Raw genomic sequence first — 54,510 nt, 5'->3', positions numbered from 1 at the left:
ATTTTTTCCATTTCGCTGATAATCAGCTCCTGCACATCGGCGTCAAATGTCCGGACGGTTCCGGTCAGCTTGGCTGAGTCAGCGATAACGTTAAAGGTGCCGCCCGCTTCCAAAGTCCCGACAGTAACGACCGCCGTCTTCAGTGGGTCGATCCGCCGGCTGACAATCTGCTGCAGCGTTGTCACGAGCTGGGAAGCGATGACGATGGCATCTTTCGTCTGGTGCGGCTGGGCCCCGTGTCCGCCTTTTCCTTTGATCGTAATTTCAAAACGATCTGCACCAGCCATGAACGGCCCCTTCGACGTTTGAATGACCCCTGTCGGTGCATTGACCCATAAGTGCGTGCCGAAGACAGCATCCGCTTCTTCAATGGCGCCTGCTTCGACCATCGGCTTTGCGCCGCCGGGAGCATATTCCTCTGCGTGCTGGTGAAGGAACAGGACCGTGCCCGGAAGTTCGCTCTGATAGGGTGCAAGAGCTTCGGCCAGTCCTAAAAGGGCTGCCGTATGGCCGTCATGGCCGCAGGCGTGCATCGCTCCGTCGTGCTTAGAGCGGTAGGGGACATCATTTTCCTCCTGAATCGGCAGGGCATCAAAATCGGCGCGCAGGGCAACCGTTCTGCCTGGTTTTCCACCTTTCAGAGCAGCGACAACCCCGTTGCCGCCGACTCCGCTTTCATAGGGAATCCCCAGTCTTTCGTATGTATCTGCGATAAATTGCGCGGTCTTCTCTTCGTGAAAAGAAACCTCCGGGTATTGGTGGAGATACCGTCGTGTTTCCACCATCTTGTCGTATTGACGGTCGATGGCTTGAAAAACATTTTCCCTCATGTCGCATTCTCCTTTGTGTTGTGATTGTACAAATTGTAATACAGCTTCTGAATATTCTCAAATTCAGCCCGCATGCCCATCATGAAAAGTTAAGAAACGCGCTCCCTATTTTTCTTCGTTCACATAAAAACCCGTCCTATGATAAGTCATAGGACGGGTTTTATACTTCTGGAAAACAGCCTTCGATCAGTCCTGCAGTCTGGAATCCTGAAGAAGGCGGCTGATTTCTTCCATGTGGTGGGTTTCATCTGAAATCATATCATCAAGTTTGACGGAAAGCTCTGTCAGGTTCAGTTCTTCCGCCTGCTGTTTTCTTTCTTCATAACGCTGAATCGTCTGTCTCTCTGCTTCGCGTGCTTCCTCAAGCATTGGACGAACTTCTTTCAGCTGCTTCACTTCTGCCGGAGTTGTTGTCGGTGTGCCTCCAAGTGTGCTGATTTTTTCAGCTAAATACAAGGCATGCCCCTGTTCATCGGTGACTTCCTCTTCGAAAAACGGCTTCAATACAGAACGATAGAGTCCTGTTACGACCGCCGCATTATAGGTGTACATAATGGAAGCGGCATATTCGTGTGCGAGATCTTCGTTCAGTCCATCAATGAGGGCTTTCATTTTTTCATCCATGCAACAACATCCTTTCCAAATTAGTCTCACCCATTATTTTTCCCCCAGTCTCTCCCTTTAAACGTAAAATTCCGTCTCCAGTCGGAATGAGCGCCCTTCTGAAGCGGGGTGTCTTGTGAGGAGCGGACAGGTAGAATGAAGGGAAACTGAGCGGAGGAAAGGTTTTCCCCTGTTTTTGTCGAATCAATTATGTAAGAGAAAAGGGTGATGCCATGAATACGAGGATAGGGAAAGGGCTCGCGGCCTTTCTTTTGATCGCTGCCGGAGTTGTTCTTTTGTTAGCTAATGTTGAAATCATTTCCCTGGAAATGAATCTATCCTGGGGAATGATTTATCCGCTTTTCATTCTGCTGCTTGGTTTGAAATTGTGGGGAAGTGCTTATATCAGAAGAGGGGGCAGCTGGACAGCCGGCTCATTTCTGACGGTTTTTGCTGTCCTGCTGATCCTGGACAGGTTCGGAATCATGACCTTCCGCTTTTGGGATTTTTGGAAGCTCTGGCCGATGCTGTTCATTTATATCGGATTCGGAATCATGAGGGGAAGAAGCCGGAACAGGAATCAGCAATTTTTTGATCAGCCGCTGCCTGTATCGAGAACGATGGCCGTCGGGGATTTCTCGTTCACAGAAGAAAACTGGAAAGTGGAACCTATGAACGTATGGAGCGCCGTCAGTGATTACAAATTTGATTTTACAAAAGCGTTCATACCGGATGAGGATATTCCCATCCGTGTGGCCGGCTGGGCGGGGGATGTCCGTATGTTCGTCCCCAGACAGGTGCCTTTTCGTGTGGACGCGAAGGTGAGGGCCGGGGATATTAAAGTAGCTGGTCAGAAGGCGGATGGAATCAACCGCATCATTCAATATGAAACACGGGATTATCAAGAGGCCGGCCGGAAGCTGACCATTCAGATTGAATTGACGGCCGGATCCATTAAAGTGGTTCAGGTGTAAGGGGGGGAGAGCGGTGCTGAAAAAATTAAACAGTGTACGCTATATGTTCATCCGTTCCCATCTTTATGGACTTGTCTTGAACACAATGATGCTGCTTGCTGTTCTGTTGTCCATTTTCGTATGGTTCGAGCCGGTATGGCTGGAAGCAGGGGCGATTCTGCTGTTTACTGTCGTGTATGTGTGCATCGGTTTCCTGGTGTCGCTGTATGCCGGATTTCGTTCGAGTGGAGATATGAAGCAGCGGCTCGATTATATCTCATCCATGATCACACAGCTGGCGAGAGGTAAATTATCGTCCAGGATTTACTTTCAGGAAGATGACGAAATTGCCGGGCTTGGAGATGAATTAAATACACTGGGTGAAAAGCTGCAGCAGCAGAAGGATGCCCTTTTGAAGCTGGCTGATGAAAAGGGGGAACTCGCACGAACGGCCCATAAGGCAGCGGCCATTGAAGAGAGGCAGCGCCTGGCGCGGGATCTCCATGACGCCGTGAGCCAGCAGTTATTCGGCTTGACCATGATGGCGCAGGCGTCCGGAAAAATTTTTGAGCGCGACCCAGTCCGGGCCAAAGAACAGTTGAGGGAAATGACTCAGATGGCGCTTCAGGCGCAGACAGAAATGAGAGCCCTGCTGCTGCATCTCCGTCCAGTCCATTTGTCCGGAGAGCCTTTTAATGAAGGGGTGGCTGCTTTAATCGAAGAATTGAAGCAGAAATGCCGGATTGATTTTAATATCCATATGGAAGATGTGGAAGGTCTCACGGAAACGATGGAGGAGCAGCTGTTCCGAATTGTTCAGGAAGCCTTATCCAACGTCCTTCGTCACGCTGGGGCGGATGAAGTGAAAATGACCTGCACAAGCGATGGAGAGGAAGTTTTTTTACATATATCTGATAACGGAGCGGGTTTTAATGTGGAGGAGAAAAAAGGGAACAAAGCTTCCTACGGACTGAAGACGATGCAGGAGCGGTGCGAGGAAATCGGCGGCCTTTTTTCACTCCGGTCGAGAAAAGGAGAGGGAACGCACATCGATCTTCGTGTGCCGGTCAGCCGTAAAATGAAGGAGGAATTGGGATGATCCGTGTTGTTGTCATCGATGATCATGATGTCGTCCGAAAAGGTGTCATCGCCTATTTGAGTACAGAAGATGACCTGGATATTGTTGGAGAGGCATCGAGTGGAAGAGACGGTGCGGCCGTAGTTAAACAGCAGAAGCCGGATGTTGTCCTCATGGATCTGATCATGGAGGATGGGACCGGGATTGAAGCCACCGGGGAAATTATGAAAACAGAGGAATGCCGGATCATTATTCTGACGAGCTATTACGATGATGAAAAGGTGTTCCCCGCTCTTGAGGCCGGGGCGTTCAGCTATATGCTGAAAACCTCATCGGCCGATGAAATCGCTGATGCCATCCGGAAGGCTTATGCGGGGGAAAACGTGATCGAACCAAAAGTCGCTACGAAAATGATGAGCCGCTTCCGGAAAGAAAAATCCCTGCATGACGATTTGACGAAGCGGGAGCTGGAAGTACTCAAGTGCATCGGTGAAGGGATGACGAATCAGGAAATCAGTGACGTCCTGTATATCGGGATAAAGACTGTTAAAACCCACGTCAGTCATGTATTGAGCAAGCTTGAGGTGCAGGACCGGACGCAGGCGGCTGTTTATGCCCATCGGAAAGGTCTCGTTCAGGCGTAACGCCTGTCATGTAGGAGCGTTTTATCCAAGGATCAATCCTTTGTTTTCAAGAGGTTCACTAGTATAATGGCAAGTAGGAGAGAGAGGGAGACTTGTATGAAGAAGGATCATGAAATCCGGCTCTTTGTCATCTGGGCGTTGTCCTTGACCGCCGTGGCCGGAAGCTTGTTTTTTTCAGAGGTGCTCGGCTTTCCGCCGTGTGAATGGTGCTGGTATCAGCGTATTCTCATGTACCCGCTCGTTGTCATCTATGGAACGGCCCTTGTGAAAAAGGATATGGCGGTTGCGCTGCCGGGGCTGTTTATGAGCGGAATCGGGATGGGTGTGTCTGCCTGGCATTACAGCCTTCAGAAAATTCCGGCCTTATCTGCCGGTGATTCGTGCGGTCTTGTACCGTGCAGCGGACAGTACATCAATCTGTTCGGTTTCATCACCATTCCGTTTTTAGCGGGAACCGCATTTATCATCATTTTCATCATTCACGTGTTTACAGTGAAAAAGGAAGGAAGTCATCGTTCATGAAAAAAGGCATGATTATTTTCGCCAGTGTGCTGGCTGTTCTCGTTGTTGTCCTTATCATTGTCGTCAATTACCAGAATGATCAGAAGACAGCCGATAATCCTTATGGCAAGGATGAGCTGGACCAGGCTACCATCAACCAGCTGGACGATCCGAATTACCAGAATCAGATTCTGCCGGATGAGCTGGAGGAGGAAATCGAATCGGGAGATCCCGTTACCGTGTATTTCTACAGTCCGACCTGCCCGCACTGTCAGCGGACAACCCCTGTGCTTGTGCCGATGGTGGAGGATATGAATATTGATATGAAGAAAATGAACTTAAAAGAGTTTGATGTATGGACAGCGTACAGTATTCAATCAACACCGACACTCGTCCATTATGAAAATGGTGAAGAACAGGCGAGACTTGTTGGAGAGCAGCCGGAAACGGTGTTCGAGGAATTTTTCCAGGATGAAGTGCTCGATGGATCAGAGGAAGAATAAAAAAGTGAGCGGCATGTGCCGCTCACTTTTGCTATGCTAGTCTTCAAGCTGAATCATACGGTACTGCGTAATATAGGCGTCTCCGTCTATAAAGGAAGGTTTTTTCGCGTGTTTCGGTCCGGATTTTTTGTGGGCATCATCAAAGGATTTGGAACTCTTCCAGTCTTCGAAATCCTGCTGGTTCCGCCACTGGGTGAAGACAACATACGTATTTCCTTTCAACGGGCGGAGAATACGGATGGCCTGGAAACCTTCCTGGTTTTCCACGTTCCCTGCCCGCTGCTTGAAACGATCTTCAAAGACCGGGCGTCCCTCTTCACTGACAGGGATGTTATTCATGACCACATATCCTCCGGGCTGGACGTCTCCCACGTGGTCGACCGTTTCATAATCCCGGCCCTCAGAAAAGATCGAAGGACCGTCTCCTTCATAATAAGCGAGGGTTTTATCCTGGTCCTGCATATAAAATATGGAGGCGTCAGGGTGCTGCTCCCGCAGTTTAGCTAAGTAATCCAGTGTACCACTTGTCATTGAAACTTTCATAGGCGATGTCTCCTTTCCTTCGGTATGTTCAGTGTATCAATAGGGGTTGAAAGGTGGCAAGCTGGAAGGTAACCGACAGAAAGGATCGAGATGTAGTGAAACTAAAAAAACAATGGGACAAGCTTCCTTCCTGGGTGAAGAAATGGAAGTGGCCGCTGCTCGCTCTCGGGCTGCTTGTCTTTTTCTTGACTGCAGGTTTTATGACGATTTATTTCGGCGGACGTTTTGTCGTTAATGAGAAGGATTTGATCCTTGATGAAATGACGACAGTGGAAACCGCCGATGGGGAAGTGATCGAACGCATCTATACGAAAAACCGGCAGGTCGTCAGCATAGATCAGATTCCGGAGCATGTACAGGTGGCCTTTACGGCTGTGGAAGACAGCCGCTTCCGCGAGCATGCCGGTGTGGACTTCAAAGGGATTCTCCGTGCCGTGTATAAGGATATCGCCGCCATGAAAAAGGTGGAAGGAGCCAGTACCATCACACAGCAGCTGGCCAAGAATGTATTTTTGACGAATGAAAAGACTTGGATGCGTAAGACGAAAGAAGTGATGGCCGCCCTTTATTTGGAGCGGAATCTCACGAAAGACGAAATTTTGGAGCTTTATTTGAACCGGATTTATTTCGGGGAGGGAACGTACGGAATTGAAGCCGCTTCCCAACACTATTTCCAAGCTTCTGTCTCGGATCTCACCATTGCTCAAGGCGCGCTTTTGGCAGGGCTTCCGAAAGCGCCGAATACCTACTCTCCTTTTGAAAATCCGGAGGCGGCCGAAGAGCGCAGGAACGTTGTGCTGGCACGGATGTATGATGTAGGAAGCATTGATGCGGCTGCCATGAAACAGATGCAGGGCACGACATTAGCTGTGGAAAGAGAAGCAGATACAGAGGAAACGTGGTCCAATAGTTACGTCGATCTGGTTATCCAGGAAGCGGCCGATAAGTATCACATTTCCCGTGATGAACTGAAGCGGGGCGGCTACCGGATCATCGTCGAGATGGATCCGGTGATTCAAAAAATCGCAGCTGGAGAAATGAAATCCGGCGAATACATTCCCGGAACCGCGGGCCCGGTGGAAGGGGCGCTGACGATTACCGATCACCGGACAGGAGCCATCGCTGCTGCTGTCGGCGGACGGGATTATGTGCACGGTGACTTTAACCGTGTCCTTGCTGAACAACCGCCGGCATCAACGATCAAACCGTTTGCCGTCTACGGCCCGGCGCTCATGATGGATGAATATGATCCATACTCCCTGCTGTCGGATGAACGGCAGGCCTTTGGTGATTTCAACCCAGCAAACTACAACGATGAGTATGAAGGGCAGGTGTCGCTCTACGAAGCCCTTGTGGAATCCAAGAACGTGTCGGCGGTGTGGCTGCTTGACCAGATCGGCATCCCTTATGCGAAAACGTATTTAGACAAGCTTGGCCTTTCTACAAATGATGAAGGGCTCGCTATTGCCTTAGGCGGTCTTTCTGAAGGCTTTACACCTCTTCAGATGGCAGAAGCTTACGGGGCGCTCGCACAATCAGGGGTAAAAAAAGACAGCTATACCATTAAGCAGATTTTAGACAGGGATGAACAGGTCATCCATGAACATACACCCGAAGAGGTGCAGGTGTTTGATGCCCAGACATCCTGGTATTTGACGGAAATTCTGCAGACGGTCGTCGAGGATGGAACCGCAAGCTCCGGCGACTATTCAAAAGCATTAGCTGGTAAAACCGGAACCCAGCAGGATACAGATGTCTGGTTTGCCGGTTACACCCCGGAATATGCCGGAGCTCTCTGGATGGGCTATGACTCGAATGGAGAAGACAGCCGCCTGGAAGGCAGCAGCGCGTACCCCGCCCGCATGATGAAACGCATCTTAACAAAGGTGGACCAGCAGCAGGAGCTTGGCGCGGCGTTCGAACAACCGGAAGGGGTGGAAAATCTTCCTGATCCTGTTGCCCTTCCTGTGATTACAGATGCAGAGGCCACTCTCAACCTGGGAGGACTTGCTACGCTGCGCGGAACGATTACGTGGAGCATACCGGAGGATGAGCGGATTATTTACCGTATTTTCAGGGAAGAAGAGGGAGAAGATGTGAAAGTCGGGGAAGTGACCGGCAAAGGGGAGTTCCGCATCAGTGCGTTCAGCGTTTTTGATGAGACCCGCTACTACATCGTCCCAACCGACCCGCTTACAGGTAAAGAAGGACAGCCGTCCAATTCCGTCCGTCTGAACTGGGACTTTTAAAATCGTACAAAATCGTGACAAACCACTTATACAGCGACATGGTTTTCCGATAAATGTTATAGTTGAAAACGGGTCGTTGATGAACGTTAAAAAGGAGTCTTATTCATGAAGAAAATTGAGAATGACACAATATTGAGAGCTTTCCGCGGTGAAGAAACCGATCATACACCCGTATGGTTTATGCGTCAGGCCGGACGGTCACAGCCTGAGTACCGCAAATTAAAAGAGAAATACTCATTGTTTGAGATCACTCATGAACCGGAATTGTGCGCCTACGTCACACGTCTGCCTGTCGAGCAGTACGGGGTGGACGCCGCCATTCTGTATAAGGATATTATGTCCCCCCTTCCGGCGATTGGTGTGGATGTGGAGATCAAAAAAGGGGTCGGTCCCGTCATCCATAATCCAGTCCGCTCGAAGGACGACATTCTAAAGCTTGGAACCATTGATCCGGAAGCAGATGTTCCTTATGTTTTGGATACCATTCGTCTGCTTACGAAAGAACAGTTGACGGTTCCGTTGATCGGATTCAGTGGTGCGCCTTTCACATTGGCGAGTTATATGATTGAAGGCGGACCTTCCAAGAACTACAGCAAAACTAAATCATTGATGTACAGTGAGCCGATGACATGGTTTGCTCTCATGGATAAGCTTGCTGATATGGTGATCGAATATGTAAAAGCTCAGGTGGCAGCCGGAGCCGAAGCCATCCAGATTTTCGATTCGTGGGTGGGCTCCCTGAACGTTGAAGATTACCGGACATTTATCAAACCGGTGATGCAGCGGATCTTTTCTGAACTGAAGGAGGAAAATGTTCCGTTGATTACCTTCGGCGTCGGAGCTGGTCATTTGATTCACGAATGGGATGATCTTCCTGTCGATGTCATCGGTCTGGATTGGAGAATGTCGATTACGGAAGCAAGAAACGCAGGGGTGACGAAACCGCTGCAGGGAAACCTGGATCCGACGATTCTATTATCCGACTGGGACGTCATTGAAGAGCGTGCCAAACGGATCATTGATGAGGGAAGGAAGCATCCGTCCCACATCTTTAATCTTGGACATGGTGTGACTCCGGATATCAAACCGGAAACGTTGAAGCGTTTGACCAATTTAATCCACACATACTCAAAAAAGAACTAAGAGGTGAAGCAGCATGGCACAGAAAAAAATGGGACTTTTAGTAATGGCTTATGGAACTCCTTATAAAGAAGAAGATTTGGAGCGTTATTACACACACATCCGCCGGGGCAGAAAACCATCGGATGAGCTTCTTCAGGATCTGCGTGATCGTTATGATGCCATCGGAGGCATTTCTCCACTGGCCCGGATCACTGATGATCAGGCGGAAGCAGTGAAGAACGCATTGAATGAAAAACAGGACGATATTGAATTTCACATGTACCTTGGCTTAAAGCACATTGAACCGTTTGTGGAAGATGCGGTGGCACAGATGGCTGAAGACGGCATTGACGAAGCGGTTTCCATTGTGCTTGCTCCTCATTATTCCACGTACAGCGTGAAATCCTATAATGGACGTGCGAAAGAAGAAGCGGACAAGCATGGCATCACGATCCGTTCTGTGGAAAGCTGGTACGATGCACCGGGCTTTATTGACTACTGGAAGCAGGCCCTGGAAGCGGAATACGGCAAAATGGACGAAGCGGAAAAAGAGAACAGCTGCCTGATCGTATCGGCGCACAGTCTGCCGATGAAGATTTTGGAAGGCGGCGATCCATATCCGGATCAGTTGAAGAAAACAGCGGATCTGATTGCAGAAGCTGCTGGAGTGACCAATTACGAAATCGGCTGGCAGAGTGAAGGAAATACACCAGATCCATGGATCGGTCCGGACGTACAGGACCTTACCCGTGATCTTTATCATGACAAAGGGTACACCACCTTTGTGTATGCGCCGGTCGGCTTCGTTTCCGACCACCTGGAAGTTCTTTATGACAACGACTACGAATGCAAAGTTGTCTGCGATGAAATCGGAGCAGGCTATTACCGTCCTGAAATGCCGAACACGCATCCACAGTTCATCGACACTCTTGCCGATGTCGTTCTGAATAAAGCGAAAGAGCAGTAAGACGATGGGGGAACGAAAACAAGTCGTAGTTATAGGCGGGGGCATCTCCGGATTGACCTCCGCCTATTATCTTCAAAAAAAAGCAGCCGAAAAAGACATCCCTCTCGATGTGTCACTCATAGAAGCCGGCAGTCGTCTGGGCGGTAAAATAGAAACCGTGAAAAGGGACGGGTTCACGATTGAACGCGGTCCCGACTCCTTTCTTGAACGGAAGGAAAGCGCCGGACGCCTGGCCCGTGAAGTGGGGCTGGGGGAAGAGCTCGTTCCCAATGGGACCGGTCAGTCCTACATTTTAGTCAATGGACGACTTCACAAGATGCCGGCAGGATCCTACATGGGAATTCCTACCCGTATCCGTCCTTTCCTTTTTTCAGGGTTGTTTACGCCGGCAGGGAAAATCAGGGCGTCGATGGATCTTGTGAAGTCCAAAAAGACAGTGGAGGGGGATCAGTCACTCGGACTTTTCTTCCGCCGCCGGCTCGGTAATCAAGTGGTCGAAAACCTGATTGAGCCGCTTTTATCCGGCATTTATGCCGGGGATATCGACCAGCTCAGCCTGAAGGCGACTTTCCCGCAGTTTTACGAGATGGAGCAGGAGCACGGCAGCCTGATCAAAGGACTCCGCCGGACCACTTCGATTCCAAAGCGGAAAAAAGGAGAAAAGAAACCGAGCATGTTCCGCACGCTTAAACACGGGCTCAGTTCTCTGGTTGATGCGGTCGAGGAACAGCTGCATCCGGGTACGGTACAGACAGGTATCAAGGTGAATCACATTGAAAAGCAGGACGATGGCTATCAGCTGATGCTCAGCAATGGAACAGTGAAAGAGGCGGACGCTGTCATTATGGCCGTCCCTCATTTCGCTGTTCAGCGGATGCTGTCCCACTATGATTTTCTTGAACCGTTCAAGGAAACCAATGCTACATCTGTTGCCAACGTAGCGATGGCTTTTGATGCCTCAGCTGTTAAAAAGGATATTGACGGTACAGGCTTTGTCGTGTCGAGGAACAGCGACTTCCGTATCACCGCTTGTACATGGACCCATAAAAAATGGCCGCATTCGACGCCTGATGGAAAAGTGCTTCTCCGGTGTTATGTCGGGAAGCCCTCAGACCAGGAAATCGTCACGAAGACGGATGAAGAAATCCAGGAGATCGTTTTGAAAGATTTGAATAAAACGATGAACATTACCGATAAACCGGATTTTTCCGTTGTGACGCGCTGGCATGATGCAATGCCTCAGTATAAAGTGGGCCATAAGGAAAAACTGGAGAATATTACAGCGGCCATGGAAAAGAAACTGCCAGGCCTATATCTGGCCGGTGGTTCCTACCGCGGCATCGGTCTTCCTGACTGCATTGATCAGGGAGAAGCGGCTGTGGATAAAGTCCTGAAACATCTTTTTGTATAAATCAAAGAAACATCAGAGGAGCTCCCCGGTCGACGGGGGGCTTTTTTTTATTCACGCCGGGGTGAAAGAAGCTTACAACTGTATGAAAGGGCTTGCATGAAACGACAAAGCTTAGTATGATAATAATTGGAAACGTTTTCAAAATGCATCAGGGGGGAAATGAATATGGCTACGATTGAAGATGTAGCGAAATTGGCTGGGTTATCAAGGACGACGGTGTCCCGCGTCATAAATGATCAGCCATACGTGACTGAAGAAAAGCGGCAGCGAATCGTCCAGGCCATGAAGGACCTGGGGTATGTCCCCAATTCATCTGCGCGCCGCCTGCGCAGTCAAAAAACAGAAACCATAGCAGTTCTGCTGCCTCGAATTACGAACCCATTCTTCGGAAACTTAATCGAAGCGATGGAGCAGAAAGCATCCGAATGGGGATATCAGGTGATCGTCTGCCAGACCCATCATTCCAGCAAAAAAGAAATCGACTATCTGCAGCTGCTGAAAACGAAGCAGGTGGATGGTGTGATCATGGCTTCCCTTGTTAATGACTGGAAGGATGTCGAACCTTATCTGGAGTCCGGCCCGATTGTGTTCTGCAATGAGTATATGGAGGACGCTTCGATTCCAATGATTCATATGGATCATAAAACAGCCGCCTACGAAGCTGCTGTTCATCTGCTGGAGCAGGGATGTAAACATATAGCCTACGCGAGTGGAGGGCCGGAAAGTCATTTGGGAGCCATGAGGAAACAGGGATTTCTGGAGGCTTTAGAAGAATATGGACGACCTTTTCTCGAGGAGATTAATATTGACTGGGCGATAGATGTGAGTGACGGACAGAAGGTCTTTCATCTCATCCGAAGCGAATTTCCTTATATTGACGGGGTGTTTACAGGATCAGATGAAGTGGCGGCCGGATTGATCTATGAAGCATCCTCCTCGGACTGGCAGGTGCCGGAGGATCTTGCAGTGGTAGGGTTTGATAATCAGATGGTTTCGCTGCTCATGGTACCGTCGGTGACGACCATCCAGCAGCCGGTTATACAGATGGCCGATAAGACGGTGGAAGTGCTCATCCAGCAGCTCCTCCATCCCGGTGCCATCGCCCCTAAGCGGTATGTCTATCCCCATCAGCTTCTGCTAAGAAATTCAACGAAACGAAGAGAGGCAGCCATTCAGTAGATTTTCTACGGATGGCTTTTTTTTATGGAACCAATAAAAAAAGCAGCTGGGAGCAGCTGCTTGAAATCAGAGGTTCTTTCTATGGATTTTTGTGGAATACTGGAATTAACGGGCAGGGTGATCGCAGTCGTCGCAAACATTACCATAACAGTCGGCTTTTTCCTGAATGACATTTCCACATTGAGCACAGTGCTTTTTCGGCAGGTTACGGAAAAACTCAAGAACATTCATCATGGTAAATCGCCTCCAAGTATTTTTAATGTAAAACCATTGTATTATAACAATATTCAGAAATCAACCATCTGTTATAAAACAAAACAAAAATAGGCAGAATTTTTTTACAAAAGGAGTGGATGATGTGAAGGTTACCATTATCGGTTATTGGGGAGCCTACCCTGCAGCAGGAAGTGCGACCTCCGGTTACTTGTTTGAGAAGGATGGATTTACGCTGCTTGTGGATTGTGGCAGTGGTGTTTTATCACGACTGCAGCAGTATAAGAAAGTTACAGATCTTGACGGGGTTCTTCTGTCCCACTATCACCACGACCATGTTGCGGACATCGGACCGCTTCAGTATGCGATGCTCGTGCAGAACACCCTGCAGGAAACGAACCGGAAGCTGTATATATACGGTCATCAGGAGGATAAGCAGCAGTTTGAGCGGCTGAGTCATCAGTATACGGAAGGCATCGGGTACGATCCTGAAGAAACGCTCAAACTTGGACCTTTCATCATCGATTTCCAAAAAACAGCCCACCCTGTTCCTTGTTATGGTATGCGGATCAGTGATGGGGACAACACCGTCGTTTATACAGCGGACACCAGTTATTTGAAAGAGTGGGGGACTTTTGCTGAAAACGCAGATCTGTTGATTACAGACACCAACTTCTACCATGGGATGGATGGAAGAGGGCCGGGCCATATGACGAGTACCGAAGCCGCGTCCATTGCCCGTGATGCGGGAGTGGATACGCTCTGGCTCAGCCACCTTCCGCATTTCGGCGATCCCACCCGTCTCCGCCAGGAAGCCCAGGATGTTTTTCAAGGCACCATACAGCTGGCGGAGGAAGGTTTATCCTGGAGTAAATAGATTGTTTCTCCTTATCTAAACGATTACAATGGTACATGGAATAAGGACTGGAAAGGATGAAAGTGATGCTGTTTATAGATCATGAAGGAATTAATGATCCTAGAATTAACCTGGCGATTGAAGAGTACGCCTTAAAGAATCTCGATATTAATGAAACGTATTTACTGTTCTATATCAATGAACCGTCCATCATCATAGGAAAAAACCAAAACACGGTGGAGGAAATCAACACCAATTACGTAGAGGATCACGGCATTCATGTTGTGCGCCGCCTGTCCGGCGGAGGCGCTGTCTACCATGATCTCGGAAACTTGAATTTCAGTTTTATTACGAAGGATGATGGAGACAGCTTCCATGACTTTGCTAAATTTACAAAGCCGGTGACGGAAGCCTTGAAGAAACTCGGCGTGAACGCGGAGTTGTCCGGTCGGAATGACATCACGGCAGAGGATGGACGGAAAATTTCCGGTAACGCCCAGTTCTCTACACGCGGCCGGATGTTCAGCCATGGGACGTTGATGTTGGATTCTGAAATTGAAAACGTCGTATCTGCATTAAATGTGAAAACGGAAAAGATCAAATCCAAGGGGATCAAATCGATCCGCAGCCGTGTCGCGAATATCTCTGAATTCCTCGAAGAACCGATTTCCATGGAGGAATTTAAACAGCTGATCCTGCGCTACATTTTTGATGTGGAGGATGTGAAGGATGTTCCGCAGTATAAGCTGACAGCAGAAGACTGGGACAACATCCATAAGCTCGCCGATGAGCGCTATAAAAACTGGGACTGGAACTACGGACGTTCTCCGAAGTTCAACATTCAGCATACCAAGCGGATTGAAGGAGCAGGGAGTTATGACGTCCGTCTTGACGTAGCCAAAGGGACCATTAAGAACGCGAAAGTGTTTGGAGATTTCTTTGGTGTCGGTGATATTCATGTCATTGAGGATACATTGATTGGATGCAGGTACGAGCGTCAGGCGATCTCTGAAGCCCTGGATGAAGTGGATATCTCCTATTACCTTGGGAAAATATCAAAAGAAGACTTTCTAAACATCCTATATTAATGAAAACCCGGTCTCACGGCAGGTGTGGCCGGGTTTTTGATCTTTCAGGTTTAGACATAAGTTGCCAAAAAGTTTTCAGTATTTTATAATTAATTAGAAAATACAAGTAGTGAATGACTATTCATTCATAATGAGGGGGAACATGTATGAATTTAAGCGGACAGCTGATGCTGACGGCTCAAGAAAACCCTGATAAGGATGCCTATATTTTTCAAGGTCATTCGGTCAGCTATAGAGAGTTCGATGCGTCCGTAACGAAATTCGCTTCAACGTTGTCCAGGCTTGGGTATGGAAAAGGGGACCATGTGGCTTTGGTAAGTGGGAACACCCCGCTGTATATGATCGGCTTGTACGGAGCTCTGCGTGCTGGAACAACCGTTATTCCGATCAATCCGACCTATACAGCATCAGAAATGGGCTATATTTTAAAAAACGGGGACGTCAAAGCTGTGATTACGATGGATGTCCTGTTGGAAGTCTTTGAACATCTGGATCACCAGAATGATGTGGATCATTATTTTGCTGCTGATACAAACAGCGGCATCGATTTATCCGCTTCTTCATTGTCCTCAAAAATGAAATCGTTTACAAATGCAGTAGAGGAAGGAAGCCCGACCTTTGAGGGTCCGGCACTTGAGGAAGAGGATATCGGGGTCATCCTGTATACCTCCGGTACGACCGGGAAGCCTAAAGGCGCGATGCTGACTCAGAAGAATTTGTATTCCAACGCCGTTGATGTGGCGGATTATCTGGAGTTTTCCTCTGATGACCGGGTGATTGCCACGCTGCCGATGTTTCATGTTTTCTGCCTGACCGTCTGTTTGAATGCGCCGCTTATGAATGGAGGAACCATCCTCGTCATTCCGAAGTTTTCCCCTCAGGAGGTTTTTGCTGCAGCTGATGAACATAAGGCCACCGTGTTTGCAGGAGTGCCGACGATGTACAATTATCTGCTGCAGACAGGGAAAGATCTGGTGCAGACTTTCCGCCACATGCGGTTGTCCATTTCCGGAGGCTCATCGCTGCCTGTCTCCCTGCTGGAATCCTTTGAACAGCAGTTTCACGTCCGGATTTCGGAAGGCTATGGATTGTCGGAAGCTTCTCCGGTCACGGCCTTCAACCCGCTGGACCGGCCCAGGAAGGCTGGTTCAATTGGGAAAAACATTAAAAACGTGGAGAATCGCGTGGTGGATGAACTGGGGGAGGATGTCCCTGTCGGTGAAGTCGGAGAATTGATTGTCAAAGGGCCGAATGTGATGAAAGGCTATTATAAAATGCCGGAGGAAACGGCTGTCACGATCCGGGACGGCTGGCTGTATACCGGTGATATGGCCCGGGTGGATGAAGAAGGATATTTCTACATCGTGGACCGGAAAAAAGATATGATTCTTGTCGGAGGCTATAACGTCTATCCACGGGAAGTGGAGGAGGTTTTATACAGCCACGACGATATTACTGAAGTGGCGGTCGTCGGTGCGCCTCATCCCGAGCTTGGAGAAACGGTGATCAGCTTTGTCGTTTCCACAAACCCGTCGCTCGGAGAAGCGGAACTCCTTGATTTCTGCCGCGGGCGCCTCGCCAAGTACAAGTGGCCGTCCCGTATCGAGTTTCTGAATGAACTGCCGAAAAACACGACAGGGAAAATATTAAGGAAAAATTTACGAGAGCAGCTGACAAGCTCTTGAACGATAGGCCGCTCCGGTTCTTCCCAGCCGGAGCGGCTTTTTTAATGCCTTCCCTTTTGCGGCAGTCTTTTTTTATGGAGGTGAAACGTTCATGTGGGGGGGAACGTAAAAAAGGAAAGGAGGAGTGTAACATGGAGGAACAATTATCTCGATTGATGGAAGCCAAGAAGGACCTGCATACAATGGAACGTTTAGAACGTGAACATGGACAGCTGGAAAATGAGCTTCAGGAGGCGCGTGAAAAAGAAGGACGCTTTGCCCGTAAACTGGAGGAGGAGAAGGAAGATGTGGAAAAGCTGGAACGTGTCAGTTTGAGTCATCTGTTTGTTGTCCTTACCGGTCAAAAGCTGGAACGGATGGAAAAAGAAAAGCAGGAAGTGGTCGAGGCTGGTGTCAAATGGCGGGAGGCTGAAAAGTCCAGGAAGGAAATCGAAAGGGAAATACACAGCGTTGAAGAACGAATGCAGAGGCTGAGCGGTGCGCGGACGCATTATCGTTCTCTCTATGAGGAAAGAAAAAAGGCCCTCGTCTCCGACGGAGGTGATAGAGGGGAGCGGCTGTTGGAACTAAGTGGACAGCGGTCGCAGATCCAAGCTGAGCGGACGGAAATTGAAGAGGCCATACAGGCAGGGAAAGACGCGCATAAAGCCTTGGAAACCGCTTCCGGCTATTTAACGAAAGCGGAAAACTGGGGCATGGTCGATATGTTCGGCGGTGGTCTTCTATCCACAGCTGTTAAGCACTCAAAAATGGACGAGGCGGAAGAAGCCGTACATACCGCACAGCAGCATTTGCGGAAGTTTGCAAACGAAATGGCGGATATTAGGGAATTCACCCATGCGGACCTTCGGATATCTGAGGGGTGGACGATTGCTGATTACTTTCTGGATGGCTTGATTGTGGATCTGTTTGTACAGGATAAAATCCAGAAATCACACGAAGAAGTGCGAAAGATTCGAAAACAGACGCACGATTCTCTAGTCGACCTGGAGTCTCTGCAGCGGGATTATGAAGGGAAAGAGTCAGAGTTGAAGGAAGAACAGGACAGCCTGATCAAATCCGCCTAGTAAAAGGTCAAATGTCATTTCCTAGTAAATACGCAAGGAGTTGCGGGAAACCGCAACTTTTTTTCGGTGATTATGAGCGGAAGATATATTACAATAAAAACAGATAAGCGGTGATGCTTATTGATCTCAAACCGTTTGCGATTGGTTGTCGCGAATGGGTCAGTAACTTGTTACTGATGAGTGTAATGAAAAGAATCTTCCCTCTCAGAAGAACTTTTCAAACAATTTATTCCCTCACTCAAAAGTTAACCAGTCGTCTCTTTTGGCCAATGCTTCTATGAAGCATTGGCACTTTTTTTTGCCTTCCTTTCTCCTTTTTCACTTCGGTTTCTTATAGGTAATCATAAATTCCTCGTCTGTGAGATAAAAGTCGCGATTTGGGCGGCGCTGTAACAAATCATGTTTTTCCAGCTTATAATAATTTATCCGTTTATAAGGATCATGATCAATGATGGGAAGCTCCTGTGTCAGCTTCATGTATTGATCCACGGCATATTGCACGAGGTCCAGGTCCTGAGCTAAGTCGAGGTCGTCTTCTTCAAAAAGTTCATAGGTTTCTCTGGACATATAGTAGTTCTTTTCCGGAAGGCCGTCGAGATAAGGAGCCAGCAGATCATAATCCAATGTCAGGTCCTGATTAATGAGGACACTCAATGGAACATCTCCTGGTTTGTGATCAGCGAAGGCGTGGACGGCTTTACGGACATCGTGGATCGACAAATCGCGGACTTCCAGCGTCTGCTTTTTGCTGGTTGGCGAAGATTTCTTTTTACGTTTCCACATGAATAGTCTCCTTTCTTTGCAATGGAGGAAATGAGGTGCCTGTGATGAAAGGTCAGCCTGAACTTGAGGTTTTCACCCTGCTCAATCCGGATTTCGGACAGAAAGGGGAGGAAAAGAAAGACGCTTCCCCGGAAGGCAGCGGCTGTTAACTGTAGTATAGCAGATATGGATATTTTTTTGAGAATGTTTAGACTTTTTTCGTGGTTTTTGGTAAATTGAAGAAGAAAAGCGGTAAGATCGACCTGCAGGGAGGGTTACCGCTGTCTAAATAAGAAAGGGTGTTTGTGGATGACGCATGTGCAGAAAACAGAATACGAAATCAATCCGAAGACGATGGCGCTGGTTGCTGTCCAGCAGGATAATGGACAAGTCTTTACCGAAGTTGTGGAGCGGGAGGAACGCTTCTATGTGCACGCGGCTCCCAGTACGATCGTGGATGATTCCTGCCGTTATTTCGCCAGCAGTCTGGACGGGCGCATGGCCGGGACGAAACAGCTGACAAGCTACACGCATAAACCTCCGATTGTCATCTCCGAAGCGATGGGTATTTATTTCTTCCCTATTATTTCCCCGAAACGAAAAGAGTGCTCCTGGGTCGCCCACAAATATATCCGAACCTTCAACGGTGAGCGTGATAAGACGACGACTGTCCAGTTTGGACAGGGGACATCCATCAATTTTCCTGTTTCTGACGGCATGTTTGCCAATCAGGTGCAGCGCACCGCTCATCTGCGCGTTATTCTCGAAGACCGTTTTCGTGGTGGGCCGGCTGCTTCTGAGCGGCGGGCGGAACGGATTGCTGAGACCTTTTCATAAGCTCGAAAAGAATGTTCTCCACCTTTTTGCGGATGGCCGGATTGAAGTAGTTCCGCTTTTCCTCATAGCCGTGGGCAAGAAACAGAAAAGACGTGAAGGAATCATTACGTCCGGACTCCACAACCTGGATTTTCATGGCATCCATCTGTTTTCTCAGTTCTTTTCGTTCTTTACGCGCTTCAAGCTCCATTTTACCCAGCAGCTCCATGTACGGCTCCTTTATTTTGAATTTCCCCTGTTCCACGTGTTTCCGGTCCTGTCTGATGACCGTAACCGCCATAGATAAAAACAAGTAGCGGGAAGCGAGATTCAATTCTTTCTGTTTTAAGTACCTCATATCATTCCCCTCCGAATACGAACAAACGTTCTTGTTCTGTATTATACCACGCGGACATCCTTTTTATGCAACCTGTTTTTCCAAAGAGGTTAAAAGTGGCAGCGGGGGAAAGACTGGGAAATCTTGATTAAACAGACTGGGCAGAGGGGATACCTATCCTATAAAATAAAAAGAAAACCCCTCTTTATAGGTGTACATAAGGAGCTTCATCATGGACGTTGTATTTGAAAAAATCAATCAATGGCGGCATTTGGCCGAGAACGATCAGCTGTTTGACTATATCATCCGCCAGCTGGAGGAGCTGGATCGATTCGGGCCGCTTCCCGGTATTCTTCTCCCCCTGCTGGAAGCTTTTCTTCCTTTTCTCCCATTAGTGGCCTTTGTGCTCGCTAATTCGGTGGTGTACGGGCTGCTCCGGGGATTTTTGTATTCGTGGATCGGATCGGTCATCGGTGCTGTCAGTATCTTTCTCATCATCCGGCGGCTCGGAGACAAAAAGCCGTTCCGGGCCATTACGAAACAGAAGCAGGTAAAGCGGGTGATTGTCTGGGTGGAGGAGCACGGCTTTGGACCTTTGTTCCTGCTGATGTGCTTTCCTTTTTCGCCATCTGCGGTCATTAATGTCGTTTCCGGCTTGTCCAAGGTCAGCCGGCAGCAGTTTATCCTCGCCGTTCTTTTAGGGAAATCGGTCATGATTTTCACCATTTCCTACGTCGGCTCAAGTATTGCCTCTTTCGCTCAGAATCCGGTGAAATCGATTGTTGTCGGTATCTGTATTCTTCTTTTCTGGATTCTTGGAAAATATCTGGAGAGGCGGATTCAGAGGAAGGCAGAGAGGAAGGTGCACCGTGACGGTTAAGTTCGCTCCATTGCGGGTAAAATGTTGATAGACCAACACATGGAGGAGCAGACCATGAAAAAATACCTGAAATGGATACGGACTGTCCTGCTTGCCCTTCTGCTGGCGTTTGTTTTCCGGTCCTACCTATTTGCTAGTTATGTCGTCGATGGGGAGTCTATGGAGCCTACCCTTTATGACGGCAACCTCTTGATGGTGAACAAAGCGGTATATGACTGGAGCGAGATAGACAGGCAGCAGGTCATCGTGTTTCATGCCAATGAAGAAGAAGATTATGTGAAACGTGTGATCGGCATTCCCGGCGATGAAATAGAGTTTAAGAATGATCAGCTTTATGTGAACGGCGTACTTTTGGAAGAAAGTTATCTTGATGATCTTCGTCCGAATGATGGTCTTCCATTTACTGAGGATTTTACGCTGGAGGAAGCGACCGGCTCAGCGACGGTGCCCGAAGGTCATTTGTTCGTGATGGGGGATAATCGCAGAGACAGTCTGGACAGCCGCTATTTCGGATTTGTACCGGAGGATACGGTCGTCGGAAAGGTGGATATCCGCTACTGGCCGTTCAGTCAGGCTGGAATCCAGTTCAATTAGTCCGGAAAAAGGGGACCTTCTGATAACAGAGGGTCCCCTTTCTATTTCTCAATATGGTTCGTGCAACGCCGTCTACCGACAATGGCGATACGCACATTCCAGAACATGAAAACCATGCAGGTGGGCGTCTGCTTCTTTTTTTATGGGAGGCAGACATGTGAAACCATTCTACGGAGTGCCGGGATCCTTCATTCGCTGAGGAAAAATGATAAAATAAAAGCAGTATGGAAATAAGAAGGGAGCGGAAAAGATGGGCTTGCGTTTTTTAATCGGCCGATCGGGAGCAGGGAAAAGCACGCGCTGCCTCGACGAAATCGAACAGCGTCTGCAGAAGGCTCCGCGCGGCCCGGCCATTGTCTATATTGTGCCGGACCAAATGACGTTCCAGCAGGAATACGGCCTGCTGAAACGGGAAGGCATGGAGGGATCGATCAGAGCCCAGGTCTTCAGCTTCTCGCGTCTGGCCTGGCGTGTGCTTCAGGAAACAGGCGGGGGGACGAGGAAGTTTATCAGTTCAACCGGTGTGCAGATGATGCTGCGGAAGATCGTAGAAGAGCGCACCTCCGACTGGCGCGTCTTCCAGAAGGCGGTAGAGAAACAGGGATTCATCGCCCAGCTGGAAGGGATCATTACGGAGTTCAAACGGTACCGGATTACACCTGAGGATCTTCGGTCCCAGATGGATGCGCTGGAGCAGTTCGTTCATTCCACCAGCAAGGAAGAAGGCTTGAAGGAAAAGCTGGACGATCTTTTTTACATTTATGACAAACTTGTCGATGCTCTGAGGGAGCAGTACATAGACGGAGAGGACCAGCTTCAGCTTCTCTCTGAAAAAATCGGTGAAGCTGATTATTTGGAAGGTGCGGAAGTCTATATCGATGGCTTCCACAGCTTCACTCCCCAGGAATACGGAGTCATTGAAGCCTTATTGAAAAAGGTGAAAAACGTTCACGTCACGCTTACGACTGAGAATCCGGAAGAAACGGGAAATTCGGAACTGGATTTGTTCTATGAGACAAAGCAGACGTATCTGGATCTGAAAAGGACCGCTGAAGAGGCAGGCGCTGCTGTCGATGATGTGGAGGTGCTTGACCATAAAGCGGGCCGGATGAAGGACAATCCCGCCTTCCTCCACTTGGAAAACTTTTATGATGTACGCCCGGCTGAGGCTTATCCTGAACAGGCCCCTGTAACGATTGCCGAAGCCGTGCATCCGCGGGCGGAAGTCGAAGGCGTGGCGCAGAAAATTCTTGAACTCGTCCGCGACCAGGGATACCGGTTTAAGGATATGGCCGTCCTGATGCGGGAACCGGACGTGTATCACAGTTTGATTGAAACCTTGTTTGATGATTACGGAATTCCTGTTTTTATAGATGAAAAACGGACGATGCTGAATCATCCGATGATTGAACTGATCCGTTCGGGACTGGACGTGGTGGAAGGGAACTTCCGGTATGACGCTGTGTTCCGTTTATTGAAGACCGGCTTTATACCAGCGTCCCACTCACGCTGGCCGCTGACAGAGGATGCGATTGATGAACTGGAGAACTATGTGCTTGAATACGGCATCCGCTCCCGAAGTCAGTGGTTTTCAGAGGAACCATGGGTGTACCAACGGTTCCGCGGATTCGAGCAGGCTTCCAAAACGGATGAGGAGAAGGAAAAGCAGGACCGGATCAACGCCTACCGGGAACAGGTGCGTGAGGCCCTGCAGTCCTTTGATGAACAGCTGCGGGCGGCAGAGACGATTGAAGGCAGGGCCGGTGTGCTGTATAAGTGGCTTGAAAACCTCCGTGTTCCGGAACAGCTGGAAGCGTGGAGGAATGATTATGATGAACGCGGAGAAATTGAGCGGGGGCGTGAACAGGAGCAGGTGTGGGACGAATGTCTGCAGCTGCTGGATGAAATGGTGGAAATGGCCGGTGAGGAAAAAATGTCGCTGCAGGTCTTCCGGAAAACGCTGGACAGCGGACTGGAAGCTCTGACGTTTGCCCATGTTCCCCCGAGTATGGACCACGTGATTATCGGAAGCGTTGATCGTTCCAGAATGACGGGGATCAAAGCCGGTTTTCTGCTCGGTGTGACGGACGGCATGTGGCCGATGAAGCCGCCGGGTGACGGCATGATCTCGGAACAGGAGCGCTCCCTTCTTGCAGAGCACGGCCTCAAACTCGCCGATGGAAGCAGCCGGCAGCTGCTGGACGATCGTTTTTACGTGTATCTCGCATTGACGATGGCTTCTGAACAGTTATGGGTGAGCTATCCGTTGAGCAATGAAGAAGGAAAATCCAAAGTGCCGGCGCCCCTCATTCAGCGGATCGAAGAGCTGTTCCCGCGCTGCGCAGAGCATGAGTTGTGGCAGGAGCCGGATGATCTTCATGATGCACGGCGCTTTATTACCAATCCGCCAAAAACACGGTCTGCCCTGACTGCGCAGTTCTCCAGGTATTTAAAAGGCTATATGATGCAGCCGGTATGGTGGGAACTGCTTAACTGGTACATCGAGCACGAGCCGGCCCATGGATTGACAAACCGCGTGCTGCAGAGCCTCTTTTATAAAAATCAGCCGGTCAATTTGAAAGAAGAAACGACGAACCAGCTGTTTGACAAGAAGATGAAGACCAGTGTATCCCGGCTCGAGACCTATCACCGCTGCTCCTATCAATACTTCGCCCAGCACAGCCTCAACCTGGAGGAGCGCCGGACGTATAAGCTGGACGCGCCTGACATCGGGCAGTTGTTCCATGAAGCGTTGAAGCAGATAACCGAGTGGATCAAGGAAGAAGGCCGCGATTTCTCCCAGCTGCATCGTCCGGAGACGGATCAGTATGCAGAACGGGCGACAAGCTATCTGGCCCCTATTCTTCAGAACCAGATATTGAAGAGCTCCAACCGCTATCAGTACATTCAGAAGAAGCTACAGCAGGTAATCGCAAGAGCTGCCTTCGTTCTCAGTGAACAAGCAAGAAAAAGCAGCTTCTCTCCCGTCGGCCTTGAGCTTGGATTCGGGACAGATGATGCTGAGCTTCCGCCGTTGTCCCTCGATCTGCCGAACGGCTATGAACTGATGCTGCGCGGGCGGATTGACAGAGTCGATAAAGCTCTATCGCAGGAAGACTTGTTTCTTAGAATCATTGACTATAAATCAAGCAGCAAAGGCTTGAATCTCGTGGATGTCTTTTACGGCCTTTCCCTGCAGATGCTCGCTTATCTGGACGTTGTCCTGACGAATGCGGAGCAGTGGCTCGGTATGAATGCCTCCCCTGCAGGAGTGCTGTACTTCCACGTGCATAACCCGATGATTACCGGGAAACAGCTGCTGCAGGATCAGCAGATTGAAGAAGAGATATTCAAGAAGTTTAAAATGCAGGGCCTTCTGCTCGAAAATGAACGGGTGGTCCAGATGATGGACACGGGCCTGGAGAAGGGATACAGCCAGATTGTCCCGGCAGCCCTCAAAGCGAACGGCGGCTTTTATAAAAGTTCGAAAACGGCCGATGCGGAGCGCTTTAACCAGCTGAAAGCCTATATCCGTGACTTGATGGGGCAGGCAGGCACGAAGATTACGAACGGAAAGATTGAACTGGATCCCTACCAGAAAAAACAGCAGGTCGCGTGTGAACACTGCGCGTTTCGTTCCGTCTGTCAGTTTGATCCGACCCTTGAAGGGAACGACTACCGCAAACTGCAGGACTTGAACGATGATGACGTACTGGCACGACTGGCTGGAAGAGAGGAGAATTCATAATGGTCAGCTGGACTAAAGAACAGGAGCGGGCGATTTATTCCCACGGATCCGATATCCTTGTTGCAGCTGCGGCCGGTTCAGGGAAAACGGCCGTGCTCGTTGAACGGATCATTCAAAAACTGCTGCACAAGGAGAATCCGGTCGATATCGACTCCCTGCTTGTCGTGACCTTTACGAACGCGGCTGCTCAGGAAATGCGCAACAGGGTGGGGCAGGCGCTCGCCAAAGCACTGGAGGATAATCCAGGATCCCACCATTTGAAAAAACAGCTGGCCCTGGTGCAGAATGCGTCGATTTCCACCCTGCATGCGTTCTGTATGGACGTAGTGCGCCGGTATGCTTATCTGCTTGATCTTGACCCTGGGTTCCGCATTGCAGATACGGTCGAGGCGGACCTTATTCAGCAGGAAGTGCTGGAGGATCTGTTTGAGGACTGGTATGGCAGAGAGGGGGAAGAGCAGGAACGCTTCTTTGACGTTGTGGAGCGCTTTTCAAGCGATCGCAGCGACCTGGATGTGGAAAAGCTCGTCCTTGATCTTTATACCTTCGCCACCCAGAACCCGTGGCCGGACCAGTGGCTCGATCAAATGGCGGCGATGTATGATGTGGGTGAAGAAGAGGAGGAGGAAAACCTGCTGTGGCTGAACCTGTTGAAACAGGAAGTATCCAGCCAGCTGAAAGCGATGGAAACGGAGGCGCAGCAGATGCTCGAACTCACCCGGCAGCCGGACGGCCCGTATGCGTACGGGGAAACCGCCGAAGGCGACCTGGAATTGATTCAGCAGGCGAAGGGGGCGCTGGCTCACTCGTGGTCTGAGCTTCAGGCGTTTATGGCGGGGCAGAAATTCAAAGCTCTTTCCAGAAAGAAAATGGATGCAGACGAAGAGAAAAAGGATGAGGCGAAAAAGATCCGTGATCGGTACAAAAAACGGTGGAATGAACTGAGGGACGAGTGGTTTTCCCGCTCGCTGGAAAGCTATCTGAAGGATATGAAGGATCTTTACCCGGTCATGGAACAGCTGGTCATCATCGTGAAAGACTTTAAGCAGCGCTACGAGCAGTTGAAAAAAGAAAAGGCGATTGTCGACTTTTCGGACCTGGAACACTACTGCCTGAATATCCTCCTTGATGATTCCGCTGCGCCTGATGAACTAGTGGCTTCAACGGTGGCGGAGGGCTTTCAACGCCAGTTTTCTGAAGTGCTGATTGACGAATATCAGGATACCAACCTTGTACAGGAAACGCTGCTCCGTCTGCTGACAGAAGGAAAAGAGGCGGGCCATTTGTTTATGGTAGGCGATGTGAAGCAGAGCATTTACCGCTTCCGCCACGCTGAACCTTCGTTGTTTTTAAATAAATATAAAGCCTATGCTGCGGATGAAAGTACGGGGGAACGCATCGATCTGGCCCGGAACTTTAGAAGCCGGAAGCAGGTGCTGGATGCAGCGAACTATATTTTCCGTCAGGTGCTGGATGAGGAAGTCGGCGAAATGGAATATGAAAAGGAAGCCGAGCTCATTTACAGCAACACCATTTATGATGAACTGACTTCTGATGATACAGAGGCAGAGCTCTTTGTGATTGACCGTGAGTCACAGGATGGGGAGACGGAAGAAGATGAAGCTTACAAGGATTTGGAAAAGGCACAGCTGGAAGCCCGGGCCTACGGGAAAATGATCCGGCGCTGGCTCGGGTACGAAGGCGGCGAACCTGTCCAGGTCGTGGACAAGGAGACTGGAACGAAGCGCTCGATTCAATACAGGGACATTGTGATTTTGATGCGTTCCATGACATGGGCGCCGACGATTGTCGATGAGCTGAAGCAGCAGGGGATCCCGGTGTACGCGGAACTCTCGACCGGATATTTTGAAGCGATTGAAATCAAGGTTATGCTGAGTATGCTCAAGGTGATTGATAACCCGATGCAGGACATACCGCTCGCTTCGGTATTAAAATCGCCGATTGTCGGTCTGAACGAGGATGAACTCGCCCGGATTCGTCTGGCGAAGAAGCGTTCCACCTATTACGAGGCGATGCAGGCCTATGTTGGAAATGATGAGCTGGATCGTAAAGTGGATGATTTTCTCAAGTTGTTGAAAAGCTTCCGTGAGCGTGCGCGTCAAGGGGCGCTGTCGGAGCTGATCTGGGAGATTTACAGAGAAACCGGCTATTACGATTTTGTCGGCGGGATGCCGGGCGGACGGCAGCGTCAGGCCAACCTCCGTGCGCTTTATGACCGCGCGCGTTCCTATGAGGCGACGTCCTTCCGGGGATTGTTCCGATTTCTGCGGTTCATCGAACGGATTGAAGAGCGTGGGGACGACCTCGGGGCGGCCCGTGCGCTTGGCGAGCAGGAAGATGTTGTCCGGATCATGACGATTCACAAAAGTAAAGGGCTGGAGTTTCCGTTTGTTATCCTTGGGGCTGTCGATAAGCAGTTCAACATGATGGATTTGAAAAACCGGTACCTGCTTCATAAAGATTATGGATTCGGAACAAGATATATCGACCCCCAGAAGCGGCTGATGTATCCGACGCTTGCCTATCATGCCCTGAAGGAAGCGAAACGCCGGGAGCTCCTGGCTGAGGAAATGCGTGTCCTGTATGTAGCGTTGACGAGAGCGAAGGAAAAGCTGGTCATGGTCGGGAATGTCGCTTCTTTCGATAAAAAGCAGAAGAAATGGCAGCTGGCGGCCGATGTGAAGGACTGGGTTCTTCCTCCGCATGACCGGCTCGAGGCAAAATCGTACCTTGACTGGATCGGTCCTGCCTTGATCCGCCACCATCAGGCGGATGAGCTGCGCGGAGACATTGAAGTGCAGACGGCTGGAGCCATTCAGTACGACCATTCGCAGTGGAAGGTGCATATCGCCCACGGCAGTGAGTTTAATGCGCTTGACGAAGTAAAGGAAAAACGGGATGAAGAGCTTCAAAAGGCGGTCCAGGAATGGACGCCGGTGGATGTGGGAGAGGACGTGGACCCTTCTTATGTGGAGCGGCTGAACTTTGTCTATCCTCATGAGCAGGCAGCCTATACGAGGGCAAAGCAGACGGTAACGGAAATCAAGCGCCAGCGGGAGACACTGGATGAATACTCCAGTGATCAGCTGTTAATCCCCTACCGCGCTCCTATCGTCAGGCGGCCGCGCTTTATGCAGGAAGAGAAGAAGCTGACCGCTGCGGAGCGGGGGACAGCGATGCACACTGTCATGCAGCACCTTCCTTTTACCAAGGTATGGACGGCAGCTGAGGTGGAAGAGTACGTGGAACATCTCGTATTAAAGGAGATTATCCGCAGGGAGGAAGCGGATGCCGTGGACCCGCAGGCCGTTGCTGATTTCTTCCAGACGTCTGTCGGGGCTGTGGTTCTCGAGGCTGAAACCATGGAACGGGAAATTCCGTTCAGCTTAACGCTTCCGGCCCATGAGGTTTATGCGAAATGGGAAACAGAAACAGAAGAACAGGTATTCATCCAAGGGGTGATTGATGTGGTGATCCCTTATGAAGATGGATGGATGATTCTGGATTACAAGTCTGACCAGATTCCTGAGCAGGGGGAGAACGTCACTCAAAAATTGGCGGATCGTTACCGGACCCAGCTGGGGCTGTATAAAACGGCTCTTGAGAAGATTTGGAAGCAGCCGGTACGGAAAACGTGCCTGTATTTCTTTGATGGGCCGCTCGAGGTGGAGGTGGATACCGATGGAGGAAACGTGTGAGCTGTGTGGCCGCTCTCCGGTGAAAACGACGGAACATCATCTGGTTCCGAGGCAGTACGGCGGTGTGGAAGGACCGACGATATGGCTGTGCGGGGCCTGTCACCGTCAGATTCATGCGTTGTTCACCAATGAGGAGCTGGCGGGTTTTTATCACACTCCTGAACGTCTGAAGGATCACCCCGCCATGCAGAAATATCTGCGATGGGTGAAAAAACAGGATCCCGAGAAGAACATAACGACAAGAAAATCCAATCGCAGAAAACGTTGAAAAACCGGGGAGGGTTCCCCGGTTTTTTTCTGTCTGAGAAAGAAGCAGCCCCTGTTTCCACAGGTGCTGCTTCAGGCGTTGGCAGTAATATTCTGATCGGCAATATCCGGATCAAAGGGGTTGGTGGAACTGAGTCCGTTATTGGTAATAATCCAGTTTCCTGTATTCAATGCTCCGGATCCTGCATTTGTTTTGGACGTCGCTTTCGGCGATAAATAAAAAGAGTCCCCAAAGTTGACGACTCCACCTCCGACGCTGTTGATGTTGATCGGACCGACAATCGCAGGCATGGCAGTGCCTCCTTTTTGAGTGCAGTTCAAGCCATATACTAACAACCTATGCAGCCGCAGGGGTTATGGTTCATCTTTTAAAATCCGGAAGTGCTTCGTATAATTGAGCGCCTCGATATGCTCGATGCCGCCGGTCTGGAAAATACCGGCTGTCGATACACCGATGACCCTCACGTTATCAACGGTAATCGGGCTGTTTTGATACGTAAAGGTCTCCACGTTGAGAGGGGGTGGAGGCGGGGGATTTTTCAAAGAAAAGATGGAGAAATCCTCGAACTGATACACATCCTCCTCAAAGGCCGGCCCTTCTTTCTGCACAGCCAGAACCCTGGAGTTTGGTGATGCTTTATATACGTCTCCGATGTCAGCAACGGAGCCGATCGCCAGAGACTGGATTTCCATATCATTCGTATAGACCATCCGTTTAATCATCGGCCGGCTGCCCACCCTCTTGTTCCGGCTCGAAGCCGGCATCCGCGTCGGTATCCACTTCGTCGAAAGGCCCGATAATCAAAGACTCGGGAGGTGTATCAAAAAAAGACTGCAGACGTATCGTTTTGTTGTCACCGATCAAAAAGACGGAGGAGGCTGCGACTCCGGTGACACGGATGTTTCCCACATGAAGTCCGTAGTTGTGGACGATATGATTCATCCTTGACCATCTCCTTCGAGGTTATCCAAATACTGAGCGATCGAATGCTGAATTTCCGCCTTCACTTGATGGTAAATCTTCTCTGGCGGAGACCCCGGGTTTTCCCCGCGGTAATATTCAAGGCGCTGGGGCAGCTGTTTTCTTATATCTGCAATCATTCGTTCCTGGTGCTCATCGGAAACGTTCCTTTCATGATCCCGGCAGTACTGGTTCATCCAGCCGGGAATATCGGAAACCATATATTCGTGCAGAAAGTGAAGCGCCTGCTCATCTGTTTCAGGCAGTTGAGCGTGTTGGTTCTGCCCTGTATACAGGTCACTAATGTCTGACAGGTCGCCCCCGCCCGGGGTGAGGCCGATCTGGAGCGTTCCTTCCAGTGTCTCAATCTTAAGCTGGTCAAAGTGGTATTCAATTTTTTCAATGACGGTTTTTGCCGGGGGCTCTGTGGACTGGAGCTGATCGATTTTCTTCTGCAGCTGGTCAATCATCTTCTGCTGCTGTTCCATCTGCTTCATCATCTGGTCCACCCATGCCTGCCAGGAATAATACGGGTTCACCTCCACTCACCTCCCTGTACCATCCTATGAAAAAAAGGGGACAGCTATGTTATGGAAAGAGGGACGAGTGTTCCGGGACCGAATTCAGGGACAGTGACTTCTCCGTCTTCCGGCTGTGCTTGTTTTCCGGGTGCTGTGTAGCCGCCCGAATTGTACAGCTCTGATTTTGACTGAATCACTCCGGAACTTCCGATCTGGACGATGGACGAGTTGGCGACACTGCCGATTCTTAAAACATGGATGTAAATCGACTGATGAACGGTTATGTTCATAACATTCCTCCTACGCATTCCCTACAATAGGCTGGTCGATATTTTCCGAGTCATTGACGAACGTATCCGAACGGTTGATATTGATGCGGATGCCGTCACCGGTGTTGAAGGAACCTCCACCGGCAAACGTTTTGGCGGCTGCTTGAGGAGCCATATAATACACATCACCGATATTGAAGATGCTCGAAGACGAAAGAGAGATGACTTTGACAGCTCCCACTTTGGCAGGCATAGAAAAACTCCTTTCTATATCTTATGAAACGTCGTTGTTTAAATAACGTAAGAAAAGTAAAATAAAGGTCAGAGGAGGAATACATATGAATACAAAAGCGACTCCCCTCGGGGATTCAGGCAGGCTGGACTGGATCGATGCCGCCCGCGGCCTCGCCATCCTCGGGATCTTCATGGTGAATGTCCCGGCCTTTAACGCCCCGTATTTCCTATACGGCGGACAGGAGGAATTCTGGTCGTCCCCGATAGACCGAACCGTTCAAAGCATCGTGGACATTTTCTTTCAAGCCAGTTTCTATACCTTGTTTTCTTTTATGTTCGGGTTTGGGATTCAGATGATGAAGGACCGGCTCGAGGAAAGGGGGATTCCCCATCTTCCGGTCATTTACAGGCGGCTTTTCGTTTTAACCGGTTTCGGAATGGTGCACGCCTTTTTAATCTGGCATGGAGATATCCTGCTCAGCTACGGGATTCTCGGGCTCATCCTCCCGGTCTTTTTTCAAGTGTCCCCCGGGTTTCTGCTTGGGTGGGCATTCGGTCTGCTCGGGATTCTCACGCTTCCTTTTACGCTTGCCCTTTATGTGAGCCGGGGTCAGTTTCAGGGATCTGTGAATCGTCCTGCGATTGAGAGCGCGTTGAGCAATTATGGGAATGGTTCACTGTTGGATATCTGGCAGCAGAACCTTACAGACTGGCAGTATGCCAATGCCATCAGCAACCTCCCATTTTTAATGCTGAGTCTTGTACCGATGTTTCTATTAGGCATGTATGTGTGCCGGAAACGGTGGCTTCATGAGCCGGACGCCCACAGGAGTACGATCCTTAAGGTGTGGGTGGTTACAGGCATTCTGTTTCTCACGTTGAAAGCCGGCCCTCACTTCTATGGGAATCCGTTTTGGTTCGGCCTTATGCAGGACGGTGCCGGGGGCTCTGCTTCTGCCATCTTTTACGTCTTATCTATTACTCTATTGTTCCGCACGGAAATGGGTGCCAGACTGGCCTCCCCGTTGGTATGGGTGGGACGGATGTCGTTGTCCAATTATATTCTGCAGTCGATCTTCTGCTTTGTGCTGTTTTATTCCGCCGGCTTCGGGTTGTATGGGAAGGTGGCACCTGCAGGAAGTATGACGATTGTGATCCTGTTTTACATGATTCAAGTATTCCTCAGCCGGTTCTGGCTGAAAAATTACCGTTATGGTCCGTTGGAATGGCTGTGGCGGACGCTCACCTATGGACAGAAACAACCGAATAAACGCCGGAAAAAGGCGGTTTCTTAATAGGAGGCGGGGAATTTGAAGCGTAATCAGCTGCTGAAAGAAAGTGAGTGGTGGGTGGAGGAAGCCATCATTACGGAAGCCCAGCGGGAAAAGTTGTTGGAGCACTATCCTGAAAAACAGTATAAGCCGGTGCTGCTCACCTTTGCCGCTTTGTTCATCGGTCTTGGTTTTCTTACTTTTACTGCCTCCAATTGGTCGTATCTGGCTGATTGGGGGCGGATGGCTGTTCTTCTCTTGTCCATGTCCGCTTTTTATGTGGCGGGGGAGAGGGTGTACAAAAAGAAATCTGCTCGAGTGGGCTCGAGCCTCATTTTGACGGCGCTGCTGATTTTCGGTGCCGCCATTTTCCTGGTCGGTCAGATGTATCATTATACCGCTTTTAGTGCGTCACCGTTTCTGCTGTGGTCCATGGCTGCAACAGGGCTGTACGTCGTTATGAGAGAAGGCTTGTTTTATTACGCAGCCGCTGTCATTATCACGGTTGGTCAAATTTACAGCGGCTTGGTTTTTCAAGACTTCTACCTGTGGCTCGGCCTCCTGCTGCTCGGGGGGCTTGGGTGGGTGGTCTATGAAACGCGTTCCCTTGCGTTTGCCGGAGTTTTTGCTGTTTCCTATTACATCCAGGCCCTTGTGCTTGTCTTCAGCGGCGGATATCCGTACTACTGGCTGATTATTGGATCGATGGCTCTTTATATCGCGGATGACTTGATTACTCAAAAAGGACAGACGAGAATATGGAAAACATCGGCGGTCGTTTTCATGTTTGCGGTCTTTTTCCTGCAGATTTTCTTTCTTGGAGATGGATACGCTGAAACGCTAACGGAATCCTCTCTGTATTTCTTTCTTATCTGGGCGGTTCTGTTCGTCCTGGCTGTTGTCCGTTCGGCTCTGAGTACAACCAACTATTACTGGATTGATCTCCTGTTGTTTATTCCCGTTTTCCGTTTTCCATCAGGAGATCTCTTCTCATTGATCGTCCTGTTCATTTATGCGGTTTTATGGCTGGTTTCCGGCTATCAGCAGGAAGTGCGGCGCTGGGTCAATAAAGGGACGGCGGCCTTCCTGCTGACGACGCTTGCTGCCTACTTCCAGCTGGCCTGGGACTTTATGGACCGTTCCGTCTTCTTCTTCGTTGGAGGTCTCCTATTATTCGTCCTTAGTTATGGCCTGGAGAAGAAGCGGCGGTCGTTTCGCAGGGAGGGGGAGGAACAGTGATGAAGCAGCGATGGTTTTATGGTCTCGTATCGGCCCAGATTTTGTTTCTTCTCCTGATGGCCGCGGCCTATTATGCGATGGATATGGTGGGAGAAAAAGTTGTTCTGAAAACAGCTCCTGTAGACCCGCGGGACCCTTTTTACGGGGACTATGTGGAGCTTGGTTATGAAATCGAGGAAGTCCCCGGGGAGCAGTGGGAGGAACAAGGAGCGCCGGACAGGGGAGAGAAGGTCTTTCTGCTTCTTGAAGCAGATGAAGAAGGCATCTATGAACTCCAAAAGGCCGGGTCGGAACGATTTGATTCTGAAAAAGGGCAGGTGGTGCTGCCAGCCCGTTATCTGTGGGAAGATGAGCGTGCCTCCATCCATCACGTGGATATCGGACTCAACCGGTATTATGTTGAAGAAAACACAGGGAAGATGTGGGAGCAGGGCGAAGAGAGGCTTGTAACCATTGTGCTCGCTCCGTGGAACCAGAAAAAGATCGTCACCCTGGAATGACCCCTTACCGAAAATCCCTCCTTCATTTGGAGGGGGTGAATGGTGGACAACGTACGCATGATTCGCAGAATGGTCCGGATGATCATGTGCCGTTGATCGGTGGATGCCTGCTGTTGAGGCGGGTGTGTAAGGAAATGGGAGCTCTTGAAGGAATTCGATGAGCTTCAGGCATCTTTATAATCAACAACCCTCCCCGCTTCAACGGGGAGGGTTGTTTGGTTAGGAAAGCACAGCTTTGATCTGTTCGATCGCCCAGTCTAAATCTTCTTTTTGGATCACAAGCGGAGGAGCAAAACGGATGACATTTTCATGCGTTTCCTTACAAAGAAGTCCTTTTTCTTTCAATTGTTCACAATATTGACGGGCAGGCTCAGTCATTTCTACGCCGATAAAGAGTCCTTTCCCGCGGACCTCCTTGATTTTCGGATTGTCGATCGATTTCAATTCTTCCATCATATACGTACCGAGTTCGAGGGAACGCTCCGCCAGCTTCTCTTCTTCGAGCACTTCAAGCGAGGCGGTGGATACAGCACAGGCAAGCGGGTTCCCGCCGAACGTCGAACCGTGGGAGCCCGGATTGAACACACCGAGGATATCCTTATTGGCGACAACGCAGGAGATCGGGAAGACACCGCCTCCAAGCGCCTTGCCGAGAATCAGCATATCCGGGGTAACCCCTTCCCAGTCGCAGGCGAACATTTTACCGCTGCGGCCGAGTCCGGCCTGGATTTCATCCGCAATGAACAGGACATTCTCCTGACTACAGACTTCGTACGCTTCTTTAAGGAATCCTTCCGGAGGCATCACAATGCCGGCTTCCCCCTGGATCGGCTCGAGAAGAAAGGCTGCGGTATTTTCTGTGACCGCTTCTTTCAACGCTTCGATATCGCCGTAAGGCACAAGTTTAATGCCGGGAAGCATCGGACCGAAGCCGCGCTTATATTCAGCTTCAGAAGACAAGGATACAGCGGACATCGTCCGGCCGTGGAAGTTGCCGGTGCAGGCGATGATCTCCGCTTGGTTCTCCTCCACCTTTTTGACATCATAAGCCCAGCGTCTCGCTGCTTTGATTGCGGTTTCAACAGCTTCTGCACCAGTGTTCATCGGCAGCGCCATATCTTTATGCGTCAATTTACAGATCTTCTCATACCAAGGACCGAGCTGATCGTTATGGAAAGCGCGTGAAGTTAAAGTCACACGGCTTGCTTGATCGGTTAAAGCCTGGATGATCTTCGGATGACGGTGGCCCTGATTGACGGCAGAGTAAGCGCTTAACATATCCATGTAGCGGTTCCCTTCCGGATCTTCCACCCATACGCCTTCCGCTTTGGAAATAACGATCGGCAGTGGGTGGTAGTTTTTGGCCCCGTATTCCTGTGTCTGGTCGATAATGTTTTGACTGCTTATAACAGACATGTGATCCCTCCCATTTCTTTTAAATCTCCAATCATTATAACAGGTTATGCTTTGTTTTTCTTACTATTGAAAAAATTATCCGTCTGAGTTATGGATAGGAAAGTAGAAGGCAGTCGTGGTATCATAGCGGTAGATTGTTGGAAAAGGAGGAGGAAACCATTATGGCGCACTTACATATTACTTCCTGGGTAATCGCTTTTGTGCTTGTCGGGCTTGTGACGACGTTTGCACGGGGAGGCAGGGAAAAGGCTGCGAAGATTTCGCATATGATTCTACGAGTCTTTTATTTGTTGATCCTGTACTCCGGCGGTTCATTGTTTGCGAGTTACTCGGTCTATGGAGCTCTTATCATTATTAAAGTGCTCGTTGGGCTCTGGGTCATTGCTGCGATGGAAATGGTCTGTGTGAAATATAAGAAGAAGAAACCGGCTGCGGTCTGGTGGGGACAATTGCTTGTTGCTGCCATCATCGCCCTTGTACTCGGCTTCGGCTTTCTTGGGGCGGGCATTCTGCCTGCATAAAAATGACGCTGCATGCGGATTCCGCATGCAGCGTTTTTATTAAAAGGGGGCTTGAATTCTGTTTCTGCTGTCCGCTACTTGGGGGATAACGGATGTCGTTTACAGTTATAATGATAATGATTCTCATTCCCGATGTCAACACGTTTTTTCCTTTTTTTCATAGAAGTCTGTGATCATTCATATAGTGAGTCATCATGGATGTTTTATCAAAAGATTTCTGTTAGGAAAAGGATGGTGAAGCAGGATGTGTGGAATAGTCGGTTGGGTGGACAGTGATTCCCGGACAGAGGGGAAAGCTTCTATCCTGGACCGTATGGCTGAAACACTCAGGCACCGCGGGCCGGATGATTATCAAACATGGATACACGAATCCGCCGCCTTCGGTCATCAGCGGTTGATTGTTGTCGATCCTGATGGAGGAAGGCAGCCGATGGTCCGGACCGCCCGGGATGAACAGTTTGTTCTATGCTATAACGGGGAACTTTATAATACAGAAGACATCCGCTCGGTCTTGAAATCGAAAGGATGGAGCTTCGCTTCCCATTCAGACACCGAAGTGCTGCTCATCAGTTATATAGAATGGGGACCGGATTGTGTCGATCATCTGAATGGAATTTTTGCCTTCAGCGTATGGGAAACGAAACGGAAGCGGCTGTTCCTTGCCAGGGACCGTCTCGGTGTGAAGCCGCTCTTTTACAGTCATCAGGGGGATCGGCTGCTTTATGCTTCCGAGATGAAAGCGATTCTTGCCCATCCTGATGTTGACCCCGTCGTTGACCGGAGCGGTGTGCACGAACTGTTATCGCTCGGCCCTTCCCGTACCCCGGGACAGGGAGTCTTTAAAGATATACAGGAGATCCGCCCGGGACACTGTGCTCTTTTTGAAAAAGGGAAACTGTCTGTGAAACGTTACTGGAATGTGAAAAGTGCGCCGCATGAACATACATTTGACGAAACTGTGGATAAAGTCCGGGAGCTTTTTATGGATGCTTCCACACGGCAGCTCGTTTCAGATGTGAAACTCGGAACCTTTTTGTCAGGCGGGGTGGATTCCAGTGCCATTACCGCGGTCGCTGCAGAGATGTATAAGCAGAATCAAAGGGGGACGCTTGAGACATTCTCCATTGATTATAAAGACCAGGCCCGCTTTTTTAAGAAAAATGCTTTCCAGCCGGACAGGGACGAGGCTTTCATACAGCTTGTCAGTCAGCAGCATCAGACAGACCACACAGTGATGGAGGCGGCTACCGAAGATTTGATGGACCGCTTGAAGCAGGCCGTGGAACTGCGCGACCTTCCAGGGATGGCAGATGTAGACTCGTCTCTCCTCTGGTTTTGTGAGGAGATAAAAAAACATGTGACGGTCGCCTTATCCGGGGAATGTGCCGATGAAATTTTTGGCGGGTATCCGTGGTTTTACAGGAAAGAGGATAAAGAGCGGAAGGGTTTTCCGTGGATCCGGTCCTTGAATGAACGCAATCAGCTCGTCCGGGATGATTTAAAAGGGGATATTGATGTTGAATGGTATATGCTGAAGCGCTATAACGAAACCATCGCCGAGACCCCGCTGCTTGATGGAGAAGGTGAAGATGCACAGAAGCACAGGCAGATGTCTTATTTAAATATGAACTGGTTTATGCAGACGTTGTTGGAGCGGAAAGACCGGATGAGTATGGGCGCGAGTCTCGAGGTTCGTGTACCTTTCAGTGATCACAGGCTGGTGGAGTATGTCTGGAATGTTCCGTGGAGCATGAAGTTTCATAACGATCAGGAAAAAGGGCTCCTCCGCCAGGCCCTGCGCGGCATTCTTCCTGACCGGGTCCTGTTCCGGAAAAAGAACCCGTATCCAAAAACGTTCCATCCGGATTATACACGGGCCGTCTGCAAATGGATGGATGATATTCTGAGCGATGAACGCGCTCCTTTGTTTCAATTATTCGATCGTGATCAAGTGAGAAAGCTGAAAGAGAGCGAAGGGAAGTCGATTGACACCCCGTGGTTTGGTCAGCTGATGACAGGCCCGCAGCTGATTGCGCACCTTTGTCAGATCGATCACTGGTTCCGGACGTATCGTGTCCAGCTGTGACTTACATGAGGCAGAGGTGTCAAACCCGTGTGATGATGGAAACTTTCTGTCATCACACGGGTTTTTCTTTGTGCTGGTTGAAGTTCACGTCCGAACGTTCATTGTACGGCTCCATTACGGATTGACGGTTCCGAGATGAAAGCGGTAACCTTAGAGAGGAGTGTTTTTTAGGTTGAGGGAGGACGGAATATGAAAAAGGCAGCAGGGATCCTTCTGCTCATTCCTCTTTTTCTTTTATACAGCCTGAACGATGGAGCTGTCGAAGGGGAAGAGCGCAGGTGGCAGGATGAAAGTGTATATTATATTGCAGTGGACCGCTTTTTTAACAGCGATCGAAGCAACGATGAACAAGTGGATGTTCAAGACCCGCAGGCTTATCACGGCGGGGATCTTTCCGGACTGACAAGCCAGCTGGATTACATAGAGGAACTCGGTTTTACGACCCTCCAGCTGTCACCGGTGATGGCGAATGCACCTGGAGGGTTTCATGGTTTCTGGGTTACGGATTTCCAGGCTGTCGAGGAGCACCTCGGTACGATGGAGGAAATGAGATCGTTCGTAAAGGAAGCGCATGATCGTGATATGAAGGTGGTGCTTGATTTTCCTCTGTTCACAGCCGCCGATCACCCCTGGACAGGGGAAGAGGCGAAAGCCGGCTGGTTAAAAGAAGGTGTGACAGATGCCCCTGTTTCATGGCTGGACGATCTGCCGCAGCTGGAGATGGACAATGAAGCAGCCCGTACTTATATTGAGGAGACGATGCAATTCTGGGAGGAAGAAGCCGGTGTGGATGGATTCCACCTTGTGTCCCAAACGGATGAGATGATGGAAGAGGAGGATGCTGTTTTTTATACCACCCACCTGCAAGAGGCGGGGGATCTGCCGCAGCAGCTCAGAAACGTCTTCCAAGCCCCGGGTGCTGTAGAAGGAATCTCGTCGGACGTCCGTGTTCAACAGCTTGACGGGCCCTTTACCGGCCGCTTTACTCATGAAGCTGTAGAGAATGGTCAGAACCCGATTACCCGTTGGCGTCTCGGCCTTACTTATATTTTCACAACACCAGGCATCCCGGTTGTATATTACGGATCGGAAACCCCGCTGGATGATGGAGGAGACCCTGAAACGGTGCCCATGATCAATGTGAAAGCTGGAAATGAGGACTTAAAGCAGCGGATTGAAAAATTAACGTCGATGCGGGACCAGTATCCGGCCATCACCCGTGGAGAATATAAAGAGCTGTATAACGAAAACGGGCTGCTCGTTTTTGAGCGCAGGGACGAAGGAGAGTCGCTCATGGTTGCCATCAACAATGCGGCCGAAACAAAAACAGCAGAGCTGGATCACCTGGGCAGCGGTCTCCAGCTGAGGGGCCTGCTTCAGGACGGAGTGGTGCGGGAGCAGGCGGATGGGACGTACCGACTGGCTATGGACAGGGAAACGGCGGATGTGTTCATCATAGAAGGAAACAGCGGCTATAACTGGCTGTTTATCGGCTTTGTCGGAAGCGTTCTGCTTCTGTTTACCGTGGCGGTTATCGTTTTAAGCAGAAAAAGCCGTCAGCGTGAAAAAGAGTGAAGAAAAAGCACAGCTCTTCTGATGAGCTGTTTCTGTTTCATGGACATGGTCACGTGTCCCTTATAACGGTCTGCTGCGGGTCCGTCAGACCATTAACGAAAAAAAGGACGGCCGTCCACTTTTTCGACAGTCTGAGAATAAAAAACAGCGCTCCAGCTTTCTGGAACGCTGTTTTTTTATTCACTTGTGTAAGGTTTTTTCATAAGAAGCCCCCCGATCGTGCTGGACAGGGGGGAGGGAATGCAGTGCCCATCTGCCTCCCACCGGCCGTCATAATGAATGAGACGCGCAATGGGGGAGTAGGGTTCCATCGTTCAGGGAATAGTTATTGATATGTGTCGTTTAAGAAAAATAAAGCGATCGTGCCCGGGCCTGAGTGGGCGCCGATGGTTGCACCGACATAGTCGATGTGAATCTCGGACGTTCCAAACTGCTCCTTGATCATCTCCGCCAGCTGTTCGGCTCTGTCCAGATCATCCCCATGGCTGATGGCCACACGCTGGTTTTGTAAATCGTGTCCTCGTTCTTCCATGACTTCAAGCATCCGCTTCAGGACTTTCTTGGATCCACGGATTTTTTCCAGGGGAATCAGCTTTCCACCCTCCATATGCAGAAGCGGTTTGATTTTCAGCAGCCCTCCGACGAAAGCGGCTGTCCGGCTTACCCGGCCGCCACGCTGAAGGTATTCAAGGTCATCGACCGTAAAGATGTGCTCCATATGTTCCGCATGATAGAGGCCTGTCTTCAGCACGGTTTCAAAGTCCGCTCCCTGCCGGGCCATTTCAGCGGCTCTTAAAACGATAAGACCGCATCCCAGGGAGGCTGCCTTCGTATCGACCACTTCAAATGTGGCTTCCGGATAGTCTTCCTTGATTTCCTGCTCCACCATTTTGGCCGTCTGGTACGTGCCGGAAAGTTCAGAGGAGAAGGAGAAATAAATGAAAGGCTTGTTCTTTTCGGCGAGGTCCGTGAACGTTTCTCTGAATGTCTGCGCAGAGACCTGAGCGGTTTTCGGCGCATCCCCTTCACGCATACGGTCGTAAACGTCCTTCGGGGTGATCGTCTCCCCGTCCACATATTCCTCGTCTTTCATAATCACTTTTAAAGGGAGGGAGGTAATGTCATACTTTTCAACAGTGGCCCGGCTCAAGTCACTGGCCGAGTCACAAATTATCTGCACGTTCATTCGCGTCACCTACTGTTATAGAGTTTGTATGTTAAGTGTAGGCACAATCCTGTGGATAGTCAAAGTAAAAAGTAAACCATCGTTCGACAAAATCAGGGTGTTTTCCTCAAGTTTAACTTGATTTTACCTACATCCGGTGATAAAAATGAATAGATGATAGAGGTTAGGAGGTTTTTCGGTGTTTACAGTAGAAATAAAAAGGATTCTGATTGTTCTGTTCGGTGCGGTTTTGAACGCGATCTCACTGAACTTATTCTTAATTGAAGCGAACGTTTATGCGAGCGGTTTTACAGGTGTCGCCCAGCTGTTAACGAGTATCTTGAATGATTTCGCCGGTATTCCGGTCAGTACCGGGCTGCTCTTATTCATACTTAATATCCCTGTAGCCATTTTAGGATGGATGAAAGTAGGGAGAGGATTTACGGTTTATAGTGCCATTTCTGTTGCTTTTACGACGTTCTTTCTTGAGGTCATCCCTGTGATGCAGCTCTCCGAAGACATCATCCTGAATGCGGTGTTCGGGGGAGTGATCGGTGGTACAGGTGTTGGTATCACCTTGAAATGGGGGGCTTCTACGGGAGGTCTGGATATTATCGCGATGATTCTTTCCAGAATGAAAGACCGTCCGATCGGCATTTACTTCTTAATTATTAACAGCGCCATTATCGTGATTGCCGGCGTTCTTTATGAACCGGAAAATGCTCTTTACACGCTGCTTACCCTTTACGTTACGACAAGGGTGATTGATGCGATCCATACACGTCACGAGAAGCTGACAGCGATGATCATTACCTCCAGGGCAGCCGATCTTGAAAAAGCCATCCACGGTCACATGGTCCGTGGAATTACTACTCTTCCTGCCCGTGGGGCATTTACCCAGCAGGATAAAAATATGCTTGTCATGGTCATTACCCGCTATGAGCTTTATGATCTGCAGCATATCATTCAGGATGTGGATCCCAAAGCCTTTACAAACATCGTTCAGACGACAGGCATCTTCGGGTTTTTCCGAAAAGACGATCAATGATGTAACTTTTTCCACCTCTGAAACGACAAATACACTAAATAGTATAAAGAGGAGTGGGGGTTATGAAAAACGTGTCAGCCGGTATCCTTGGATTGGCGCTCTTATTTGCTGCAGGATGCTCGAACCAATCGGAAGTCAAACAGGCGGAAGGTGAGGAGAGCGGAGAAGCGGCATCCGAGGAAATCACCGAGGACCAGCAGACGGAAATTGATATGGAGGGTCTGATCGAACAAATGGTGATGGATGCGGAAGTGGTAGTGGACTCCGGAGAAGTTTCGTTTCAGTTTTCCTTGAAGAATACGGGGGAGGACCCGGTTATTCTGGGATTCACCTCAAGTCAGAAATATGAAATCCAGGTGAAAGATAAAGAAGGCGAAGTCGTGTATACCTATTCTGCGGACCAGATGTTCGCTCAGGGACTGACGACGGAGGAAGTCGAAGCAGGTGCCCTGCTTGAGGCTTCTGAAACGTGGCCGGCGGATATTGAGCCGGGAGACTACGAGGCGACGATGACCTTCCTTGTCGATACAATCAATGATCAGCCGCTGGATGCCAATCCTTTTGAAGTTACCCAGTCCTTCACTCTTGAAGGGAAGGACGCTGTAACCGAAGAAGAAGCAAAAACGGATGAAACCGGATTGAAAGAGGCGGAATACGGTAAAGGGGAAGCTTTCCGTAAAGTGACGGTGTCAGGAGAAAAAGGATCATATGTCGTGAAAGGAGAAGCACGGGTGTTTGAAGGTTCCTTCCTCTACAGCGTGGAAGATGGTCATCATGTGCAGGTTTCTCCAACACCGGTGCAGGTGGAGGAAGGAGCTCCGTCCTGGTCGCCTTTTGAATTCAACATTTCCATCCCGGAAGAGGATATGCCGGACTACGGCATGGTCACCCTGATCTTATTTGAGGAAAGCTCGGAAGACGGGCGTCCGATCCATCTGAATTACATTCCTCTCGAACAAGTGCAGACAACCGAATAAAAAAACAGCCCTGCAGTTTCACACTGCAGGGCTGTTTTTTAATACCCGTATTCTTCCAGTTTGCTTTTCACTTTCGGTGTAAGCTCCTCCCAGTCGCCCTGTGGAAGCTTGTTTACAGTGATGAAGTTTTGGAAGCCGAAGACATTATCGACGCCGTCCAGCTCCATCAGCTCATTCATGATTTTGTGATCGCTTGTCTGTCCAGGCATGACGGACACACTGCCGTCTCCTTGAAAGATCATGGACTCTGTTGTGAATTTACGCGCATTCGGATTAGGTGTTTCCTGTACTTGTATAGCCATATGATTATCCTCCTCTGTTACATCTGCTCCTATTCTATCAAAAAAAACGTGGAATCAAAACTCCTAAACGTTATCACACGTGGGATGGGAAAATCTGTGGTACAATGAGAGCAATGTTTGAGGAGGTGTGGAAGATGGAAACGAAACTGATTGAAGTTCTGCAGCCGATCAAGGAGAACAATTATGCTCTTCCAGAAGGGCAGAACCTGCAGGAACTGACAACGATGATGCTTCAGAAAATCGGAACGGTACATCCTGAGTTGAGAGATAACCTCATCCACTCCATTTTTACAACGTTTATCGAACGTGGTCATTATTCGAATGACCAGTTGAAAAATATACTTCAGTCTGTCTTAAATAAAAATTACTTGTTTTACAGAATCGGCACATCCAAGCAGGAGGAGGATGCCGTATTTAAACGGAGCTTTTCCGTTCTATTGATTCCGCCTATTATGCAGAAGCACCGGGAGGCTCCTTTCCTGAAGGAAGAAGATGTCCACCGGGTGTGGGAGCATTTGAAGAAGTACATGCAGCAGGAAAAAGACCACAGAGGGTATGTGGAAGGCAAGGGCTGGGCCCATGCTATGGCTCACGCAGCGGATGCGATACACAGCGCCGCTGCCTGTGAGGAAATCACCCGCGGGGAAGTGCTCAGCATGCTGCCTGTCATCCGCGAACAGTTTCTCATTGACCAGCCTTATCTTTTTGATGAAGAAGAAAGAATGGTTACCGCTGTTCTGATGATGTTCCGTAAAATTGAACACGTGGAACGGATGGAGTGGCTCGAAACACTGCTTTATATAAGGGATGGCTGGCAGGATCCCAAGGAAGATATCATCATTAACAACAGCAAGCATTTTATGAGAGCGATGTATTTCCGTATGCTCGAGGGGGATTACAGGGAGCTTCGTCAGGTTTTAGAAAATCTGCTGAGGGAATTAAGGAAGCAGGAAGCTTACTAAACCTGGAGGACGCCTATGATTCGATGGGGACTATTTATCGGAACAACATCAGGTATTGTGCTCGGCCTTTACATGTGGTTCATTGAGAAGATCACGGGTGATAAAGTATATACACTGTTGATGAATGTAGACTTCATCCCCTGGTTCGGGAGTATTGACTGGCCGGTTCTTATGGAATGGTTTTTTCATATGATCATTTCCTGGGTCATCGGTCTGGTGTATGCATGGCTGTTTATGTACCGGTTGAAACCTGCACCTCGGAACCAATGGATGGCGGCGTCTCTTTTGACAGCGCCTGCCGCTTTCACTTACGTTCCGCTCACCCTTCTTGCACTTAAGGAAACACCAGCAGTAACAGATGTTTCCGCCATCATTTTCTGGCTGATCGGTCATGTGCTCTACGCTGTGACATTAAAAAAATCCTATGATCGTTTTAAATAAAAGACGGGTGCTCCCCGTCTTTTATTTCGTGATTGAGTTGTGCTGAACCGGCAAGGGCGGACAATACAGCGCCGCCGGCCTGGATCCAGCTGCCGATCAAGTTTAGGGCATACCCCTCCTCACCACGCCGTTCTTTCCCTGTCCCGACCGCCTGCATGGAGTTTCCGATCACTTCCATGAGCTGGCCGTTCAATGTATAAATGGAGTAAGGCGCGGAGGGGCCCGTCAGTGTTCCGGAAAATGCAGCGCTTCCTCCGAGCGCCTGCAGAAGATTTCCCTTGATGACGAGAGACAACTGCTCATTTTCCGGCAGATCTGCGAGCAGGCTGTAGATGATGGCTGTATTTCCTGAGGCCTGAATCAGGCTTCCGGCTGTTTCAATGCTAAAGGTATGACCCTGGTTGGCGGCAAGTCCGTTCCCGACCGCCTGCAGAGCATTTCCGATGAGATCGAGGTCATCATGATCAATCGTTATGCTGACAGCTGAGGCAACCGTTCCTGCAGCGGTCACCCATAAATGAAAGGGCAGCTGATTGTCCTGTTCCATTGCTGAACCGCCTCCTTACATCCATTGTATACAGCAGGGGGGAGAGGGGGTTCCGTGAAAATGAAAAGTTTTGTTATTTCGTTCAGCCGGAGAATGCTGGAAGATCGTTTCTGCATTAGAATCCATCATAAGCGGTTGAAGGAGTCTTCTATGAAAAGAGGCTGCCGGAATGTTTCCCGGCAGCCTGAGAAAAACACCCGCGGAACGGGTGTTTTTCTTGTTTATGAAAATCATTAGGGGGGCACTTTTGTTATACCCCGGACAGACGGAAATCAATCCAGTCTGCGTAAAAAAATTACTGCAGGTTGTTATGGTGAGCTTCCATCTGCTGTTCAAGCTGCTGTAGCTGTTGTTTCTCCTGTTGTGAACATTGGCTATAGGCAGACTGAATCGCTTGTCTGGCTGCTTCCATATCCTGCTGGCTTGCAGCACTCTGTCTACCGCCACGCTGGGTGAAACGGTTAACTGCATCGCGCGCATTTTCAAAAAGGTTTTTCTCCATGGTTAAAACCCTCCTACTGTATGCCGGTCGCTTTCCATTTGTTTACGATCTGCATCCGTAAGCCTTTGCGGCTCCATGATGCTTTCGTCAAAGGGCTGCACTTCCACCCGGCTGTTGTCTTTGCGGCTGTCCTGCTTACGCTGCTCCATGACAAGACCCTCCTGTCATAAAAAAGCCTGAACGCTTTCACGTTCAAGCTTAGTATGGCGGAAAGGAGTGGTTTTACCCGAGGAAACCATTTCCTTTAAATGGCGCGCTTATTTATGCTCAAATACTGGTCAAGAAAAGCACCGATGCCATCTTCTTCGTTCGTACCGGTAATGTGGCTGGCTACATCCTTCAATTCGTTGATCGCATTACCCATGGCAACACCCACCCCGGCATAGTCGAGCATTTCGAGGTCATTATCCTCATCACCGAAAGCGATAATCCGGTCCTGCGGGATATGGAAATAACGGGAGATTTTATCAAGACCGACCGCTTTGTTCAATCCGGCCCTCACAATTTCAATGACGTGATAGGGAGCTCCCCATTTGCGGTGGTCGATCAGGGCGGCGTGTTCGTCCAGTTCCTCACGGATCGCTTTAATTTTTTCCTCTTCCGGGTGAATCAGAATGGAAGTTGGATCATCTTTCAGGTTGGACTGCAGACGTCCCACTGTAATGGGATCATTTTTCGTCTGGAAAATACTCATCAATTCTTCATCATATTGATCAAGGAAAACTTGATCTTTCACTTCAGCCAGGATGTTTTTTACACCCAGTTCCTGGCAGGTATGAATGATTTTGTGCGCGGTTCGGATCCCTAAAGGAGAGTGGATCGCATCCCAGCGGTGGTCAGAGGGGTGATGGATCAGCGCTCCATTGAAATTGACCATCGGTGTTTCAAGCCCAAGCTCATGATAGTAATCAATGCTTGCTCTGTGCGGGCGGCCTGTAGCAATGACAACGATGTGTCCCTGATCCATGGCTTTTTGGACAATCTCTTTTGTCTTCTCACTGATTTTTTTGTCATCAGTCAGAAGTGTTCCGTCTAAATCCAATGCAATTAAGTGCTGTTTCATACTATTCACCTCATTTTGTATGTATAGTTTATCGGTCAGGTAATGGATTGTAAAGAATACCCTCCTTGATGACCTAACACTTTCCAATCAAGAAACGCAGTGTTACGATAAATTATAGACCTTTTTTATTAAACATGCCTTAAGGCTAAGTAAAGATTATCAGAAAGGAACCAGCCGCATGATAGGGATATACCGTAATTCATTCAAAAACGTACCAGCACTCACGATTGTAGATACAGAAAAACAGGATCAGCCGCTCCCTGTATTCATTTATTTTCACGGCTTTACAAGTGCGAAAGAGCATAACCTTCCGCAGGCCTATATGCTCGCGCAGAAAGGCTACCGTGTGATACTTCCGGACAGTGCCTTTCATGGAGAGAGGGAAGAGGACCTTTCCAAGAAGGAACTGGATATGAAGTTCTGGGATATCGTGTATCAAAACCTGAAAGATCTGCAGGATGTAAAGGATGAGCTTGACCGTCTGGATCTGGTGTTGGACCGGCGTATCGGCGTCGGGGGCACATCCATGGGAGGAATCACGACGAGTGCAGCTTTGACGATGTATCCGTGGATCCAGGCTTCCGCCGTTATGATGGGTTCTCCGAAAATTGTTGATTTTGCAGAACGCACGATTAAAGGAGCTGAGCAGGCAGGCCTTCACGTCCCGCTTACACAAGAGGATCTGGATGAGATGTACGATTCACTGGCAGGGATCGACCTGTCCAGACAGATGGATAAATTGGTCGGCCGTCCATTATTCTTCTGGCACGGAGATGCCGATCCAGTTGTGCCATTTGAGCATTCGTACGACTTTTATAATGAAGCGATTAAACTGTATAAAAATCCAGAGAACATCCGTTTCCTGAGAGAAGTGGGGCGGGATCATAAAGTAAGCCGGTTCGGGATGGTTGAAATGGTCAACTGGCTGGAACTTGTGCTTTAACAGCGGGATTGTTTTATTATCTCCAATATTTTGTTTATAATAGAGTTTGAAAAACTGTGAAGGGGGAACTAAAGTGAGTACAACTGCATTGGAAGAAAACGCAATGGGCGCCCTTGAGAATGTCATTGACCCGGAACTCGGCATTGATATTGTCAATCTCGGTCTTGTCTATGGTGTTGATATAGAAGACAACGGAGATGCAAAGGTCACGATGACTTTGACAGCCATGGGCTGCCCACTGGCAGGACACATTGAGCAGGACGTAAAGCGCGCACTTGCTGATCTGCCTGAATTGAATGAAATTACCGTGAACATTGTTTGGAACCCACCTTGGACGAAGGACCGCATGAGTCGTTATGCGAAAATCGCCCTTGGTATTCCGGATTGATGAAAGGTGAGGCCCCTGCCGTATGAACTGCGGCAGGGGTTTTTACATAAGTAAAACATTTAGATTTGGATGGAAAAAGCTTGAAGGCAGTGCCTGCTCGTGAATACGACAGGGAGGGATCAACATGAAAGAAACTCCGGTTTTTCAAATCGTCGGTTATAAAAACAGCGGAAAAACATCGCTGCTCTCCGATTTAATTGCCTATGGAGCAGAACGGGAAGAGAAAGTAGCCGCGATTAAGCGTCATACTCATGAGGAGCCGTTGAAGGTGATGCATCATGAAACAGACAGCTACCGTCTTCACGAGGCGGGGTCTTTTATGACGGGGGTCGACAGCCCGGGACGTTTCCAGATGGAGCTGTCACATCAGGAAGAATATGCGCTCGACCGGCTTGTTTTTTTATACCGGCAGTTTGACCCGGACCTGATTGCTGTTGAGGGGTATAAGAACGAACCCTACCCGAAGGCGGTCATCATTAAGCGGGAAGAAGACCTGGAACTGCTGGATGCGCTCACCAATATCCAGGTGGTCATTACATGGAACGAAGCAATGACGGAGGACGTTCCCTTTCCTGTCATTGCACTGAACGATTGGAGAAAGCGCCTGTCAGAGGTCTATCGCATAGCGAAAGGGGAGGAAGACCATGAACGATAAACAGGTATGGGTGACCGAAGAACCTTTGTCTCCCGGGGAAATGATTGCCCGCGTGACCCGACGGGATGCGGGAGCGGTGAACACATTCATTGGGACGGTTCGTGAGTTTACAAAAGGGAAAAAAACACTCTATTTACAATACGAAGCCTACCCTTCCATGGCTGAAAAAAAGATGCAGCAGATCGTGGAGGAGATCGAAGAGCAGTGGCCGGGCGCCGACGCCGTGATGGCCCACCGCACAGGACGGCTGGATATTACAGATATTGCTGTAGTTATTGCTGTCTCCACCCCGCACCGGGAGGCCTCCTATGCCGCAAGCCGGTACGCGATTGAACGGATGAAGGAAATCGTTCCCATTTGGAAAAAGGAACATTGGGAAGATGGAGAAGAGTGGATCGGAAACCAGAAGGAGACAAAGCCTGGAGTGCCGACGAAGGAGGAAAGTCGATGAATCAGCTTTTGTTTTTTGCCGGATTGAAAGAAGCCGCCGGAACAGAGAAAGTCGACATGGACCTTGCCGGTTTGACGGTGGAGGAAGTGAAAAAGAAAGTAGGGGATGTCTACCCCAAAGTCCAGATACAAACGAGCATGATCGCAGTCAATGAAGAATTCGCCCTCCGGGACCATAAAATTGAGGAAGGCGATACGATCGCCTTCCTTCCGCCGGTCAGTGGAGGATAAAAAAGAGACGTTTCACAACACGTGAAACGTCTCTTTTCTTATTTTACAGGAATAAGACGACCAGTCCTCCAACGATGAAGCAGTAGAAAGCGAAATACTTCAGGTTTCCCCGCTCCATGATGTTCATAAACCAGCGAAGGGAGTAATAAGAAGCGACGACGGAGCCTGCAAATGCAAGAACATAGGCAATCCAGGTGCCGGTTGATCCGCCTGCGTCGGCAATGACTTCCTCTATGGAAAGCAGCATCGTTCCCAAGCTGACAGGGATGAACAGAAGAAAGGAAAAGCGGAGCGCGGTTTCCTGCTTCATCCCAAGGAACATGGCCGCTACGATGGTAGCTCCTGACCGGCTGATACCTGGAATTAAGGCCACCGCCTGTCCGATACCAACGATGAGCGCATCCTTCCACGTCATCTGTCCGTCGCCTTTCCTTCCCTTCAGGTTACGGATCAGCCATAAGGCAATCCCTGTAATAATCAAAGTGACTCCGACCGTCTGCACGCCGGATATGGATTCAATCGCATCTCCGAGTAACACGCCGAGAACACCTGCCGGAACCGTACCGATGATCAAATATAGAATGAAGTCGAAATCATCCTTCTGCCGGCTGTCCTTTGTCATGACAAAGCCGATCCCATTTTTGATCAATCGAATCAGATCATCCCTGTAAATGATCAGGACGGCGACAAGAGAGCCGAAGTTCACGAGAACCTCAAAGGTCAGCCCCTTCAGGTCTAAGCCGAGCAGTTCCTGTACAATGACAAGGTGTCCGCTTGATGAAATCGGGATGGGCTCGGTGAACCCTTGGAATATCCCGAGAAATAAGTATTTAATAATCAGCCATATTTCTTCCATGTATTTCTCCTCCTACCCAGATCAACCATAGCTTTATCCACTATATCGTTGATTGATTTTTATGTACAATCGGTCTATTTATTCATATCTATGGTCTGTGAAGACACATAAAAACGCTGCCATCCGAAGATAGCAGCGTTCTGGCTCAAGCTTCGTCCTTGATTAGACCGTCCCCAAGTACAACAGCGGCCAATGTGAAAAGAATGGTCATCACAATCACCTGGCTGAAGGCGAAGCTGCCTCCTGCCATATTGCTGATTACATAAGCTGACATAAAACTTAATACAAAAGCCCATAGAATTGTCCATATCATCCGCATCGATACTCACCTCATTTACACAATCTATTTCTATAGTAGCAGAATGTCGAAAAAAAAGAAATATGAAATCGCTTCATGAACAGACTTGGTATTGAATAAGATGTAGGAAGATAAAGAAGGAGTGATTTTCAATGATTGTGACCGTCCAGCCCTGCTTTCACTGGATTGGATTTCATATCACATCCTATCTTCTTCAGGAAGGCGTGGAAGTGATCGGAATCGATCCTATCGAGACGAATCAGAGTGATTTTTTATATATGTATGTCGGCCGCAATAGTAATTTCCAGCATTTTTTCCAAAAGAAAGATAAGGAAAATCATGTGCAGGGGACGGAGGAAGAGGCCTCCGTGGAATATGTCGATCAACACCTTCTCGTCCGGAAAAATAGAAAAGCCATCTGGGTGAAGCTCCCATCCCTCTATGGTGAATGGATGGATCTCAACCGGCTGGGCATTCAGGATAAAGATCAGTTGAAATCATGGATTAAGGAAAAAGAAGCGGTGTACATTGGAGACTTTCTGCATGACCTTTCCAAGAGCCTTTTGGGGGATCAGGCATTTCAGCTTTCCAGTCATGTGGAGGGAGAGGACCTGATGGACCAGCGGATCGAAGCCGTCTTTCACAGCCGGAAGCTTCTTTGTTAACAGCCCGTGCCCTCCTGACATAGCGTTCTCCTTGAAAAAGATGTAGAATATAGGGATAGATTAGACGCAGGTGTTTAGGAGTGCATACCGTTGAAAATTCGAGTCATCATGATTCTCCTTCTGATTCTTTTTCTAGCTGGATGTCAATGGTTCCCTGGATATGAAAAGGACGTCGATGTCGGTCTTCTGCTGGAGACTTCGATTGATGATCGATCCTGGGGGCAGCAGGGATATCAGGGGCTGCAGGCGGTTCAGGAAGAGTATGGAGTGGATATCTATTATAAAGAAGAAATCCGCAGCTACCAGCAATCGGCGGAGGCTGTGGAAGAGCTTGTTCAGCAGGGGGCCGAAGTGATCTTCGGACACAGCAACATCTACGGAAGCCACTTTCGTGAGCTGCACGAAGCGTACCCTGAGATTGATTTCATATATTTCAACGGTCAGTTTGCAGCTGAAAATGTAACCAGTCTGAATTTTGATGCGCGCGCGATGGGATTTTTCGGCGGCATGGTCGCTGGTGAGATGACGAAGGCTGATCAGGTCGGTTTGATCGGTGCCTTTGAATGGCAGCCTGAGGTGGAAGGTTTTTATGAAGGTGTGAAGTACCAAAACCCGGAAGCCGAGGTGGATGTGGCTCTTTTGAACAGCTGGGAAAATACGGAGCTTGCTCTTATGCAGTACGAAAGAATGAAGGGGAAGGGAGCGGATGTCTTCTACCCGGCAGGTGACCTGTTTGCGGTTCCTATTATTGAACAGGCGGAAGCGGATGGGCATCTCGCGGTCGGATACCTGGAGGATCAATCCTCCATTGCCGCTCAGACGGTTCTGACGAGTACGGTTCAAAACGTCGATGAAGTGTACAAACTGGCCATGGAACGCTACCTCAATGGCGGCCTTCCCGGGGAAGCGCTCACGTTTGATTTCAGTGAGGGAGCGATTACGATGGGGGAATTCAGCCCTGTCGTTCCGGAAGAATTCAGGGACAACCTGGAAGAGGAAGTCGAAAATTATAAGGAAACGGGCACCCTCCCGCAGTAAAAAAGACTTTGAAGCACCAGCCTCCAAAGTCTTTTTTATGCTCATTTTTTGAATTTATCCATAAACGGCTTAATCATGGGAGACATGGATTTCCATGTTTTTGAAGCTTCCTCGAATAAGTCAGGGAAGCGGGGGGTAGACTCCTTTTCCCTATCCTCACGATCATCCTTGCTGCTGAACCCCCAGAAATCATCAAACGGGGACGATTTACGCTTGGTCATTCATGCTGCACCTCCTTATTTCTACAATATGAGCAGAAACGCCGGCCATGTGGGCGGTTTTTTTTATACCGTTGGAAATCTTCTGATTTTTTGGTGCAGGGAGGAGATGGCGGTGTGCTTGCAGAAATGTTCTGTATGAATTAGAATTAGTACCAAGTCATAAGAATTGATATTAGATATTACCTTTAAGGGGATGAACATATGAAGGCAGGATTCTTAGGAATAGGACACTACACGCCTGAAAAAGTATTGACTAACAAAGACATGGAGAAAATAGTAGATACAAGTGATGAATGGATCCGGACGCGGACAGGAATTGAAGAGCGCCGGATTGCTTCTGATGATATGGATACTTCTGATCTTGCTGTCCGCGCCTCTCAGGAAGCTTTGAAGGATGCCGGTCTGGATATTCAGGACATCGATATGATTCTTGTAGCCACCGTTACTCCTGATACACCGTTCCCTTCGGTCGCCACGGTACTTCAGGAAAAGCTCGGAGCTAGAAAAGTGGCTGCTATGGACTTGAGTGCTGCCTGTGCAGGATTCATGTACGGGGTTATAACAGCGAAACAGTTCATTGAATCAAACGCTTATCAGAATGTACTCGTTGTCGGTGTTGAGAAACTGTCTAAAATTACGGACTGGAGCGACCGCAATACGTGTGTTCTTTTCGGTGATGGTGCGGGGGCAGCCGTGATCGGTCCGGTCAGTGATGACAAAGGAATTCTTTCCTTTGAACTCGGTTCAGACGGATCAGGCGGTCAGCATTTATACCAGAAACCTGAGGAAAAACTTCAGATGAATGGTCGGGAAGTCTTCAAATTCGCGGTCCGTCAAATGCCGGAATCATCCGTGAACGTGGTTAAAAAGATCGGCTTAAGTGAACAGGATGTCGATTACCTTGTTCCTCACCAGGCCAACATTCGGATAATGGAAGCAGCCCGCCAGCGTCTTGGAATTCCAGAAGAGAAAATGTCTACAGCCGTTAAACGTTACGGAAATACATCTTCAGCTTCTATTCCGATCGCTTTGTCAGAAGACGTGAAGGCAGGTAAAATTAAAGATAATGATCTAGTAGTTCTTGTCGGATTCGGCGGCGGTCTCACATGGGGCGCCGTAGCTCTTCGATGGGGTAAGTAACCAAGGAGGAATTTTCATGGATAAACAACGTGTCGTCATTACCGGTATGGGAGCCGTAACTCCTGTCGGTAATACAGTTGATGAAATGTGGAACAGTATTAAAAACGGTGTGTCGGGTATTGGAGAAATCACAAAGGTGAATAAAGACGATTACCCGGTGCATGTCGCTGCAGAATTGAAGGATTTCGATCCTTCCAAGTGGATAGACCGTAAAGATGCCCGTCGTATGGATCCTTTTGTTCAATACGCAATGGCAGCCTCTCACATGGCCGTAGAGGATGCAGGCCTTGAAATTACAGAGGATATTGCGCCGCGCACCGGAGTATGGATCGGATCCGGTATCGGGGGCATGGGAACGTATGAATCCCAGTTTGAGACCTTCCAGCAGAAAGGGTACCGTCGTGTCAGCCCCTTCTTTATCCCGATGATGATTCCGGATATGGCTGCAGGACAGGTGTCGATTTCTCTTGGTGCGAAAGGGATCAACTCTTGTACGGTAACGGCCTGTTCTTCAGGGGCCAACTCGATTGGAGATGCGTACAAAGTCATCGAGCGTGGAGATGCGGACATTATGATTGCAGGTGGTACCGAAGCCCCTATGAACAAAATGTCCTTTGCCGGATTCGCATCTGCCCGTGCGCTTTCCTTGAATGAAGATCCACAGACGGCCAGCCGCCCGTTTGACCAGAACCGCGATGGTTTTGTCATGGGGGAAGGTGCAGGAATTCTCATACTTGAGACATTGGAATCTGCCAAGAAGCGTGGAGCGAAAATCTATGGTGAAATTACCGGGTACGGTTCAACAGGAGATGCGTATCACATTACGTCTCCTGCTCCGGAAGGCGAGGGAGCATCAAGAGCCATGCTTCAAGCCATCGATGATGCCGGCCTTAAGCCTGAGAACATTGATTACTTGAATGCTCATGGAACATCCACCGAGCTGAATGACAAATTCGAAACGCATGCGGCGAAGACTGTATTCCAGGAGTATGCTGGAAAGCTTGCGATTTCTTCTACGAAGTCGATGACCGGTCACCTGCTTGGGGCAGCCGGTGCTGTTGAGGCAGTCATTTCATTGAAAGCCATTAATGATGGTATTCTGCCTCCGACCATCAATTATGAAACACCTGATCCGGAATGTGACCTGGATTACGTACCGAACGAAGCCCGTCATCAGGACGTGAATACGGTGATGAGTAACTCGCTCGGATTCGGCGGACACAACGTCAGTCTGATCTTCCAGAAATATCAGGATTAATAAAAAAAGAGTCCGGTGTGTCGTTTGAACTATAACCCGAATAATGGACACTTATAAAAAAGTGCCCCGTTATTCGGGTTATTTCTATCTCTAGAAATTTAACCCGTTTATAATGAAAATAAGTTTATGAACGGAGTGGATGGAATTATGAG

At 49.3% G+C, this 54,510-nt stretch carries 63 protein-coding genes (1 of these 63 only partly in view); 41 read left to right on the top strand and 22 right to left on the bottom strand.

The features are described from left to right. Both GLV97_RS12375 and GLV97_RS12370 read right to left on the bottom strand, forming a co-directional pair. On the bottom strand, positions 1-830 hold the 5' portion of the coding sequence (locus GLV97_RS12375; protein ID WP_160834858.1) for an amidohydrolase. It extends 349 nt beyond the left edge of the window; 830 of the gene's 1,179 nt are visible here — the first part of the coding sequence; it begins with the start codon at positions 828-830; its stop codon lies off the left edge, out of view. 186 nt (positions 831-1,016) lie between these two features. Next, on the bottom strand, positions 1,017-1,454 hold the full coding sequence (locus tag GLV97_RS12370) for a ferritin-like domain-containing protein (protein ID WP_160834859.1): 438 nt from the start codon (positions 1,452-1,454) through the stop codon (positions 1,017-1,019). Positions 1,455-1,666: 212 nt separating this feature from the next. Here GLV97_RS12370 and liaF point away from each other — a divergent pair, with 212 nt between their 5' ends. The 5 genes from liaF (at position 1,667) to GLV97_RS12345 (ending at position 5,112) form a co-directional block, all read left to right on the top strand. Further along, entirely contained in the window at positions 1,667-2,407 is a 741-nt protein-coding gene (gene liaF, locus GLV97_RS12365) for a cell wall-active antibiotics response protein LiaF (RefSeq protein ID WP_160841656.1), read from the top strand. Positions 2,408-2,420: 13 nt separating this feature from the next. After that, positions 2,421-3,485 carry a histidine kinase gene (locus GLV97_RS12360; protein ID WP_160889771.1) on the top strand — a complete coding sequence of 355 codons (1,065 nt, stop codon included), beginning with the start codon at positions 2,421-2,423 and terminating at the stop codon, positions 3,483-3,485. Then, positions 3,482-4,108 carry a response regulator gene (locus tag GLV97_RS12355; RefSeq protein ID WP_160834862.1) on the top strand — a complete coding sequence of 209 codons (627 nt, stop codon included), beginning with the start codon at positions 3,482-3,484 and terminating at the stop codon, positions 4,106-4,108. The genes GLV97_RS12360 and GLV97_RS12355 overlap by 4 nt, the downstream gene beginning before the upstream one ends. Positions 4,109-4,204: 96 nt before the next feature. Further along, the gene (locus tag GLV97_RS12350) at positions 4,205-4,630 is read left to right on the top strand and encodes a disulfide oxidoreductase (RefSeq protein ID WP_160889770.1); all 426 of its coding nucleotides are present in this window, start codon (positions 4,205-4,207) and stop codon (positions 4,628-4,630) included. Next, a complete protein-coding gene (locus GLV97_RS12345; RefSeq protein WP_160889769.1) occupies positions 4,627-5,112 on the top strand; it encodes a thioredoxin family protein in 486 nt (161 codons plus the stop codon). The genes GLV97_RS12350 and GLV97_RS12345 overlap by 4 nt, the downstream gene beginning before the upstream one ends. Positions 5,113-5,148: 36 nt before the next feature. Here the strand turns inward: GLV97_RS12345 and GLV97_RS12340 are convergent, their stop codons facing one another. Then, positions 5,149-5,655, bottom strand: coding sequence for an antibiotic biosynthesis monooxygenase family protein (locus tag GLV97_RS12340; RefSeq protein WP_160834865.1), 507 nt, complete (start codon positions 5,653-5,655; stop codon positions 5,149-5,151). A 53-nt stretch (positions 5,656-5,708) separates the two neighbouring features. On the opposite strand from GLV97_RS12340, the gene GLV97_RS12335 reads away from it, so the two are divergent. The 5 genes from GLV97_RS12335 (at position 5,709) to GLV97_RS12315 (ending at position 12,583) form a co-directional block, all read left to right on the top strand. Next, a complete protein-coding gene (locus GLV97_RS12335) occupies positions 5,709-7,904 on the top strand; it encodes a PBP1A family penicillin-binding protein (protein ID WP_337194101.1) in 2,196 nt (731 codons plus the stop codon). 105 nt (positions 7,905-8,009) lie between these two features. Next, positions 8,010-9,047, top strand: coding sequence for a uroporphyrinogen decarboxylase (hemE, locus tag GLV97_RS12330; protein WP_160841652.1), 1,038 nt, complete (start codon positions 8,010-8,012; stop codon positions 9,045-9,047). A 13-nt stretch (positions 9,048-9,060) separates the two neighbouring features. Further along, entirely contained in the window at positions 9,061-9,993 is a 933-nt protein-coding gene (gene hemH, locus GLV97_RS12325) for a ferrochelatase (protein WP_160889768.1), read from the top strand. Positions 9,994-9,997: 4 nt separating this feature from the next. Further along, positions 9,998-11,404, top strand: coding sequence for a protoporphyrinogen oxidase (gene hemY, locus GLV97_RS12320; protein WP_160841650.1), 1,407 nt, complete (start codon positions 9,998-10,000; stop codon positions 11,402-11,404). A 165-nt stretch (positions 11,405-11,569) separates the two neighbouring features. Then, entirely contained in the window at positions 11,570-12,583 is a 1,014-nt protein-coding gene (locus GLV97_RS12315; RefSeq protein ID WP_160834869.1) for a LacI family DNA-binding transcriptional regulator, read from the top strand. Between the two features lie 105 nt (positions 12,584-12,688). Here the strand turns inward: GLV97_RS12315 and yhfH are convergent, their stop codons facing one another. Further along, entirely contained in the window at positions 12,689-12,817 is a 129-nt protein-coding gene (gene yhfH / locus GLV97_RS12310; RefSeq protein ID WP_084163219.1) for a protein YhfH, read from the bottom strand. Between the two features lie 124 nt (positions 12,818-12,941). On the opposite strand from yhfH, the gene GLV97_RS12305 reads away from it, so the two are divergent. The 4 genes from GLV97_RS12305 to GLV97_RS12290 all read left to right on the top strand — a co-directional run bounded on the left by GLV97_RS12305 (position 12,942) and on the right by GLV97_RS12290 (position 17,492). After that, positions 12,942-13,673, top strand: coding sequence for an MBL fold metallo-hydrolase (locus GLV97_RS12305; protein WP_160889767.1), 732 nt, complete (start codon positions 12,942-12,944; stop codon positions 13,671-13,673). 65 nt (positions 13,674-13,738) lie between these two features. Then, complete coding sequence (locus GLV97_RS12300; RefSeq protein WP_160836423.1) at positions 13,739-14,740, top strand: lipoate--protein ligase; 1,002 nt, start codon at positions 13,739-13,741, stop codon at positions 14,738-14,740. Between the two features lie 146 nt (positions 14,741-14,886). Next, positions 14,887-16,425, top strand: coding sequence for a fatty acid--CoA ligase family protein (locus tag GLV97_RS12295; protein WP_160889766.1), 1,539 nt, complete (start codon positions 14,887-14,889; stop codon positions 16,423-16,425). A 131-nt stretch (positions 16,426-16,556) separates the two neighbouring features. Next, complete coding sequence (locus GLV97_RS12290; protein ID WP_160889765.1) at positions 16,557-17,492, top strand: hypothetical protein; 936 nt, start codon at positions 16,557-16,559, stop codon at positions 17,490-17,492. Positions 17,493-17,810: 318 nt separating this feature from the next. Here GLV97_RS12290 and GLV97_RS12285 read toward each other — a convergent pair whose 3' ends face one another. Beyond that, positions 17,811-18,275 carry a DUF3939 domain-containing protein gene (locus GLV97_RS12285; RefSeq protein WP_160841647.1) on the bottom strand — a complete coding sequence of 155 codons (465 nt, stop codon included), beginning with the start codon at positions 18,273-18,275 and terminating at the stop codon, positions 17,811-17,813. A 288-nt stretch (positions 18,276-18,563) separates the two neighbouring features. Between GLV97_RS12285 and GLV97_RS12280 the strand changes: the two genes are divergently transcribed. Next, positions 18,564-19,091 (top strand): competence protein ComK, encoded by a 528-nt coding sequence (locus tag GLV97_RS12280; RefSeq protein ID WP_160834874.1) that lies wholly within the window; start codon positions 18,564-18,566, stop codon positions 19,089-19,091. On the opposite strand, the gene GLV97_RS12275 is transcribed toward GLV97_RS12280, so the two are convergent. Beyond that, positions 19,012-19,428, bottom strand: a complete 417-nt coding sequence (locus GLV97_RS12275; protein WP_160834875.1) for a hypothetical protein — start codon at positions 19,426-19,428, stop codon at positions 19,012-19,014. The two genes, GLV97_RS12280 and GLV97_RS12275, sit on opposite strands and share 80 nt — an antisense overlap. Positions 19,429-19,639: 211 nt before the next feature. Between GLV97_RS12275 and GLV97_RS12270 the strand changes: the two genes are divergently transcribed. The 5 genes from GLV97_RS12270 (at position 19,640) to GLV97_RS12250 (ending at position 28,616) form a co-directional block, all read left to right on the top strand. After that, positions 19,640-20,287 (top strand): TVP38/TMEM64 family protein, encoded by a 648-nt coding sequence (locus tag GLV97_RS12270; RefSeq protein ID WP_160834876.1) that lies wholly within the window; start codon positions 19,640-19,642, stop codon positions 20,285-20,287. A 54-nt stretch (positions 20,288-20,341) separates the two neighbouring features. Further along, a complete protein-coding gene (gene lepB, locus GLV97_RS12265) occupies positions 20,342-20,881 on the top strand; it encodes a signal peptidase I (protein WP_160834877.1) in 540 nt (179 codons plus the stop codon). A 250-nt stretch (positions 20,882-21,131) separates the two neighbouring features. Next, a complete protein-coding gene (gene addB / locus GLV97_RS12260; RefSeq protein ID WP_160889764.1) occupies positions 21,132-24,629 on the top strand; it encodes a helicase-exonuclease AddAB subunit AddB in 3,498 nt (1,165 codons plus the stop codon). Next, entirely contained in the window at positions 24,629-28,348 is a 3,720-nt protein-coding gene (addA, locus tag GLV97_RS12255; RefSeq protein ID WP_160889763.1) for a helicase-exonuclease AddAB subunit AddA, read from the top strand. The genes addB and addA overlap by 1 nt, the downstream gene beginning before the upstream one ends. After that, positions 28,332-28,616: an HNH endonuclease gene (locus GLV97_RS12250; RefSeq protein ID WP_160841643.1), complete on the top strand. Its 285-nt coding sequence runs from the start codon at positions 28,332-28,334 to the stop codon at positions 28,614-28,616. The genes addA and GLV97_RS12250 overlap by 17 nt, the downstream gene beginning before the upstream one ends. A 71-nt stretch (positions 28,617-28,687) precedes the next feature. Here GLV97_RS12250 and GLV97_RS12245 read toward each other — a convergent pair whose 3' ends face one another. The 6 genes from GLV97_RS12245 to GLV97_RS12220 form a co-directional block, all read right to left on the bottom strand. Beyond that, the gene (locus GLV97_RS12245) at positions 28,688-28,906 is read right to left on the bottom strand and encodes a spore germination protein (protein WP_160834881.1); all 219 of its coding nucleotides are present in this window, start codon (positions 28,904-28,906) and stop codon (positions 28,688-28,690) included. A 63-nt stretch (positions 28,907-28,969) separates the two neighbouring features. Continuing rightward, positions 28,970-29,338 (bottom strand): spore germination protein GerPE, encoded by a 369-nt coding sequence (locus GLV97_RS12240; RefSeq protein WP_160889762.1) that lies wholly within the window; start codon positions 29,336-29,338, stop codon positions 28,970-28,972. Further along, a complete protein-coding gene (locus GLV97_RS12235; RefSeq protein WP_160834883.1) occupies positions 29,331-29,558 on the bottom strand; it encodes a spore gernimation protein GerPD in 228 nt (75 codons plus the stop codon). Before GLV97_RS12235 ends, GLV97_RS12240 begins: the two co-directional genes overlap by 8 nt. Then, the gene (gerPC, locus tag GLV97_RS12230; RefSeq protein WP_160834884.1) at positions 29,555-30,115 is read right to left on the bottom strand and encodes a spore germination protein GerPC; all 561 of its coding nucleotides are present in this window, start codon (positions 30,113-30,115) and stop codon (positions 29,555-29,557) included. The genes GLV97_RS12235 and gerPC overlap by 4 nt, the downstream gene beginning before the upstream one ends. A 44-nt stretch (positions 30,116-30,159) precedes the next feature. Next, positions 30,160-30,387: a spore germination protein GerPB gene (locus GLV97_RS12225; RefSeq protein WP_160834885.1), complete on the bottom strand. Its 228-nt coding sequence runs from the start codon at positions 30,385-30,387 to the stop codon at positions 30,160-30,162. Between the two features lie 10 nt (positions 30,388-30,397). After that, positions 30,398-30,619 carry a spore germination protein gene (locus tag GLV97_RS12220; protein ID WP_160834886.1) on the bottom strand — a complete coding sequence of 74 codons (222 nt, stop codon included), beginning with the start codon at positions 30,617-30,619 and terminating at the stop codon, positions 30,398-30,400. A gap of 85 nt (positions 30,620-30,704) precedes the next feature. Between GLV97_RS12220 and GLV97_RS12215 the strand changes: the two genes are divergently transcribed. The 4 genes from GLV97_RS12215 to GLV97_RS20160 are packed head-to-tail and all read left to right on the top strand — an operon-like array spanning position 30,705 to position 33,771. Further along, positions 30,705-31,895 (top strand): DUF418 domain-containing protein, encoded by a 1,191-nt coding sequence (locus GLV97_RS12215; RefSeq protein ID WP_160889761.1) that lies wholly within the window; start codon positions 30,705-30,707, stop codon positions 31,893-31,895. A gap of 15 nt (positions 31,896-31,910) precedes the next feature. Further along, a complete protein-coding gene (locus GLV97_RS12210) occupies positions 31,911-33,110 on the top strand; it encodes a DUF2157 domain-containing protein (RefSeq protein ID WP_160889760.1) in 1,200 nt (399 codons plus the stop codon). Beyond that, complete coding sequence (locus GLV97_RS12205; RefSeq protein ID WP_160889759.1) at positions 33,110-33,610, top strand: GDYXXLXY domain-containing protein; 501 nt, start codon at positions 33,110-33,112, stop codon at positions 33,608-33,610. Before GLV97_RS12210 ends, GLV97_RS12205 begins: the two co-directional genes overlap by 1 nt. A gap of 35 nt (positions 33,611-33,645) precedes the next feature. Then, on the top strand, positions 33,646-33,771 hold the full coding sequence (locus GLV97_RS20160; protein WP_272917347.1) for a hypothetical protein: 126 nt from the start codon (positions 33,646-33,648) through the stop codon (positions 33,769-33,771). A 58-nt stretch (positions 33,772-33,829) separates the two neighbouring features. Here the strand turns inward: GLV97_RS20160 and GLV97_RS12200 are convergent, their stop codons facing one another. Further along, entirely contained in the window at positions 33,830-35,026 is a 1,197-nt protein-coding gene (locus GLV97_RS12200) for an ornithine--oxo-acid transaminase (RefSeq protein WP_160889758.1), read from the bottom strand. A 161-nt stretch (positions 35,027-35,187) separates the two neighbouring features. Between GLV97_RS12200 and GLV97_RS12195 the strand changes: the two genes are divergently transcribed. From GLV97_RS12195 to GLV97_RS12185, 3 genes are all read left to right on the top strand, one after another. Further along, positions 35,188-35,547: a YisL family protein gene (locus GLV97_RS12195; protein WP_160834891.1), complete on the top strand. Its 360-nt coding sequence runs from the start codon at positions 35,188-35,190 to the stop codon at positions 35,545-35,547. A gap of 244 nt (positions 35,548-35,791) precedes the next feature. Further along, positions 35,792-37,633 (top strand): asparagine synthase (glutamine-hydrolyzing), encoded by a 1,842-nt coding sequence (gene asnB, locus GLV97_RS12190; RefSeq protein ID WP_160834892.1) that lies wholly within the window; start codon positions 35,792-35,794, stop codon positions 37,631-37,633. A gap of 189 nt (positions 37,634-37,822) precedes the next feature. Further along, the gene (locus GLV97_RS12185) at positions 37,823-39,208 is read left to right on the top strand and encodes an alpha-amylase family glycosyl hydrolase (protein ID WP_160889757.1); all 1,386 of its coding nucleotides are present in this window, start codon (positions 37,823-37,825) and stop codon (positions 39,206-39,208) included. Between the two features lie 325 nt (positions 39,209-39,533). On the opposite strand, the gene GLV97_RS12180 is transcribed toward GLV97_RS12185, so the two are convergent. Continuing rightward, positions 39,534-40,394: a DegV family protein gene (locus tag GLV97_RS12180; protein ID WP_160889756.1), complete on the bottom strand. Its 861-nt coding sequence runs from the start codon at positions 40,392-40,394 to the stop codon at positions 39,534-39,536. A gap of 178 nt (positions 40,395-40,572) precedes the next feature. On the opposite strand from GLV97_RS12180, the gene GLV97_RS12175 reads away from it, so the two are divergent. Continuing rightward, complete coding sequence (locus GLV97_RS12175; RefSeq protein ID WP_160834895.1) at positions 40,573-41,421, top strand: YitT family protein; 849 nt, start codon at positions 40,573-40,575, stop codon at positions 41,419-41,421. 62 nt (positions 41,422-41,483) lie between these two features. After that, entirely contained in the window at positions 41,484-42,398 is a 915-nt protein-coding gene (locus tag GLV97_RS12170; protein WP_160889755.1) for a BsuPI-related putative proteinase inhibitor, read from the top strand. 38 nt (positions 42,399-42,436) lie between these two features. On the opposite strand, the gene GLV97_RS12165 is transcribed toward GLV97_RS12170, so the two are convergent. Continuing rightward, positions 42,437-42,700 carry a NifU N-terminal domain-containing protein gene (locus GLV97_RS12165; RefSeq protein WP_160834897.1) on the bottom strand — a complete coding sequence of 88 codons (264 nt, stop codon included), beginning with the start codon at positions 42,698-42,700 and terminating at the stop codon, positions 42,437-42,439. Positions 42,701-42,834: 134 nt separating this feature from the next. Between GLV97_RS12165 and GLV97_RS12160 the strand changes: the two genes are divergently transcribed. Further along, a complete protein-coding gene (locus GLV97_RS12160) occupies positions 42,835-43,662 on the top strand; it encodes a DUF2785 domain-containing protein (RefSeq protein WP_160834898.1) in 828 nt (275 codons plus the stop codon). Positions 43,663-43,677: 15 nt separating this feature from the next. After that, entirely contained in the window at positions 43,678-44,103 is a 426-nt protein-coding gene (locus GLV97_RS12155; protein ID WP_160834899.1) for a hypothetical protein, read from the top strand. On the opposite strand, the gene GLV97_RS12150 is transcribed toward GLV97_RS12155, so the two are convergent. After that, positions 44,096-44,650 (bottom strand): DUF6944 family repetitive protein, encoded by a 555-nt coding sequence (locus tag GLV97_RS12150; RefSeq protein ID WP_160889754.1) that lies wholly within the window; start codon positions 44,648-44,650, stop codon positions 44,096-44,098. The genes GLV97_RS12155 and GLV97_RS12150 overlap by 8 nt on opposite strands. 60 nt (positions 44,651-44,710) lie before the next feature. On the opposite strand from GLV97_RS12150, the gene GLV97_RS12145 reads away from it, so the two are divergent. Next, positions 44,711-44,887 (top strand): hypothetical protein, encoded by a 177-nt coding sequence (locus GLV97_RS12145; protein ID WP_160889753.1) that lies wholly within the window; start codon positions 44,711-44,713, stop codon positions 44,885-44,887. A 58-nt stretch (positions 44,888-44,945) separates the two neighbouring features. On the opposite strand, the gene GLV97_RS12140 is transcribed toward GLV97_RS12145, so the two are convergent. The 3 genes from GLV97_RS12140 to GLV97_RS12135 all read right to left on the bottom strand — a co-directional run bounded on the left by GLV97_RS12140 (position 44,946) and on the right by GLV97_RS12135 (position 46,215). Further along, a complete protein-coding gene (locus tag GLV97_RS12140; RefSeq protein WP_160834901.1) occupies positions 44,946-45,152 on the bottom strand; it encodes a DUF3813 family protein in 207 nt (68 codons plus the stop codon). A gap of 2 nt (positions 45,153-45,154) precedes the next feature. Next, positions 45,155-45,301, bottom strand: a complete 147-nt coding sequence (locus GLV97_RS19815) for a hypothetical protein (RefSeq protein WP_202410636.1) — start codon at positions 45,299-45,301, stop codon at positions 45,155-45,157. A gap of 95 nt (positions 45,302-45,396) precedes the next feature. Beyond that, on the bottom strand, positions 45,397-46,215 hold the full coding sequence (locus GLV97_RS12135) for a Cof-type HAD-IIB family hydrolase (protein ID WP_202410635.1): 819 nt from the start codon (positions 46,213-46,215) through the stop codon (positions 45,397-45,399). A gap of 178 nt (positions 46,216-46,393) precedes the next feature. Here GLV97_RS12135 and GLV97_RS12130 point away from each other — a divergent pair, with 178 nt between their 5' ends. From GLV97_RS12130 to moaD, 5 genes are all read left to right on the top strand, one after another. Continuing rightward, positions 46,394-47,158, top strand: coding sequence for an alpha/beta fold hydrolase (locus tag GLV97_RS12130; RefSeq protein WP_160834903.1), 765 nt, complete (start codon positions 46,394-46,396; stop codon positions 47,156-47,158). 103 nt (positions 47,159-47,261) lie between these two features. Next, a complete protein-coding gene (locus tag GLV97_RS12125) occupies positions 47,262-47,546 on the top strand; it encodes a metal-sulfur cluster assembly factor (protein ID WP_160836424.1) in 285 nt (94 codons plus the stop codon). A 124-nt stretch (positions 47,547-47,670) separates the two neighbouring features. Further along, on the top strand, positions 47,671-48,201 hold the full coding sequence (gene mobB / locus GLV97_RS12120; RefSeq protein WP_160834904.1) for a molybdopterin-guanine dinucleotide biosynthesis protein B: 531 nt from the start codon (positions 47,671-47,673) through the stop codon (positions 48,199-48,201). Further along, a complete protein-coding gene (locus tag GLV97_RS12115; protein WP_160834905.1) occupies positions 48,191-48,652 on the top strand; it encodes a molybdenum cofactor biosynthesis protein MoaE in 462 nt (153 codons plus the stop codon). Before mobB ends, GLV97_RS12115 begins: the two co-directional genes overlap by 11 nt. Then, the gene (gene moaD, locus GLV97_RS12110; protein WP_160834906.1) at positions 48,649-48,882 is read left to right on the top strand and encodes a molybdopterin converting factor subunit 1; all 234 of its coding nucleotides are present in this window, start codon (positions 48,649-48,651) and stop codon (positions 48,880-48,882) included. Before GLV97_RS12115 ends, moaD begins: the two co-directional genes overlap by 4 nt. A 43-nt stretch (positions 48,883-48,925) precedes the next feature. On the opposite strand, the gene GLV97_RS12105 is transcribed toward moaD, so the two are convergent. Together GLV97_RS12105 and GLV97_RS12100 are read right to left on the bottom strand one after the other, a co-directional pair. Further along, positions 48,926-49,738 (bottom strand): undecaprenyl-diphosphate phosphatase, encoded by an 813-nt coding sequence (locus GLV97_RS12105; RefSeq protein WP_160834907.1) that lies wholly within the window; start codon positions 49,736-49,738, stop codon positions 48,926-48,928. 145 nt (positions 49,739-49,883) lie between these two features. After that, positions 49,884-50,057: a DUF2929 family protein gene (locus tag GLV97_RS12100; protein WP_084162939.1), complete on the bottom strand. Its 174-nt coding sequence runs from the start codon at positions 50,055-50,057 to the stop codon at positions 49,884-49,886. Positions 50,058-50,188: 131 nt separating this feature from the next. Between GLV97_RS12100 and GLV97_RS12095 the strand changes: the two genes are divergently transcribed. Further along, entirely contained in the window at positions 50,189-50,701 is a 513-nt protein-coding gene (locus GLV97_RS12095) for a hypothetical protein (protein WP_160889751.1), read from the top strand. A gap of 90 nt (positions 50,702-50,791) precedes the next feature. Continuing rightward, positions 50,792-51,739, top strand: a complete 948-nt coding sequence (locus GLV97_RS12090; RefSeq protein ID WP_237418612.1) for a BMP family ABC transporter substrate-binding protein — start codon at positions 50,792-50,794, stop codon at positions 51,737-51,739. 41 nt (positions 51,740-51,780) lie between these two features. Here GLV97_RS12090 and GLV97_RS12085 read toward each other — a convergent pair whose 3' ends face one another. Further along, positions 51,781-51,960, bottom strand: a complete 180-nt coding sequence (locus GLV97_RS12085; RefSeq protein WP_160834909.1) for a hypothetical protein — start codon at positions 51,958-51,960, stop codon at positions 51,781-51,783. Positions 51,961-52,161: 201 nt separating this feature from the next. Here GLV97_RS12085 and GLV97_RS12080 point away from each other — a divergent pair, with 201 nt between their 5' ends. Next, the gene (locus tag GLV97_RS12080; protein WP_160834910.1) at positions 52,162-53,100 is read left to right on the top strand and encodes a beta-ketoacyl-ACP synthase III; all 939 of its coding nucleotides are present in this window, start codon (positions 52,162-52,164) and stop codon (positions 53,098-53,100) included. Positions 53,101-53,116: 16 nt separating this feature from the next. Further along, positions 53,117-54,358 carry a beta-ketoacyl-ACP synthase II gene (gene fabF / locus GLV97_RS12075; RefSeq protein WP_160834911.1) on the top strand — a complete coding sequence of 414 codons (1,242 nt, stop codon included), beginning with the start codon at positions 53,117-53,119 and terminating at the stop codon, positions 54,356-54,358. Positions 54,359-54,510 lie beyond the last annotated feature (152 nt).

The sequence above is a fragment of the Halobacillus litoralis genome, from assembly GCF_009856355.1.
In the GTDB taxonomy this organism is placed as follows: domain Bacteria; phylum Bacillota; class Bacilli; order Bacillales; family Halobacillaceae; genus Halobacillus; species Halobacillus litoralis_B.
The sequence above is the reverse complement of the archived record's forward strand: the minus strand, read 5'-3'. Positions and strand labels throughout refer to the sequence as shown.

Excerpts from the sequence above, each read along its gene's own strand:
- GLV97_RS12295 (WP_160889766.1), top strand. The coding sequence starts at position 14,887 with ATGAATTTAAGCGGACAGCTGATGCTGACGGCTCAAGAAAACCCTGAT.
- GLV97_RS12215 (WP_160889761.1), top strand. The coding sequence starts at position 30,705 with ATGAATACAAAAGCGACTCCCCTCGGGGATTCAGGCAGGCTGGACTGG.
- GLV97_RS12195 (WP_160834891.1), top strand. The coding sequence starts at position 35,188 with ATGGCGCACTTACATATTACTTCCTGGGTAATCGCTTTTGTGCTTGTC.
- hemH (WP_160889768.1), top strand. The coding sequence starts at position 9,061 with ATGGCACAGAAAAAAATGGGACTTTTAGTAATGGCTTATGGAACTCCT.
- GLV97_RS12205 (WP_160889759.1), top strand. The coding sequence starts at position 33,110 with ATGAAGCAGCGATGGTTTTATGGTCTCGTATCGGCCCAGATTTTGTTT.
- asnB (WP_160834892.1), top strand. The coding sequence starts at position 35,792 with ATGTGTGGAATAGTCGGTTGGGTGGACAGTGATTCCCGGACAGAGGGG.
- GLV97_RS12165 (WP_160834897.1), bottom strand. The coding sequence starts at position 42,700 with ATGGCTATACAAGTACAGGAAACACCTAATCCGAATGCGCGTAAATTC.
- addB (WP_160889764.1), top strand. The coding sequence starts at position 21,132 with ATGGGCTTGCGTTTTTTAATCGGCCGATCGGGAGCAGGGAAAAGCACG.
- GLV97_RS12140 (WP_160834901.1), bottom strand. The coding sequence starts at position 45,152 with ATGGAGAAAAACCTTTTTGAAAATGCGCGCGATGCAGTTAACCGTTTC.
- GLV97_RS12350 (WP_160889770.1), top strand. The coding sequence starts at position 4,205 with ATGAAGAAGGATCATGAAATCCGGCTCTTTGTCATCTGGGCGTTGTCC.
- GLV97_RS12340 (WP_160834865.1), bottom strand. The coding sequence starts at position 5,655 with ATGAAAGTTTCAATGACAAGTGGTACACTGGATTACTTAGCTAAACTG.
- GLV97_RS12355 (WP_160834862.1), top strand. The coding sequence starts at position 3,482 with ATGATCCGTGTTGTTGTCATCGATGATCATGATGTCGTCCGAAAAGGT.
- GLV97_RS12245 (WP_160834881.1), bottom strand. The coding sequence starts at position 28,906 with ATGCCTGCGATTGTCGGTCCGATCAACATCAACAGCGTCGGAGGTGGA.
- GLV97_RS12185 (WP_160889757.1), top strand. The coding sequence starts at position 37,823 with ATGAAAAAGGCAGCAGGGATCCTTCTGCTCATTCCTCTTTTTCTTTTA.
- GLV97_RS12150 (WP_160889754.1), bottom strand. The coding sequence starts at position 44,650 with ATGGAACAGGACAATCAGCTGCCCTTTCATTTATGGGTGACCGCTGCA.
- GLV97_RS12345 (WP_160889769.1), top strand. The coding sequence starts at position 4,627 with ATGAAAAAAGGCATGATTATTTTCGCCAGTGTGCTGGCTGTTCTCGTT.
- GLV97_RS12315 (WP_160834869.1), top strand. The coding sequence starts at position 11,570 with ATGGCTACGATTGAAGATGTAGCGAAATTGGCTGGGTTATCAAGGACG.
- GLV97_RS12225 (WP_160834885.1), bottom strand. The coding sequence starts at position 30,387 with ATGAACATAACCGTTCATCAGTCGATTTACATCCATGTTTTAAGAATC.
- GLV97_RS12080 (WP_160834910.1), top strand. The coding sequence starts at position 52,162 with ATGAAGGCAGGATTCTTAGGAATAGGACACTACACGCCTGAAAAAGTA.
- GLV97_RS12105 (WP_160834907.1), bottom strand. The coding sequence starts at position 49,738 with ATGGAAGAAATATGGCTGATTATTAAATACTTATTTCTCGGGATATTC.
- GLV97_RS12135 (WP_202410635.1), bottom strand. The coding sequence starts at position 46,215 with ATGAAACAGCACTTAATTGCATTGGATTTAGACGGAACACTTCTGACT.
- fabF (WP_160834911.1), top strand. The coding sequence starts at position 53,117 with ATGGATAAACAACGTGTCGTCATTACCGGTATGGGAGCCGTAACTCCT.
- GLV97_RS12200 (WP_160889758.1), bottom strand. The coding sequence starts at position 35,026 with ATGTCTGTTATAAGCAGTCAAAACATTATCGACCAGACACAGGAATAC.
- GLV97_RS12240 (WP_160889762.1), bottom strand. The coding sequence starts at position 29,338 with ATGATTAAACGGATGGTCTATACGAATGATATGGAAATCCAGTCTCTG.
- hemE (WP_160841652.1), top strand. The coding sequence starts at position 8,010 with ATGAAGAAAATTGAGAATGACACAATATTGAGAGCTTTCCGCGGTGAA.
- addA (WP_160889763.1), top strand. The coding sequence starts at position 24,629 with ATGGTCAGCTGGACTAAAGAACAGGAGCGGGCGATTTATTCCCACGGA.
- GLV97_RS12085 (WP_160834909.1), bottom strand. The coding sequence starts at position 51,960 with ATGACCAAGCGTAAATCGTCCCCGTTTGATGATTTCTGGGGGTTCAGC.
- GLV97_RS12220 (WP_160834886.1), bottom strand. The coding sequence starts at position 30,619 with ATGCCTGCCAAAGTGGGAGCTGTCAAAGTCATCTCTCTTTCGTCTTCG.
- GLV97_RS12285 (WP_160841647.1), bottom strand. The coding sequence starts at position 18,275 with ATGTGGAAACGTAAAAAGAAATCTTCGCCAACCAGCAAAAAGCAGACG.
- GLV97_RS12280 (WP_160834874.1), top strand. The coding sequence starts at position 18,564 with ATGACGCATGTGCAGAAAACAGAATACGAAATCAATCCGAAGACGATG.
- GLV97_RS12290 (WP_160889765.1), top strand. The coding sequence starts at position 16,557 with ATGGAGGAACAATTATCTCGATTGATGGAAGCCAAGAAGGACCTGCAT.
- moaD (WP_160834906.1), top strand. The coding sequence starts at position 48,649 with ATGAATCAGCTTTTGTTTTTTGCCGGATTGAAAGAAGCCGCCGGAACA.
- GLV97_RS12155 (WP_160834899.1), top strand. The coding sequence starts at position 43,678 with ATGATTCGATGGGGACTATTTATCGGAACAACATCAGGTATTGTGCTC.
- yhfH (WP_084163219.1), bottom strand. The coding sequence starts at position 12,817 with ATGATGAATGTTCTTGAGTTTTTCCGTAACCTGCCGAAAAAGCACTGT.
- GLV97_RS12270 (WP_160834876.1), top strand. The coding sequence starts at position 19,640 with ATGGACGTTGTATTTGAAAAAATCAATCAATGGCGGCATTTGGCCGAG.
- mobB (WP_160834904.1), top strand. The coding sequence starts at position 47,671 with ATGAAAGAAACTCCGGTTTTTCAAATCGTCGGTTATAAAAACAGCGGA.
- GLV97_RS12370 (WP_160834859.1), bottom strand. The coding sequence starts at position 1,454 with ATGGATGAAAAAATGAAAGCCCTCATTGATGGACTGAACGAAGATCTC.
- hemY (WP_160841650.1), top strand. The coding sequence starts at position 9,998 with ATGGGGGAACGAAAACAAGTCGTAGTTATAGGCGGGGGCATCTCCGGA.
- GLV97_RS12130 (WP_160834903.1), top strand. The coding sequence starts at position 46,394 with ATGATAGGGATATACCGTAATTCATTCAAAAACGTACCAGCACTCACG.
- GLV97_RS12235 (WP_160834883.1), bottom strand. The coding sequence starts at position 29,558 with ATGAATCATATCGTCCACAACTACGGACTTCATGTGGGAAACATCCGT.
- GLV97_RS12300 (WP_160836423.1), top strand. The coding sequence starts at position 13,739 with ATGCTGTTTATAGATCATGAAGGAATTAATGATCCTAGAATTAACCTG.
- lepB (WP_160834877.1), top strand. The coding sequence starts at position 20,342 with ATGAAAAAATACCTGAAATGGATACGGACTGTCCTGCTTGCCCTTCTG.
- GLV97_RS19815 (WP_202410636.1), bottom strand. The coding sequence starts at position 45,301 with ATGGAGCAGCGTAAGCAGGACAGCCGCAAAGACAACAGCCGGGTGGAA.
- liaF (WP_160841656.1), top strand. The coding sequence starts at position 1,667 with ATGAATACGAGGATAGGGAAAGGGCTCGCGGCCTTTCTTTTGATCGCT.
- GLV97_RS12100 (WP_084162939.1), bottom strand. The coding sequence starts at position 50,057 with ATGCGGATGATATGGACAATTCTATGGGCTTTTGTATTAAGTTTTATG.
- GLV97_RS12145 (WP_160889753.1), top strand. The coding sequence starts at position 44,711 with ATGAAAAGTTTTGTTATTTCGTTCAGCCGGAGAATGCTGGAAGATCGT.
- GLV97_RS12275 (WP_160834875.1), bottom strand. The coding sequence starts at position 19,428 with ATGAGGTACTTAAAACAGAAAGAATTGAATCTCGCTTCCCGCTACTTG.
- GLV97_RS12250 (WP_160841643.1), top strand. The coding sequence starts at position 28,332 with ATGGAGGAAACGTGTGAGCTGTGTGGCCGCTCTCCGGTGAAAACGACG.
- GLV97_RS12180 (WP_160889756.1), bottom strand. The coding sequence starts at position 40,394 with ATGAACGTGCAGATAATTTGTGACTCGGCCAGTGACTTGAGCCGGGCC.
- GLV97_RS12125 (WP_160836424.1), top strand. The coding sequence starts at position 47,262 with ATGGGCGCCCTTGAGAATGTCATTGACCCGGAACTCGGCATTGATATT.
- GLV97_RS12160 (WP_160834898.1), top strand. The coding sequence starts at position 42,835 with ATGGAAACGAAACTGATTGAAGTTCTGCAGCCGATCAAGGAGAACAAT.
- GLV97_RS12115 (WP_160834905.1), top strand. The coding sequence starts at position 48,191 with ATGAACGATAAACAGGTATGGGTGACCGAAGAACCTTTGTCTCCCGGG.
- GLV97_RS12170 (WP_160889755.1), top strand. The coding sequence starts at position 41,484 with ATGAAAAACGTGTCAGCCGGTATCCTTGGATTGGCGCTCTTATTTGCT.
- GLV97_RS12095 (WP_160889751.1), top strand. The coding sequence starts at position 50,189 with ATGATTGTGACCGTCCAGCCCTGCTTTCACTGGATTGGATTTCATATC.